Genomic DNA, 54,726 nt, shown 5'->3' on the forward strand with positions numbered 1-54,726 from the left:
GGGCGCAGAGGCCGGGACTGGCGGGCGGTGTCGAGGCGGAAGGCGTTCGGGGCGCGGTGGACGCACTGGGCGGAGCCGATGCACAGGGTGCGGTCGACCTCGATGTGCCAGCGGTCGCCCATGGGTCAGGCCCCCGCCGGGAGGTGGATCATCTTGTGCTCCAGGTACTCCCCATAGCCCTCGGGGCCGAACTCCCGCCCCAGTCCGCTGTTCTTGTAGCCGCCGAACGGGCCGAGCATGTCGAGGCTGAAGGTGTTCACCGAGTACGTGCCGGTACGGACCTGGCGTGCGACCTCGATGCCCCGCTCGACGTCGCCGGTCCACACGCTGCCGCTGAGCCCGTACTCGGAGTCGTTCGCGATGCGCACGGCGTCCGCCTCGTCGCCGTAGGGGAGCAGGCAGATCACGGGGCCGAAGATCTCCTCGCGGGCGACGCGCATGCTGTTGTCGACGTCCCCGAAGAGGGTCGGCTCGACGTACCAGCCGCGGTCGAGGCCGGCCGGGCGCCCGCCGCCGGTGAGGATCTTGGCGCCCTCCTCCTGCCCGAGGCGGATGTAGTGGAGGCTGCGGCGCTGCTGGCGCTCGGCGACCAGGGGTCCGACCTGGGTCGCCGGGTCCATCGGGTCGCCCACGGTCAGCGCGCTCGCCGCCGCGGCGAAGGCCTCCGCGAACTCGTCGTAGCGCGAGCGCGGCAGCAGGATGCGGGTCTGGGCCACACAGGCCTGCCCGTTGTTCATCCAGGCCGCGGGGACGATCCCGGCCACGGCCGTCGCCACGTCCGCGTCCGGCAGCACCACCGCCGCCGACTTGCCGCCCAGCTCCAGCGTCACCCGCGTGAGATTGCGTGCCGCGACTTCCATGACCCGCCTGCCCGCCCCGACCGACCCGGTGAAGGAGACCTTGTCGACGCCGGGGTGCCCGACGAGGTACTCGCTCACCTCCCGGTCGGCCGGCAGGATCGACAGCACGCCCTCCGGCAGCCCGGCCTCCCGGGCGATCTCGCCGAGCAGATAGGCGTCCAGCGGTGACTCGGGCGACGGCTTGAGCACGACCGTGCAGCCGGTGAGCAGTGCGGGCGCGAGCTTGGCGGCGGCGACGAACTGCGGCACGTTCCACGGGACCACGGCCGCCACCACCCCGACCGGCTCGCGCCGTACGAGGATCCGCCCGAGGACGCCGTCGCGCCGCTCCTCGTAGGGGAATTCCCGCGCGACCCTGATCGCCGCGTCCCACACCATCATCGCGCCGAGCGCCTGCGCGAGGACGCTCCAGGAGTACGGCGAGCCGTTCTCGGCGGTGATGACCCGCGCGATCTCCTCGTGCCGTGCGGCGATCCCGTCCTTGATCCGCGTGACGACCGCGAGCCGCTCCTCCAACGGCAGCCGCGGCCAGGGTCCTTCGTCGAACGCCCGCCGCGCGACCGCCACGGCCCGGTCCACATCGGCCCGCGACGCATGCGGCACCCGCCCGATGACCTCCTCCGTGTGCGGCGAGACCACCTCGATGACGTCCTGCCCGAGCGGGTCGGTCAACTCCCCGCCGATGTACAGCTGTCCGTGCTCCACGAGCTCCGCCATGGCCGAACGCCTCCCGGGGCAGCCAGTATCTGACGATGTTTCAGAACTGATACCAGTTCTAGTTATAGTGGGCAATGGTGGAGGGGGAGGACGGATGACGACGAGGACGTTCGATCACGGCGGCGGCGTGCGGTCGGTCGAGGTGCCGATCCCCGACAACCCGCTGGGTCACACGCTGGTGTACGTCGTCGACACGGACAGCGGGCCTGTCCTCGTCGACACCGGCTGGGACGACCCGGCCTCCTGGGACACCCTCCGGGCCGGTCTCGCGGCCTGCGGGACGGCCGTCTCCGACGTGCACGGTGTCGTGATCACCCACCACCACCCCGACCACCACGGCCTGTCCGACCGGGTGCGCGAGGCGTCCGGCGCCTGGGTGGCGATGCACGCGGCGGACGCGGCGATCGTGAGCCGCACCCGGTCGGGCACGGCCGGGCAGTGGTACGCCTACATGGCCGCCAAGTTGACGGCGGCGGGCGCCCCGGAGTCCCACGTGGCGCCCCTGCGCAGGGCCCGCGGCACACTCCCCGGCCTCTCCCCCGCTCTCCCCGACCGCGAGATCGTTCCCGGCGACCTGCTCCCGCTGCCCGGCCGCCGCCTGCGCGCGATCTGGACCCCGGGCCACACACCGGGCCACGTCTGTCTGCACCTGGAGGAGGACCACCCGGCGCAACTGCCCGGCCACGGCCGCCTGTTCTCCGGCGACCACCTGCTGCCCGGGATCTCCCCGCACATCGGCCTGTACGAGGACCCCGACGATCTCACGGTCACCGACCCCCTGGGTGACTACCTGGACTCTCTCGAACGCGCCGCCCGCCTCACCCCCGCCGAGATCCTCCCGGCCCACCAGCACCCCTTCACCGACGCCCCCGCCCGCGTCACCGCACTCCTCGCCCACCACGAGCAACGCCTCTCGGGCCTGCTCTCCCTCCTCACCACCCCCCTCACCCCCTGGCAGCTCGCCGAGCGCATGGACTGGAACCGGCCCTGGCCCCAGATCCCCTACGGGTCACGGAACATCGCCGTCTCCGAGGCCGAGGCCCACCTGCGCCGGCTGGTCGAGCTGGGCCGCGCGGAGGCCGTCCCGGGCAGCGACCCGATCACCTACGTGGCCGCGTGATCCGCTCGCATCCACGACCGCGCCGCTGATACCCAGGGATCATGGAACCCCTGGAGCACCTCCTCGCCGAGCGCGCCTGCGAGCGCCTGGTCCTCGACTTCGTGCACCGCCTCGACCTCGGCGAACCGGCCTCCGTGGCCGAGCTGTTCACCGAGGTCGGCACCTGGGAGTGGCCCGAGGGCGAGCGGCGCGTCGAGGGGCGAAAGGCCCTGCGCGGGTACTTCGGCTCCCGCCCCGCCGACCGCCTCTCGCGCCGCCTGATAGCCAACGTCCTCGTCACCGTGACCTCCCCCGACACCGCCGAGGCCACCTCGTACTTCACGACGTACCGCGTCGACGGCCACACCGGCGGCATGGTCCCGGCCGGCCCGCCGGTACAGGTCGGCCACTATGAGGACACCTTCCGCCGCACCGCCGACGGCTGGCTCCTCTCCTCCCGCACCCTGTTCCTGCCCTTCGCCGGACCGACCCCGCAGGCCGCCTCCTGACAGGGCCCCGGCGGCCCCGCATCCCCCGGCCTCCCCTCGGCCGGTCCCGTACGGGCCGGTAAAGTGGCGACGTCGTCATCACACCCGTACAGGGGGAAGCCGGTGCAATTCCGGCGCTGACCCGCAACCGTGTGCCGGGCCGTACCACCGCCCGGTGAGCCGGATCGCCCTGTGCGGTACGTGACCGGCTCGCGTGCGTCGGCAAGCCGCCGCCGCACGGCACCGTCGAGGTCTACGGAGCCGAGCCGCCCGGGGTCGTCCCGTGCTGCCCGGTTCCCCCTAGGGGAGAGGCTCCCGCATGAACGTCCGCCGCAGCGCCGCGGCCCTGGCCGCCGCCGTCGCCGTACTCGGCGGCGCCGCGCCCGCCTTCGCCGCCGGCCCCTCGCCCTCGCCGTCGGTGCAGCTGCCCGACGCCCTGTACGGCACCGGCGACCCGACGTACGACGGTGTGTGGCGGCAGTCGCTGACGCTGCTCGCGCAGTCGGAGCAGGGCGTGGACCCGGCGGACGAGGCCGTCGACTGGCTGGCCGGGCAGCAGTGCGCGAACGGCGCCTTCGCCGCCTTCCGGCCGGACCCGGCCAAGGCCTGCGACGCCAAGACGATGGTCGACACCAACAGCACGGCCGTCGCCGTGCAGGCCCTCGCCGCGACCGGCGGCCACGAGGACGTGCCGCGCAAGGCGGTCGCCTGGCTGAAGTCGGTGCAGAACACGGACGGCGGCTGGGGCTACAACCCCGGCAGCCCCAGCGACGCCAACTCCACCTCGGTCGTCGTGGGCGCCCTCGCCGCGGCCGGTCAGCAGCCCGGCAAGACCCTCAAGGGCGGCAAGTCCCCCTACGACGCCCTGCTGAAGCTCGCCCTGCCCTGCACGGGCAAGGACGCGGGCGCCTTCGCCTACCAGCCCGACAAGAAGGGCGCGCTCGCCGCCAACGCCGACGCCACCGCCGCGGCCGTCATCGGCGCCTACGGCGAGCCCCTCGCCGGGCACAACGCCGCCGGCGACAACGTCGCCACCTACTGCGAGAAGCCCGACGACCCGGAGCAGGCGGCCCACAACGGCGCCGCCTACCTCGCCAACGTCATGGCCAAGGACAAGCACCTGACGTCCGTGATGCCCGGCGCCGAGAACCAGCCCGACTACGGCAACACCGCCGACGCCGTCGTCGCGCTCGCCGCGGGCGGCTTCGGCCGGCAGGCCACCGCCTCGGCCCGCTGGCTGGCGGCCAACGCCCTGAAGTGGGCCGAGCAGTCCGGCCCCGCCGCGTACGCCCAGCTCGTGTTCGCCGCCCAGGCCGGTGGGATCAACCCCCGCGACTTCGGCGGCAAGGACCTGATCGCCCTGCTGAACGCCACCGGCCCGGCCCCCGAGCAGGTGCCCGCCGCGGACGAGAGCCGCGCCCCGGACGCCGACGAGCAGGCGGCCGAGAAGGACGACGACGGCGGCGTCAGCGTCTGGTGGATCGTCGGCGTCGGCCTCGTCGGCGGCATCGGCGTCGGCTTCCTGATCAGCGCCCGCAAGAAGCCCCAGCGGACCGCCGAGCGGACGTCCGAGCAGACCTCCGAGCAGGATTCCCAGCAGAAGTCCCAGCCGTGATCCGCCGCCTGCTGCTCCCCTTCCTGGCCGCGCTCCTGTTCACGGGCGCGGCCACGGCCCACTCCGCCCACGCCGCCGGCTACCGCTACTGGTCCTTCTGGGACCGCGACGGCGCCCACTGGGTCTACGCCACCCAGGGCCCGGCCACCGCCCGCCCCTCCGACGGCGACGTCCAGGGCTTCCGGTTCGCGGTCAGCGAGGACTCCCAGGACGCCGACCAGCCGCGCGGCCCGGGGAACTTCCCGACGATCTGCGGGGACACCCCGGCGCAGAAGGGCAAGAAGCGCGTCGGCCTGCTTCTCGACTTCGGCACCCCCGCGGACGCCCCCTCCGGCGAGACCCCGCCGCCCATCCGCTGGGCCTGCGCCGTCGTCTCCCCGGACGCGACGACCGCCGAGGCCCTGGCCGCCGTCGCGAAACCCCTGCGCTACGACACCAACGCCCTGCTGTGCGCCATCGACGGCTACCCGGAACAGGGCTGCGGCGAGCAGGTGTCGGCGAACACCGAGCACAAGAAGACGAAGCAGCACACCGACGACGGCCCCTCCCTCGGCCTGATCGGCGGCGTCGCCGTGATCGTGCTGCTCGGCGCGGCCGCGCTCTGGCAGGCACGCCGCCGTGCGTGACGGCACCCCGCTGCACCCCGGTGCGTGGTGGCTGTGGGCCCTCGGACTGGGCACCGCGGCCACCCGCACCAGCAACCCCCTGCTGCTCGGCCTGCTCGTCGCCGTCTCGGGTTACGTCGTGGCGGTCCGCCGCCCCGACGCCCCCTGGGCCCGTTCCTACGGCGCCTTCGTCAAACTCGGCCTCGCGGTACTGACCGTGCGGCTGCTGTTCGCGTTCTTCCTCGGCTCCCCGATCCCCGGCACGCACGTCCTGCTGACGCTCCCCGAAGTCCCGCTCCCCGACTGGGCGCAGGGCATCCGGCTGGGCGGCCGGGTGACGGTCGAGGGCCTGGTGTTCGCCTTCTACGACGCCCTGCGGCTGGCCGCGCTGCTGATCTGCGTCGGCGCCGCGAACGCGCTGGCCAACCCCTCCCGGCTGCTGAAGTCCCTGCCGGGAGCGCTGTACGAGACGGGCGTGGCGGTGGTCGTCGCCCTCACCTTCGCCCCGCACCTGATCGCGGACGTGCAGCGGCTGCGTGCCGCCCGCCGGCTGCGCGGCCGTCCCGACCGGGGCGTGCGGGGGCTGCTGCATGTCGGACTGCCGGTCCTGGAGGGCGCGTTGGAGCGCTCGGTCGCGCTGGCCGCCGCGATGGACTCGCGCGGGTACGGCCGTACGGTCCGGGTCCCCGCAGCGGTACGCCGTACGACGGCCGCGCTGACCGTCGCGGGGCTGCTGGGCGTGTGCGCGGGGACGTACGGGCTGCTGACCGCGGCGGGCGGCACGTACGGGCTGCCGGTGCTGCTGGCCGGCCTCGCCGCGGCGGTGGCCGGGCTGTGGCTGGGCGGCCGCCGCACGCCGCGCACCCGCTACCGCCCGGACCGCTGGGACGTACGGGCCTGGGCGGTGGCGGCCTCGGGCGCGGGGGTCGCCGCGCTGCTGGCCCTGGCGGCGAGCCGCGACCCCGGGGCGCTGACACCCGGCGTGGTCCCGCTGGTGGCGCCGGAGTTGCCGCTGTGGCCGGCGGCGGCCTGTCTGCTGGGCCTGCTGCCGGCGTTCGTCACCCCGCCCCCGAAGTCCCCCGAGTCAGCCCAGGAGGAGCCGTCGTGATCCGTTTCGAGGACGTCTCCGTGACCTACGAGGGCGCGGCCGAACCCTCCGTCCGTGGCGTCGACTTCGAGGTGCCGGAGGGCGAACTCGTCCTGCTGGTCGGCCCGTCGGGCGTGGGCAAGTCCACGGTGCTCGGCGCGGTCGGCGGACTGGTGCCGCACTTCACCGGAGGCACCCTGCGCGGCCGGGTCACGGTCGCGGGCCGTGACACGCGCACGCACAAGCCGCGCGACCTCGCGGACGTGGTCGGCACGGTCGGCCAGGACCCGCTGTCGCACTTCGTGACGGACTCGGTGGAGGAGGAACTCGCCTACGGCATGGAGTCGTTGGGCCTCCCGCCGGAGGTGATGCGCCGCCGGGTGGAGGAGACGCTCGACCTGCTCGGCCTGGCCCCCCTGCGCGACCGCCCGCTCGCCACGCTCTCCGGCGGCCAGCAGCAGCGCGTCGCCATCGGCTCGGTGCTCACCGCCCACCCGAGCGTCCTCGTGCTGGACGAGCCGACCTCCGCCCTGGACCCGGCCGCCGCGGAGGAGGTCCTGGCCGTCCTGCAACGCCTCGTCCACGACCTCGGCACGACGATCCTCATGGCCGAGCACCGCCTGGAACGGGTGATCCACTACGCCGACCGCATCCTGCTGCTCCCCGCGCCGGGAGAACCCCCGCTGCTCGGCACCCCGGCGGAGGTGATGGCCGTCTCCCCGGTCTACCCTCCGGTGGTGGATCTGGGCCGTACGGCGGGCTGGTCGCCGTTGCCCCTGACGGTGCGGGACGCCCGCCGCAGGGCTACGGACCTGCGGGAGCGGCTGGCAGGGCAGGACCCGGAGGCCGTACGACAGGAGCCGGCGACGACTGAAGGCCGGCCGGGCACCCGGCCCACCCCCGCCGACCGGCCCGCACCCGCGAACGCCTCCACCACGCCCCGCCCAGGGGCGCGGGGAACTGCGCGAGCAACCAAGAACGGCGTGCAGTCGGCGCACACCCCGAACCCCCACGGCGACGGCCGGAGCCCCGAGACGCCCCTGACCACACCCGCCCCAGCCGCCGAGACGCCCCCGGCCACACCCGCCCCAACCGCCGAGGCCCGGACACGCCCGGCCCCCATCCGCCGCCTCTTCACCCGCCCCACCCCGGCCACCGCCGACACCCCCACCCACGTCGCCGAGGTCCGCTCCTTGGCGGTCCGCCGCGGCCGCGTCCCCGCCCTCCGCGAGGTCGACCTCACCGTCGCCCCCGGCGAGACGATCGCCCTGATGGGCCGCAACGGGGCCGGAAAGTCCACCCTGCTGTCGGCTCTGGTCGGCCTGGTCGAGCCCGCCAAGGGCACGGTCCGCACCGGCGGAGCCACCCCGCACCGGACGCCGCCGCGCGAGCTGGTCCGCCGCGTGGGCCTCGTACCGCAGGAACCGCGGGACCTGCTGTACGCCGACACGGTCGCGGGCGAGTGCGCGCAGGCGGACCGGGACGCGGGGGCGGAGCCGGGCACCTGCCGGGCGCTGGTCTCGGAGCTGCTGCCGGGTGTCGCGGACGACACGCACCCGAGGGACCTCTCCGAGGGTCAGCGGCTGTCCCTGGCCCTGGCGGTGGTCCTCACCGCACGGCCACCCCTGCTCCTGCTGGACGAGCCGACCCGCGGTCTGGACTACGCGGCGAAGGCCCGCCTGGTCACGCTGCTGCGCGGCCTCGCCGCCGAGGGCCACGCGATCGTGCTGGCCACGCACGACGTGGAGCTGGCGGCCGAGCTGGCCCACCGGGTGGTGCTGCTGGCCGACGGCGAGGTCATCGCCGACGGCCCGGCCGCCGACGTGGTGGTCTCCTCCCCCTCCTACGCCCCTCAGGTGGCGAAGATCCTCGCCCCGCAGAAGTGGCTCACGGTGACCCAGGTGAGGAAGGCCCTGGCATGACGACGCAGCTTGACCGAAGGGCCCGTGCCGTCCGCCTCGGCCCCCGCTCCACCGCCTCCCTCGCCCTGGTCAGCGCGGTCGGCATCGCGGCTCTCACCTGGCCCTTCTTCGCCCCGCCCACCTCCTCAGCGGTCGCCCACGCGAAGGACGCCCCCTGGCTGTTCGCGGGCATCCTCGCCCTTCTGGTCGCCGTGGTCGCGGCGACGATCGCGGAGGCGGGGCTCGGCCCGAAGGCGGTGGCGATGCTGGGCGTCCTCGCGGCGGCCGGTGCCGCGCTGCGGCCCATCGGGGCGGGCACGGCCGGGCTGGAGCCGATGTTCTTCCTGATGGTCCTCAGCGGCAGGGTGCTGGGCCCCGGCTTCGGCTTCGCCCTGGGCTGCGTCACCATGTTCGCCTCGGCCCTGCTGACCGGCGGGGTCGGCCCCTGGTTGCCGTACCAGATGCTGTCGATGGGCTGGTTCACCATGGGCGCGGCCCTGCTGCCGGACGGGGACCGGCTGCGCGGCCGGGCGGAGACGCTGCTCCTCGCGGCGTACGGCTTCGTGGCCGCCTTCGGCTACGGCCTGCTGATGGACATGGCGGGCTGGACCTTCCTCAGCCCCAAGACCACGACGATCGCGATGGACCCGGAGGCGGGCCCGGTCGCGAACGGCGTCCGCTTCCTCGCGTTCCACCTGGCCACCTCCCTCGGCTGGGACCTCGGCAGAGCGCTCTGCACCCTCGTGCTCACCCTCGCCGTGGGCCCCGCCCTCCTCAAGGCGCTCCGCCGGGGCACCCGCCGGGCCGCTTTCGAGGCGCCCGTCACATTCGACGGCCCCCGACCGTGAGCACTCACCCACGGGCCGTCACCCGGCCGGTGAAGCACCCCACATGACCCAGATCACGAACGACCCGGCATAGTAGACAAATCAGGACACCATGTACGCGTCATAACGGGGTCTGACCTGCGGATTGAGAGCCACGTCACACAAACGACCTTCCCGGCGGATCCGGCCACAACTAGTAAAAGGGGTGATTGCGGGCGGCCGCCGAGCCTGTTTCTCTGGATGACGTCGCACGGCGCCGACGTGCCCCACGGGCCTCGGCGCCGACGCATGTCCCGCACACGAAGGGACGTCACCGCGACAGCAATGTCCCCGAAGCAAAGGCATCGTCTTGACTCTCGCCCGCATCCGCCACGCCCTGTCCCCGAAGAAGGCCCTCACCACCGCCGCCGTGGCCGCCGCCACCGCCGGTATCGCGCTCTCCGCGGCCCCCGCGCACGCCGCGACCACCTCGGTCTCCTCCGCGTCGCAGGCCCAGGCGATCGCGAAGCGGATGATCCCGAACGCCGCCCAGTACAACGCCTTCTCCCACATCGTCGAGCACGAGAGCGGCTGGGACGTCGACGCGACGAACCCGTCCTCCGGCGCCTACGGCCTGGTCCAGGCTCTGCCCGGCTCCAAGATGGCCACCGCCGGCTCCGACTGGAAGACCAACGCCGCCACCCAGATCGAGTGGGGCCTGGACTACATGAACTCCCGCTACGGCAGCCCGGTCGGCGCCTGGAACTTCTGGCAGGCCAACGGCTGGTACTGAGCCGCCACGCTGTTCACACAGCGCTGACGCGCAGCTCCTTCACGCCGTTGATCCACGCCGAACGCAGCCGCCGGGGCGCACCGACCAGCCGTAGCCCCGGCATCGCATCGGCCACGGCGTTGAAGATCAGGTCGATCTCCAGCACGGCCAGCGACTTGCCCAGACAGAAGTGCGGTCCGCCCCCACCGAATCCGAGGTGGGGATTGGGATCACGGGTGATGTCGAAGTCGTCCGGCCGCCGGAAGACCTCGGGATCGCGGTTCGCCGAGGCGTAGAAGATCCCGACCCGCTCCCCCTTTCTGATGACCTTCCCGCCCAGCTCGGTGTCCTGGGTGGCCGTGCGCTGGAAGGCGACCACCGGAGTCGCCCAGCGCACAATCTCCTCGGCCGCCGTGTGCGGCCGTTCCCTTTTGAAGAGTTCCCACTGGTCGGGGTGGGAGAGGAACGCGTGCATCCCGTGCGTGATGGCGTTCCGGGTCGTCTCGTTCCCGGCGACCGCCAGCATCAGCACGAAGAACCCGAACTCGTCCGAGGCGAGATTGCCCTCGTCCTCGGCCGCCACCAGCGTGGTCACGATGTCCTTCGCCGGACATTGTTTCCGCGCTGCCGCCATATTCATGGCGTACGCGATGATCTCGGCGGCCGACTGCGCGCCGACCTCCTCCGTCACGGCGTACTCGGGATCGTCGTAGGCGATCATCCGGTTCGACCAGTCGAAGATCTTCGCCCGGTCGTCCTGCGGGACCCCGATCAGTTCGGCGATGGCCTGGAGGGGCAGCTCACAGGCGACCTCGGTGACGAAGTCGAAGTCCCCCTCCTGCGCGGACGCCGCCTCTACGATCATCCGCGCGCGCTCCCTCAGCCGCCCCTCCAGCGCCCTGATGGACCGGGGCGTGAAGCCGCGCTGCACGATCTGCCGGACCCGGGTGTGCTCGGGCGGGTCCATGTTGAGCAGGATCAGCCGCTGGGCGTCGATGCGGTCGCGCTCGATGTGCTCGTTGAAGCGGATGATCGCGGTGTTGAGGGTGGACGAGAAGATCTCCGGGTGCGTGGAGACGTGTTTGACGTCGGCGTGCCGGGTCACCGCCCAGTAACCCTCGTCCTGGAATCCGGCCACGTTCCCCGACTGCGGGATCCAGCGGACCGGTTCGGCCCGGCGCAGCTCGGCGAACTCGGGCAGGGGCACACGGTGGTGCAGTACGTCGGGGTCGGTGAAATCGAACCCGTCGGGAAGCGCTGGACAGGGCATCGGCAGCTCCCAGCCATCCGAACAGTTCTGACGACTCGTCAGAAACAGACGGGCGAGAAGGTAGTTCGAGCCGCTACAACCTGCAAGACCCTTGCGGTGACCGGCATCACATCAGCAGACTGCTGAGCGGAACTAGAACACGTACCAGTTCTGCCGTTCCGCCGTTCTGCTGTTCCGCCGTTCTGCCTGGAGAGCACGCCCCCACCCTCCCTCTCCGAGAGGACCCGCACCCATGGCCGCCGAACCCGTGATCGTGGAAGCCGTCCGCACCCCCATCGGCAAGCGCGGCGGCGCGCTCGCCAACCTCCACCCCGCCTACCTCCTCGGCGAGACCTACCGCGAACTCCTGGGCCGCACCGGCATCCCCGCCGACTGCGTCGAGCAGATCGTCGGCGGCACGGTGACCCACGCCGGCGAGCAGACCATGAACCCCGCGCGCACGGCCTGGCTGACGATGGGCCTGCCCTACGAGACGGCCGCGACGACGGTCGACGCCCAGTGCGGCTCGTCCCAGCAGGCCAGTCACATGACGGCGAACATGATCGCGGCGGGCGTGATAGACGTCGGCATCTCCTGCGGCGTGGAGTCCATGTCCCGCGTCCCGCTGGGCTCGGCCTCCAAGCACGGCCCCGGCAAGCCCTTCCCGGACGAGTGGAACGTCGACCTCCCGAACCAGTTCCAGGCGGCGGAACGCATAGCCCACCGGCGCGGTCTGACCCGGGCGGACGTCGACGCCCTGGGCCTGCTCTCCCAGCAACGCGCAGCCGCCGCCTGGGCGGAGGAGCGCTTCAAGCGGGAGACCTTCGCGGTCCAGGTCCCCACGACGGAGGAGGAACAGCTCGCCGGTCAGGGCATGTGGCGCCTGGTCGACAAGGACGAGGGCCTGCGCGACACGTCGATGGAGGCCCTGGCCCGCCTGAAGCCGGTCATGCCGACCGCGGTGCACACCGCCGGCAACTCCTCCCAGATCTCCGACGGAGCCGCCGCCATCATGTGGGCCTCGAAACGGATGGCCCGCGCGCTGAAGCTGAAGCCGAGGGCCCGGATCATCGCCCAGGCCCTCGTCGGCGCCGACCCGCACTTCCACCTGGACGGGCCCATCGACGCGACGAACGCGGTCCTGGGCAAGGCAGGCATGTCCCTGAAGGACATCGACGTGATCGAGATCAACGAGGCCTTCGCGTCCGTCGTCCTGAGCTGGGCGCAGGTCTTCGACCAGGACCTCGACAAGGTCAACGTGAACGGCGGTGGGATCGCACTGGGCCACCCCGTGGGCGCGACAGGCGCACGCCTCATCACGACGGCCCTGCACGAACTGGAGCGCACAGACAGGGAGTTCGCACTGATCACCATGTGCGCGGGCGGCGCACTGGCGACCGGCACGATCATTCAGCGGCTGTAGCCGCCGCCCACTTCGTGAACGCCGTGAACACCGCGGGCCGGAGGCTCAGGACCGGCCCCGCGGGGTTCTTGGAGTCACGGACGGAGACGGTGGCGGGGCAGTCGCAGACTTCGAGGCACTGCCCGCCCTGATCGCTGCTGTACGACGACTTGCGCCAGGCCAGGGCCCCGATCGGAGCGCATTCGACGCACTGGCCGCCCTGGTCGCCGCTGTAGCTGGACTTACGCCACTGAATCGCCTGGTTCTGCATAGCGTTCCTCCATCACTCGCCGGATCAGCTCCGCCGAATCCTTGAGGGAGAGTGCGGCGGCCCGGAGATGATCGTAACGGAGCGAACAGTCCTTGACGGTGTCCGGATTGGCGGTCGGATGGCCACTGCCGTACCCCTCGGTGTAAAGAATGGTGGGGTCAGAAGCGAAACGGTAGATGTCGAACGGGCCTGGCAATCCCGCGTGCGCTCCAGCCGAGAACGGCAGCACCTGGATGTTGATCCGAGGGTTGTCCTCGAAGGTCAGCAGGTGCGCCAGTTGCTCCCGCATGACCTCGGGGCCGCCCATCACCTGGTGCAGCACAGCCTCGCCAAGCACAGCCCAGAAGACAGGTGGCTCCTTCTTCTCAAAGACGCGTTGACGAGCCAACCGTGCCGCCGTGCGGTCTTCGAGATTGGTTTGATCCAGCGCTCCGAGCACCGTGCGGGCGTACGCCTCGGTCTGAAGGAGGCCCAGCACGATCTGCTCCTGGAAGGAACAGATCTCCGTGGCCCGCCGCTCCAGCTCCGCAACCTGCTGAAACCACACCGGCAGTTGAGATCGCAGCACCAGCTCGACGAGACGCGAGAGTAAGCCCCCGGTCCCCAGGGCCGCATCGACCCGCTCGCTGAACTCCAGCGTAGGCACTTTCCGGGCGGTCTCGATCTGCCCGATGAGCGACCCCGTGTAGCTGACGACGTCACCGAGCTGCCGCTGCGTAAGCCCGGCCGCCTCGCGATGTCTGCGCAGCTCGAAGCCGTAGTAATCGAGTGGCGAGGCACCCGGATCGAGGACGTTGATGTGAACCATGAGTGCAGCCCCTCTCACTCAACTCCGCTCACGGCGGGACCCGTTGTATCGGTTCAGTAGCCCAGCGTAGTCACGGCAGGCCAGCCTCGTCCTGTGAACGAATACATTCCCCCGACTCTCCTGGCGCCGTACTCCCCCCACTACCGCATGAGCCTGACGGTGGGCGAACACTCGGCGGCCCCCATCCGCCGTATCGCCCGCTCGCTGCTGGAGGAGTGGGAGATGCAGGCGCTCAGGGAGGCGACAGAGCTGGCCCTGACGGAGCTGCTGGCAAACGTGGTCCGCCACGTCCCGGACCGCCGCTGCACGCTGCTGATCCTGCGTCAGCAGAACGGCGTACGCGTGGAGGTGACGGACGGCAGCCCGCACCACCCCGCGCCCCTCTCCGGCCTCCCCCTGGACTCGGAGAACGGCCGGGGCCTGCACCTCGTGGACGCGGTGACGGACAAGTGGGGCGTGTGTCCGGCCCCGGGGGACGGCAAGACGGTGTGGTTCGAGTGCGGGGCGGAAGAGGTCAGTACTCCGCGTCCCTGATGACCTCACGGGCCACGCGCGCGCTGGACTCGGCCAGTTCGGCGGCGATACGGAGTTCCCGGTCGGCGTCGGCAACCACGGAGTCGCCGACGCGGCGGCGGCGTTCGTGTTCGTACGCGGGGATCTCCGCGACCCGGGCGGCGAGTTCGTCCCAGAGCCCCTCGCCGGACTTGGAAGCCGCACGTCCGGCCGGGGCACCGATCCGCCGGGCGTTGATCTCGCGGCGCAGGTTGACCTCGACCGAGTCGGCGACGAGGAGGCGGTCCATGAGGCCGACGGCGGCCTCCGTGGAGCCGGCGCGGGCGGCAACGGAGTCGGCGAGGTACTCGCCGCGCTGGGTGGCGCGTACGGCGAGGAGGTCGAAGACGGCGAGAAGGGCGCCCACCAGGAGGCGGAAGGGGATCACCGCCAGGTTGATGAGCATGTGGAGCCAGTTGTCGGAGCCTCTGAGCGCCGGGGCGAAGAAGTGGTGCCAGAGGGCGAGGGAGCGGTGGGCCGAGCCGACCACCAGGCCGTGCCGGGTGTCCCCGTTGACGAAGTGGCCGAGTTCATGACCGAGCAGGGCGACACGTTCCTGCGGGGAGAGGACGGACCACAGCGGCACACCGAGAACCAGCATCCGCCCACGCAGCCCAAGACCACACACGGCGGCGTTGATCTCACCGTCGACCACGACGGCATCGACGCCCCAGGGCCCGACGGCGGCGGCGACCTCGTCGACGAGGGCGAAAGCGGTCTGACTTTGACGGGACGCCAGGGCCATGAAGATCCGTCTTCCGCAGAAGGGGAGTTCGACGTGTAGTTTCTTTCCGCGTCATCGCTGCTCTCGTACACGAAAACAGACGAACTCACCTCGCATCGCGACGCAGATCTCCACGTCCTTATCTCCCACCGGGCGGTACCTTTCCTTTCCTTCCCCTCACTTCCCGTGAACTTTCTTTCCGAGTCCAGCTCTCCACACCCCTCAAGGCTGGGCAGAAGCGCCCTGCTGAGCGTCAGCGATCCGGGGTCGACACCTTGAGCCTGCCCGCCGTTGCCGCCACAAGCTGCCGTCATGGCGAGCAGCGGAAAGAGCAGGCAGAGCCAGTTACGGAAGCACTGCATCACGGAACCACCTTCATGCCCCATCCCGTATCCTCCACGGATCTCCACGCGGGAATGGCGGAAACAACAGCCTGATGCAGGTCTCGGACAGTCATGTCACCACCGCGCTGTTCCCAGAGATTCATTCCGACGGTGACAGATATGTTGTCGCCACCACCGGAGTCCGACACACGCCGAATTGGCCTCTCACACCTTCACGCTGGGACAGTCACACTAAAGAGGGCAGCAGTACCCTCTACCCGCTCATGCACCGCACAGCGGCAAAAATAGACTGATTCCTGGAATATGCGGCGAATCGCCCACATGTCATTGTCGCCGCCACGAACACCCTTTGAGATGACCAAACCGACGAAGACGTTCCAGGCCATCGACTGCTGATGCCACTTCATCGATGTCCAGGCACGCTGGAGGGCAGCCCCTGTCGGCCCCTTCGCACCGCGAGCCAAGAGTGGGGCCCTTGACCAGCAGATATGTCTGTGCTGTGCTGCACCACCAGGGCGCCACATGGACGGTCACGCCGACCTGAGTTTCGTCTTCACCCCGGAAAATCCCTGACAAGATCCACTGAAGAGCGGGGGATGGCTGACCCCACTCACATCGCGGTAACAGTTCTATACCTCTGCATGACCATCACTTGACTACTCCGTATACTGAGTCGCCCCCCGCCCCAGCATCCGGCCAGAGAGTCTTCACGCCCTCATGAACAATGCACTCCCTCCCCTGTCGCCTAACTATGCGACGGAAAGAGCACGTGTCACCAAGGAGCATGTGGATGTTTACGGGAAATGGCCCGTTCAATTCCAGTTCCGCCCGGCTCACGGTGACCACCGACACCTGCTCGTGGTGTTCTCTTCCGTAGACAGCAGGTACGGGTTCGGCGCCGCACTCGACGGCGTTCTGTGCAATGTCCTGCGAATCCGGGACCACTTCGACGACGGAGCCTCATACTATGTGGCCCGCAATATGGACTTCAGCGTCTCCGATTCAATCCAGGAGCTCATCGAAGATCATATGCGGCGCCTGGGTGTGACCAAGGACGAGGTGACCCTCCTGGGCACCTCCAAGGGTGGCGCCGCCGCGCTCTACCACGGCCTGAAGTACGACTACAAGAACATCGTGTCCTCAACGCCGCAGTACTTCCTGGGAAGTTACTCCAAGGGGCACGGCCAGCTCGGCGACGCCGTCCTCGGCGAGGGGCAGTCGGACGAGAACGTCGCCATCATGGACTCCGTGATGAAGAACCTCCTGGACAAGGAGGTGGACTTCGAGCGGAACATCTATCTCATATCGTCCCCCAACGACTATCAGTACGAGCAGGAAGTGAAGCACTACCTGCCCGCGCTCCGGGCGTATGAGAACTTCAACTTCGTGTTCCTGGACTCGCCCACCATCCAGGAGCACTACCAGGTGACCCGGCAGGCGCTGCCGTCGGTCTGGAGCATCGTCCACGCTCTGACAGAGGGCTTCGTTCCCCGCATCGGAGAAGTCCGGATCGGCGCCGGTACGCAGGACCCGGACAAGGCATCCGCGTACCTCGCCGAGCTGCGCCGACGTGACACCGTCGCGGCCACACTCACCGGGGCCGTGCGCATCGACGGGAAGCTCCACGTGAAGGGCCATGCCTTCCTGCCGGGCGTGTCTCCCGAGGGGCCGACCACGGAGACCAAACAGCTCGTCCTGCAGGAGAGGGGGAAGAACTGGGTCTACCCGCTGGACACAAGGCCGGGGAAGAAGCTCTACCGGGAGTATTTCGACGAGTACTTCTGCGAATACGCCGAAGGTGAATTCGCGACGGAAGACGGCCTCGACTTCTCCTCTCTGCCGCGCGGCACCTTCGACGTGTCCGTCTGCGTGACCAGCGAGGCCGAGGGCATCGAGCGCAGGACCCGGCTGACCTCGGCCAAGGTGATCGACCGGCGCCTGCCCTTCGGCGACTCGGAGGTCGTCTTCCGAGGCGGCAAGGGCGGCCTCAAGGTGATCAAGAGGGACATAGTCGGAGCCGACCCGGCGAGCGCGGTGTTCTCGCTGGTGAAGTCCGAGCATCAGGACCGGAAGATTCACACGGAAGGAATCTTCTTCCTGCCGGGCCGCAACGCCGAGGGGGAAGTGCACGCCACCTATTACCTCGTGCTCCAGGGGAAGTCCGCGACGCACTCGTTCCTGTTGACGGCGAAGAAGAACGCCACGCAGGTGAGGCCGTTCGTGCCGGAAGGCGATTTCGGCAACTACGATGCCGGGTACTTCACCACCGGAGTCGAGGGAGTCGACGTTTCAGACCTCCCCGCCGGAAGGTACAACCTGTTGGTCTCCATGAGCGCGGGCGGCGCCCTGCTCACCAAGAAGGCCGGCAAGATCACCCTGAAGAAGACCGCATAAAGGGTCGTGCAGGAGTACGTGATCAGGCAGCCGAAGCGGGCGGTTGCCTTGCCGGATCATGCGGCAGGAGCGAGGGAGTGCGTGCGGGCGACGGCTTTTACCATCGTGGAGGCCGTCGCCGCGCTGCCGACGGTCGCGTGAGATCCCGCGGTTCTTCGCGCGACCGGTCCGTACTCGACGCGTGCACCGACCTTGCCGTGCGCAGCGTTGTCCTCGTTTAGGGGCCTCAGCTCTTCACCGGCACCCGCTCCTCCTCCCCGCTCGCCTCCTCCGCCGCGGCAACAGCCACCCGCGCCCGCGGCCCCTGGAAGACGTACGCCAGCCCGAAGCCCGCGCCGACCACGGCGGCGCCGCCGGCCGCGTCCAGGAGCCAGTGGTTGCCGGTCGCGACGATGGCGGAGACGGTGAAGAGGGGGTGCAGCAGGCCCAGGGTCTTCATCCAGGGCCTGCGGGCGACGATCGCGATGGCCAGGCCGCACCACAGGGACCAGCCGAAGTGGAGGGACGGCATCGCCGCGTACTGGTTCGTCAGGGCGGTCAGGGTGCCGTAGTCGGGCTGGGTGAAGTCCTGGACGCCGTGCACCGTGTCGACGATGCCCAGCCCAGGCATAAGGCGGGGCGGGGCGAGGGGGTAGAGCCAGAAGCCGACCAGGGCGAGCAAGGTGGTCAGGCCGAGGCTGGAGCGGGCCCAGCGGTAGTCGACCGGGCGGCGCCAGTAGAGGACGCCGAGGACGGTCAGCGGGACCACGAAGTGGAACGACGTGTAGTAGAAGTCGAAGAACTCCCGCAGCCAGTCGATCTTCACCACGGCGTGGTTGACCGCGTGCTCGATGTCGATGTGCAGGAAGCGTTCCAGGGACAGGATCTGCTCGCCGTGCTCCTCCGCCCGCGCGCGGCCCGCCGAGTTGCTGCCGCCGGTCGCCGCGAGGCGGACCTGCTGGTAGGCGGCGTACGTGACGCGGATCAGCAGCAGTTCCAGCAACAAATTCGGGCGCGTCAGCACTCTGCGCAGGAAGGGCAGGAGGGGGATGTGCCGCCAGCGGGCCTCGACCTGCGGGGCGTACTGGGTCGGGATCGGCTCCTGGTAGTACGGCGAGGTCCGGGACAGGAAGGGGAGCGCCGTCGCGGCCAGCAGGGCGGCCAGCAGGATGCCGTTGTCCCGCAGGGGGTACAGCGCGGCCATGTTCGGCAGCATCATCTTCGCCGGGAGGGTCATCACCAGCCCGACCGCGACCGGCCACACGAACCGGTCCGAGGCGCGCCTGCCCACCCGGCCGACCACCGCGAGCAGCACCCACAGCAGCTGGTGCTGCCAGGCCATGGGCGCGACCACGATCGCCGTACAGCCCGTGACGGCGACGGCGAGCAGGAGCTGGCCGTCGCGGGCGTAGCGCACCGCCCGGCGCAGGCCGAGGACGACGACGGCGGCGCCCAGCGTCAGGAACAGCGCGATCTCCAGCGGTCCCGACAGGCCGAGCCGCAGCAGTGCGCCGTGCAGGGACTGGTTGGCGAGCGCGTCGGCCGCGCCGCCGAGGCCGGTGCCGGCCAGGTGGTGGACCCAGTAGGTGTACGAGTCGTGCGGCATCGCCGCCCAGGCGAGCGCGGTCACGGCGGCGAAGGTGCCCGCCGTGGTCGCGGCGGCCTTGCGTCTCTCGGTGAACCACAGCAGCGGCGCGAACAGCAGCAGCGTCGGCTGCAGGGCCGCCGCCAGGCCGATCAGGACCCCGCCGGCCCGCTGACCGCGTACGGCGAAGCAACCCAGCAGGACCAGCAGCACCGGGATGATGCTGGTCTGGCCGAGCCAGAGGGTGTTGCGCACCGGCAGGGACAGCATGAGCAGGCAGATCGCGACGGGCGCCGCGAACAGCGAGGTGCGCCGCCCGGCCGGCTGGGGCAGGGCCCGCGCGGCGACCAGGCCGAGCGCGACCACCAGCAGCAGCGTGCCGAAGGTCCAGCCCCAGCCGAGGGCCTGTTCAGCCGAACGAGTGAGGGGCTTGAGGACCAGACCGCCGAACGGCGTGCCCGTGAAGCGCGAGGAGTCGTACAGCGAGCCCTCCACATGCAGCACGCCGTCCGGGCCCACCCAGGTCTCCAGGTCGGTCAGCCGCTCGCCGCGCGGCGAGCCGAGGACCACGGCCATCTGCCGTACGGCGAGGACCACGGCGACCAGCCACACGGCGAGCCGGGCCGCGCGCAGCCGGGTCCGGGCCGCGCCGACGGCCGTCGCTCCGAGGGCTTCCACCGGTCGTCCGCTGTGCTCCGCATTCGCCACGCCTCGTCGGCCTCCCGCCCCGTCCGTCTCGTGTACGTGAGGTGCTTCTGCGAACCCTATGGGGGTTCGCCCCCATAGGAGACAGACGCGGACGACCCCCGGTCCACCTGACGTCCGAACTCGTTTTGTCCGGATCACGACGATCGGGAAGGACTTGGGCCGCCGCCTGCCGCAGGGAGGTGGAACACAGCAGGTGGGGCCGGGAACCGAAGCTTCCGCAAAGTCGTCGCAAGCTCGTAGTCGGCTCTTGGGAGGGCTCGGGGGAATGGCCGGTTTCTTGCGGTTCGAACAGGCACGCGCACGTCGACACCTGCGGGTGCTGACGGTCCTGCTGGCGCTGCTCGGCGTCCAGCTCGGCACCCAGCTGGTGGCGCCCGCGTACGCCTGCGGCTGCGGCGCGATGCTGCCGGACGCGCGGCAGCGGGTGCAGGTGGACCGCGAGGAGTCCGTGGTCCGCTGGGACGGGGGCCGCGAGCAGATCGTGATGCGGCTGACGGTGGGCGGCGACGCCCGGCGGGCCGCCTGGATCATGCCGGTGCCGCACCGCGCGACCGTGCGCCTCGGCGACCCCGGCGTCTTCGACGAGCTGGCGTCGGCGACCGCGCCCGTGCACCGCGACCGGCACTACTTCTGGCCCCGTGACGGTGACTGGCCCTTCGACTCCACCGACGGCGACACGGCCGGGGCGCCGCCCCGCGCGGACGCCGCCGCGCCCGGCGTCGGCGTGGTCGGCCGCCAGCGCCTCGGCCCCTTCGACGTGGCCCGGCTGACGGCGACGGACCCGGACGCCCTGGAGGGCTGGCTGCGCGACAACGGCTTCACGTTCCCCGAGCGCCTGCGGGTGGCGCTGCGGCCGTACGTGGAGCTGGGCTGGGAGTACGTGGCGATCCGGCTGGCCCCGGATGCGACTCAGACACCTTCCGGCTCCCCCTCCCCCTCGCCCTCACCGTCGTACGGCCTTCCCTCCGGCGGTGTGCTGGCCGGTGCGCTCGACCCGCTGCACCTGAGCTTCGCCGCCGAGGAGCCGGTGTACCCGATGCGGCTGTCGCGGCTGGCGGCGACGCCGCAGTCGCTGGGCCTGTACGTGCTGGCCGACCACCGCATGGAGCCGCGCTCGCGGATCGGCGGCGAGCGGCCGGAGGTGACCTTCGCCGGGCGGCTCACGACGGCCGGCTCGGGGCCGCTGGCGCGACTCGCGCAGGGGACGCCGTATCTGACGGCGATCACGCAGGAGTTCCCCGAGCCGTCCCGAATCTCCGGCGACCACGAGCTGACCCGCGCGGCCACGGACACGCCGTACCAGCAGGTGATCCACGACGGCCGGCTGCTCATGGTCGGGGGCGTCCCGGCGTGGCTGCTGACCGTCGGTGGAGGACTGGTTCTGGCCACGGGGGCGGCAGTTGTCGTGTTCCGCACCCGCGGCAGGCGCAGGACGGCTACATTCGTTAGGGCAACTAGTTAGCGCTTCTAACGAAGATATGAAAGGCACGGTACATGAGCCAGTCAGAGCCCTGGGACGAAGTCGACGCCTACTTCGCGGACCTCCTCGCGCAGGACGACGACGCCCTCCAGGCCGCCCTGCGCGACAGCGAGGCCGCCGGTCTCCCGCCCATCGCCGTCTCCGCACCGCAGGGCAAACTGCTCCAGCTCCTCGCCCAGGTCCAGGGCGCCCGCACCGTCCTGGAGATCGGCACCCTCGGCGGCTACAGCACCATCTGGCTGGCCCGCGCCCTCCCGGAGGACGGCCGGCTGATCTCCCTGGAGTACGACGCCCGGCACGCCGAGGTCGCCACCCGCAACCTCGCCCGCGCGGGCCTCGACAAGATCGCCGAGGTGCGCGTCGGAGCGGCCCTGGAGTCCCTGCCCCGCCTCGCCGACGAGAACCCGCCGCCCTTCGACCTGGTCTTCATCGACGCCGACAAGGTCAACAACCCGCACTATGTGGAGTGGGCCCTGAAGCTCACCCGCGCGGGCAGCCTGATCGTCCTCGACAACGTCGTCCGCGGCGGCCGCGTCCTGGACGCCGGCAGCACCGCACCCGACGTCCAGGGCACCCGCGCCGCCCTCGAACTCATCGCCACGCACCCGCGGTTGAGCGGCACGGCCGTCCAGACGGTGGGCACGAAGGGCTGGGACGGCTTCGCGCTGGCGCGGGTGCTGTGAGACCGGGACCCGGTCAGACCTCGTGGTAGAAGCCGACGTTGACGCTGCGGGGCGCGGTGCGGTCCTGGACGACGATCTCGCCGTTGCCGCCGCGCGGCAGCCGTACCGTGCCGCCGTACGCGATGGTCTGCGCGTACTCGCCGACCGCGAGGCGCACCTCGGAGGACGGCTCGGCCTGCGAGCCCCGCAGCCACGTCACCTGCCACACCCCGTCGGGTCCGCAGGCGAACTCCAGGTGCGCCCGGGACACGAACAGCCAGTCGTCCGGCGTCACCAGCCGGCACACGGACTTGTCGCGGCCCACCCGCAGCACGGCGCCGGGCTCGCTGGGCGCGTCCGCCATGAGCATTCCGGCCGTGGCGCCCGCGTCCGCCCCGGAAACGGTGGCCATGGTCAGTTCCAGCACGTGCGCTCCCCTTGGAAGGTCCTCGAACGGCGGCGGCCCGGTCGTTTCGCCGCCGCCGCATACTAAAACGCCCGAGGGGGTCCCGTCCGGCACAATGGGCTCATGACCGAGCGAAAGCCACCGGGCGTCAGCTTCGAGTCCTGGACCGACAAGCAGATCCGCGACGCGGAGGCCCGCGGCGACTTCGCCCGGCTCCCCGGCGCGGGCAAGCCCCTTCCCGCCGACGTCGAGCAGCCCTACGACGAACTGTGGTGGATCAAGCGGAAGATGGCCCGCGAGGGCCTGGCGGTCCTCCCCCCGACCCTCGCCCTGCGCAAGGAAGCCGAGGACGCTCTCGCGGCAGCGCTGCGCGCCCCCTCGGAGGGCGCCGCCCGCCGCATCGTCGAGGCGATCAACCCGAAGATCCGCGACATGATGTTCCGCCCGCCGCCCGGCCCTCCCCTGGGCCTGAAGCCGTACGACGTCGACGAGGTCGTACGGCACTGGCACGCGGCCCGGGCAAAGGAAGAGCACCCGGACGGTTAGGTCCGGGTGCTCTCGGTTCGCGGGGCGGTTCGGCTCTCGGTCGGGTTCGCGGTTCGGGTCTCGGTCGGGCTCGGGGTTCGGCTCTCAGGCGATGTCCCCGCGGTCCGTCCGCTGGGGGTACTCGGCCGACCGCGGTGTGGGCGCCACCGTCGGCGACTCCTCCTGCGGCTTGGCCATCGCGTCCCGCCGGGCGTCGGTGGCGGGGGGCCGGGCCTCGGGCCGCATGGAGCCTGCCTCGGACCCGGACCGCATGGAGCCTGCCGATCCGGTGGCGTTGTGGGCGCCGTCGCCGCCGCCCTCGTGCAGGAGCAGCTCCGCCAGTTCGCGGTAGTCCCGCAGGGCGAGGCGGAGTTGTTCGGTGTCGTCGGCCGTGCTGCCGGGCGCGTCCGCGTTCTGCCAGGACATCCGCAGGGTGCGCCGGCGCCGGGTGACGGCGTCGGTGAAGCGCGCGGCGATCTCCTCCAGCGTGCGGTCGGCCTCCTCCACGGCGTGCCGGGGTTCGTCCACGAACTCGGCCACGGCGTGCTGGAGCCGCTGCTCGAGCCGGTCGCACTCCTCGCGTGCCAGCAGGGCGGTGTGGCCGCCGGCCGGTCCTGTCACCTGGGTCATATGCCTCGACTCCCCTTCTTGTCCGCGCCCCCGGCTCCCGCCCCCACCAGGTCCTCGAACAGCTCGCGCGCCTCGACCATGGCCTCGCGCATCTCCTCGGTGGCGGTCCGCTCCTCGGCCACGCCGTTCCCGTCGGGCTCGTGGGCGAGGCGGTGGACGTGCCGGTAGCCCTGCACATGCACGGCGTGGTGCACGGAGAGGGCGGACAGCTGGTCGTCGTAGTGCGAGCTGTCCGGGAAGCCTCGCGCCTCCGCGGCCTCGGCGAGCAGATGGTCCGCCTCGGACACGGCCGCGCGCGGCGCCTCGACGAACAGCTCCTGCGCGGCCGCCCAGCGGGCCTCGAAACGCTCGCGCCGGACCGGGTCCAGCGGCTCCGGGTGCAGGTCGCCGTGGCGCTCGACGCGCCGGCTCAGCTCGCGCTCTGCGGCCTTGGTGTCCCCGTCGTGCCGTGCCACGGCACGGTCGTACTCGGGTCCGAAGCGCCGCCGCAGGTCCCGCCCGCCGCGCGGGCGGCGGGCCCGCAACGCCAAGAAGGCGGCGACGGCGATGACCAGGACCGCCCCGATCACGATCAAAGCAATGATCAGTCCTGTGGACATGGATGCCTTCCGGGTTCTCGATCCCCGTCGGCCCTCTCGTGGGCCGTTTTCGAGGGCCGGGTTGCCCGGGAGGCCCGCCTGAAACGGCCATGGCCCGGCCTGACCGGCGTCTTTCGGCCAGATCCGGCGTGCTTAATCGTTTGCGCCGTCCGCCGGAGGCCTCCGGAGAATGGCCCGCATGACCACGTGGACCATCGCCCCCGAACCCGTCGACTCGCCGGCCGCCGCCGAGTTGTGGCGCCTCTACTACACCGAGGTCAGCGACCGCTGGTACCTGCTGCACGAGGGCCGTCGCACCGACCCCGACGAGCTGGAACGGGAGATCGCGGCCGGGGCGGTGGACGGGCTCGTGCCGCCCGCGGGGCGACTGCTGCTGGCGCGCTACGGCGGTGAGCCGGCCGGCATGGCGGGCGTCCGGCTGAAGGACGCTTCGGCGGAACTGAAGCGGGTCTTCATCAAGGACGGCATGCGCGGCAAGGGCGGGGCGCCCCTGCTGGTGGCCGCCGCCGAGGCCGCGGCCCGGGAGCTGGGCGCCCAGCGGATGATCCTCGACACCCGCAGCGACCTCGTGGAGGCGCGCACGGTGTACGCCCGGCTCGGCTACCGGGAGACGGAGCGGCACAACGACGATCCTTACGCGGAGCACTGGTTCACCAAGGAGCTGGCTGTGAACTGAGGTTTCAGGCAAGGTGGCCGACAGCCACCCGGGGCGGCCCGCGAAACCAGCCCCCGGCTGTGAACGCCGCTTTCACTTCAACCGCGCCACGGCACCGTCCTCGTGCGGCTCCTCCCGTTCCGAGCCGCACAGTTCGCCGTTCAGCTCCTTGACCAACTGGACGAGGTCGGTGGGACGGTCGGGGCCCCACCAGTCGCCGAGCATCTCCGCCAGGGACTCCTCGCGGGCGTCGGCCAGCCGCTCGGCGACCTCGCGGCCCGGGTCGGTCAGCACCAGCTCGATGCCCTCGCGCCGGGCCAGCCCGCGCTCCTCCACCTGCCGTCCGGCCTCGATGATCACGCCCAGCGGGACCGGGGTGCGGTCGGCCAGCACGGCCGGCTCGACAGCCCCGTACCGCTTGATCCGCAGCAGCAGCCAGCTCGCCGCGGGCAGCAGGTCGTAGCCGGCGCGGGCGGTGATCCTCCGGTAGACCTCGCGCCGCCCCTCGCGCGTGCCCAGCGTCGACAGCGCCCGGCAGACCTCGTCGTACGACGACCGCTCGACCGGGTTGCTGGCCAGCGTCTCCGTCACGTCCGGCGCGGTGACCGACGCCCGCAGCCGGTCCTCCCGCAGGAACCACGCCAGCACGAAGCCGAGGAGCGCGACCGGAGCGGCGTACAGGAACACGTCGGTGATGGCGGAGGAGTACGCGTGCAGCGCGGCCGGGCGCAGCGGCGGCGGCAGCGAGCCGATGCCGCGCGGGTCGGAGGCGAGCGAGTCGGCCGAGACGCCGGGCGGGAGCTGCGCGCCGCGGAAGGCGTCGGAGAGCTTGTCGCCGAGGCGGCCCGCGAAGACCGTACCGAAGACGGCGACGCCGAAGGAGGCGCCGATGGAGCGGAAGAAGGTGGCGCCGGAGGTCGCCACGCCGAGGTCCTCGTAACCGACGGCGTTCTGCACGATCAGCACCAGGACCTGCATGACGAGGCCGAGTCCGAGGCCGAAGACGAAGAAGTAGACGCTCATCTCGGCGGTGGCGCTGTGCTCGTCGAGCTGGTGCAGCAGGAGCAGCCCGAGGGTGGTGACGGCGGTGCCGACCACGGGGAAGACCTTCCAGCGGCCGGTGCGGCTGACGATCTGGCCGGAGACGGTGGACGACAGCAGCAGCCCCAGCACCATCGGCAGCATGTGGACGCCGGACATCGTCGGGCTGATGCCGTGCACGACCTGGAGGAAGGTCGGCAGATAGGTCATCGCGCCGAACATGGCGAAGCCGACGATGAAGCTGATCACGGCGGACAGGGTGAAGGTGCGGATGCGGAACAGCTTCAGCGGCAGCACCGGTTCCGCGGCCCGCCGCTCCACCGCGACGAACGCCACCGCCAGCAGCACGCCGAGCACCGCGAGCCCGATGATCTGCGCCGAGTCCCAGGCCCAGGTGGTGCCGCCGAGAGAGGCGACGAGGACCAGGCAGGTGGCGACGGAGGCGATGAGGAACGTGCCGAGGTAGTCGATGGTGTGCCGGGTCGACTTGGGCGGCAGCCGCAGCACGGTCGCGATGACGACGAGCGCGACGGCGCCGACGGGCAGGTTGACGTAGAAGACCCAGCGCCAGCTCAGATGCTCGGTGAACAGTCCGCCGAGCAGCGGTCCGAGGACGCTGGTGGCGCCGAAGACCGCGCCGAACAGGCCCTGGTAGCGGCCCCGGTCGCGGGGCGGGACCAGGTCGCCGACGATCGCCATCGACAGCACCATCAGGCCGCCGCCGCCCAGGCCCTGCACGGCCCGGAACGCGATCAGCTGCGGCATGTCCTGCGCGAGTCCGCACAGCGCGGAGCCGACCAGGAAGATCGCGATGGCGGTCTGGAAGAGCCGTTTGCGGCCGTACTGGTCACCGAGCTTGCCCCACAGCGGGGTCGCGGCGGTGGCGGCCAGCATGTACGCCGTGACCACCCAGGACAGATGCTCAAGGCCACCGAGGTCGCTGACGATGGTCGGCAGCGCGGTGGACACGATGGTCTGGTCGAGCGCGGCCAGCAGCATCCCGAGCAGCAGGGCGCCGATGGAGACGAGGACATTGCCGGGGACGTGCTCCTCACCGGCCTGCCCCCGCGGCACCCGCAGCGTCTGTCCGGTGTTCCCCTGCGCGTCGTGGGCCATGAAGACCTCCCGAGGCTTACTTCGACAACTCCATCGTGGTGGGTGTGTCCGGTTATGGCCTGTCGAGTCCTGTCGGAGGCCGGAATTCCGGGGGCTTCGGGCGGATGCGGTGGTCCGTGTCTGCATAATCACGTGTGTTCGCTAGGGGGAGGACCGAACACATGACCGACACACAGGGGCATCCGTGCCCGGAGTGCGGGGCGTTGCGGGGGCCGGACAACACACCGTCCTGCGGGTGCGCCCTGCGCGCGGCCGAGGCACTGCTGGAGGCCCGCACGGCGGAGGCGGCCGCGGCGGAGGACTTCGACCCCCTGCGCATCCGCCCGTACGTCGACCTGGACGGGACCGAGGCCGGAGCGGGGCCGGCGCTCACGGGGCCGTACGGCGACACGGACGCGGCCGGGGCCGGGGCGGACCCGGCGCAGGCACGGCCATACGGCGACCATGACGCGACCCGGGCCGGGACGGGCCCGGCACAACCGCGGCCGTACGGCGAGCCGGACGCGGCCGAAGGCGGGACGGGGCCCGCGCAGACGGGGCCGTACGGCGACCGTGGCGCGACCCGGGCCGGGACGGGCCCGGCGCAACCGCGGCCGTACGGCGACACGGACCGGGCCGGAGCCGAGGTGGGGCCCGCGCACCCGCTGTCGCACACCGACGCCGAGGCGGACCCCGCGCAGCCGGACAACGAGCCCACCCAGGCCCTCCCCGCGGTGCAGGCCGAGGCGGCCACCGCGGCTCTGCCCACCCCGCTGGCGCCCCCCGCGGTGCCGCCCAGTGAGCATGACCTGCGGCTGTTCGAGACGGTCGCCGTGGAGCCGGGCCCGGCGGGAGGGGGCCGGGGCGTGTCGCGCCGGGGCCGCAGGGGCCGTACGGTGCTGCTCGCGGCGGGCGGGGCCGTCGTGGCGGTGGTGGCCGCGGCGGGGCTGGCGAGCGGGGTGTTCTCCTACGACACGCCGTCGCGGGACACCGCGCTGCCGAGCGACGTCCGCGAGGCCGCACCCGAGGTGCGCACGAGCGAGGCGGCCGACCCGGCGCCGGCCACGTCCCGCACGGCGGCGAGCCCCACGACCGCGTCCCCGTCGCCCTCGGCGTCCGAGTCCGCGTCGGAGAGCCCGAGCGAGAGCGCGTCGCCCTCGCCGTCCGAGTCCAGTGCGTCGCCGACTCCCACGCCGTCGGCCACTGCGTCGCCGACCCCGACGGCCACGACGGCCTCCGCGGAGCCGGTCGAGAGCGAGGACGGCGGCGCGGTGCTGCGCCGCGGTGACTCCGGCAGGGAGGTCGCCGAACTCCAGGACCGGCTGCGGCAGCTGTACCTCTACAACGGCGAGATCAACGGCAACTTCACGCCGCCCGTCGAGGACGCCCTGCGCAACTACCAGTGGGCCCGCGGCCTCCAGGACGAGTCCGAGCTGGGTGTGTACGACCAGCCGACCCGGGCGATGCTGGAGTCGGAGACCAGCGAGCCGTAGGACCCTCGGACCTACAGCACCTGATCCACGTACAGCCGGATCTCCCCGTGCGGCCCCGTCTCCACCCGCACCTGGGTGAGGTCGCGGACGAGGACGTCCGGGCCGTGGAAGCCCGCGCGCGGGCCGATGCCCACGACGCGCATGCCCGCCGCGCGGCCCGCCTGGATGCCCGCGCCGGAGTCCTCGAAGACGACACAGTCGGCGGGGTCGACGCCCAGTTCGGCGGCGCCCTTGAGGAAGCCCTCGGGGTCGGGCTTGCTGGCGCCGACGGACTCGGCGGTGACGCGGACGTCGGGCAGCGGGAGCCCCGCGGCGGCCATGCGCGCGCTGGACAGGGCGACGTCGGCGGAGGTCACGAGCGCGTGCGGCAGGCCGCGCAGGGCGGCGAGGAACGCGGGCGCGCCGGGGACGGGGACGACGCCGTCCATGTCGGCGGTCTCCTCGGCGAGCATGCGGGCGTTGTCGGCGTGGTTCTGCTCCATGGGCCGGTGCGGCAGCAGCACGGCCATGGAGGCGTGGCCCTGGCGGCCGTGGACGACCTTCATGACCTCGTCGCCGTCGAGCCCGTGCCGCTCGGCCCAGCGCCGCCAGACGCGTTCGACGACGGCGTCGGAGTTGACGAGGGTGCCGTCCATGTCGAGCAGGAGGGCACGGGCGGTGAGCACGGTGGTGGCCGTCATCGGCAGCATCTCCAAGCAGGTCAGGGGGCGCGGGGGGTGGCCCCGCCGTCTCCCCCGGGAGGAACAAGGCGGCCCCGCCCGCCGGTCAGGGAAAACGGGCGGGAGCCACTTTGTTTCTCAACGGTACAAAACATTTCCGGCATCGCGCCAGCCTCTGCGGAAACCTTCACCTTCCGTTCAGCTCGCCCGGCCGTCTCATCCGGCCACGGCCTCCCACAGGCTCCACAGCCCGAGGCCCAGCATCAGCAGCGCGGCGATCTTGGTGATGAGCACCAGCGGAACCCGCTTCATCAGCGCCTTTCCGCCCACGATGCCCAGCCCGGCGACCGCCCACAGGGCCAGCACCGCACCGAGACCGACCGACAGCGGATCGTCGTAACGGGCGGCGAGGTTGGCGGTCATGATCTGCGTGAGATCGCCGAACTCGGCGACCAGGATGAGCATGAACCCGGCCCCGGCGACCTTGAAGAACGACTGGTTCTCCGGCCGGCGGACCTCCTCCTCGCCCTCGTCCTTCTTCATCAGCAGGACCGCCGCGCCCCCCAGGAAGAGCACACCGGTCAGGGCGTGCAGGATCTGCTGGGGCAGCAGCGTGAGCACGCTGCCGGCCGCGACGGCGAGCGCGACATGCAGCGCGAAGGCGGCGGCGACGCCCGCGAAGACGTAGGAGGCGCGGTAGCGGGTGCCGAGCACGAGACCGGCGAGCGCGGTCTTGTCGGGCAGCTCGGCGAGGAAGACGACGCCGAAGACGAGCGCCGTGACGGACAGGCTGATCAAGGTTCCTCAATCGGTCGGGACTGCCCCCACCGAGAGTGCGTGAACCCTTCGTACGCGACCTCGGCAAGGGCAGCGCACGTCACCCCTGCCGTACGGCACGGGCGGGCACTGCTTGCCGAAGGTCTCGCTGGCCGGTCCTGATGAGGACCCGGCTCCGGGCGCCGGCCCAGCTGGGCTGAGCAGTGTGTCGACGGTCCGGCGAAGAGCTACTCCCCTTCTGCGCCGCCCATCGTACGCGAGGAGAAGTTCGAACCCGAACCTTGTCGTGTCATGCGCACGTCACTAACTTCTCACCAGGCGCACATCCGTTGGCAACGCCCCACCGCGAGCATTCCCACGCCCGCACGCCAACACCCCCACACCCCAAGGGAGTTCACCATGTCCAGGATCTACGCGCGTCGACGGCTGAGCATAGTCGCGGCGCTCACCGGACTCATAGCCTCCGTCGGCCTCTTCAACGGCCCGACCGCCTCCGCCGCCCTCCCCACCCCGGTCAGCGGCGCCACGGCCCGCAGCTACCTCGCCGCCCTCACCGTCGCGACCGAGGACCGCACCGGCTACAGCCGCGACCTCTTCCCGCACTGGATCACCGTCTCCGGCACCTGCAACACCCGCGAGACGGTCCTCAAGCGGGACGGCTCGAACGTCGTCACCGACTCCTCCTGCGCCGCCACCAGCGGCAGCTGGTACTCCCCCTACGACGGCGCCACCTGGACCGCCGCCTCCGACCTCGACATCGACCACCTCGTCCCGCTCGCCGAGGCCTGGGACTCCGGCGCCGACAGCTGGACCACCTCCCGCCGCCAGGCCTTCGCCAACGACCTGACCCGCCCGCAGCTCATCGCGGTCACCGACAACGTCAACCAGGCCAAGGGCGACCAGGACCCGGCCACCTGGATGCCGTCGCGCACCGCCTACCGGTGCACCTACGTCCGCGCCTGGGTACAGGTGAAGTACTACTACGGCCTGTCGGTCGACTCGGCCGAGAAGACCGCACTGCAGAACTACCTCGCCCCCTGCTGACCGGAACCTCGCCCGCAGCCTCCTCCTTCCGTACCGTACGGGGCGACGAAGGAGGGGGTCGCGTGGCGGGACTCCGGCTCGGACCACTGCTCAGATACACCGGCGACTCGTCCGCGACCGTCTGGGTCGAGACGAGCCGTCCCTGCACCGCCGAGGTGCGCTGCGCGGACGGTGCCCGCGGCTCCGCGGCCACCTTCCAGATCGCGGGGCACCACTACGCCCTGGTCGAGGTGACCGGCCTCACCGCCGGCACCTCCACGGCGTACGAGGTGTTTCTGGACGGCACACGCGTGTGGCCGCTGCCGGACGCCCCGCCCTCCGAGATCCGCCTGCACGGCCGGGACGGGCCGGTCCGCGTGGCCTTCGGCTCCTGCCGCTGGGCCGCTCCCCCGGCCGGCGAGCCGGACCCGGTCGGCCCCGACGCCCTCGACACCCTCGCCGCCCGCCTCGCGGCCGACCCGCGGGCCGAGCGGCCCGATGTCCTGCTGCTGCTCGGCGACCAGGTGTACGCCGACGAGACCTCCCCGGCGTTCCGGCGCCGGCTGGAGGCGCGCCGCGACCTGGAGGACCCGCCGGGCACCGAGGTCGCGGACTACGAGGAGTACACCTGGCTCTACCACGAGTCCTGGCTCGACCCGGAGGTGCGCTGGCTGCTGTCGACCGTGCCGAGCTGCATGATCTTCGACGATCACGACGTCGTCGACGACTGGAACACCTCCGCCTCCTGGCTCGCCGACATGCGGGCCACGTCCTGGTGGCGGGAGCGGGTGCTGGGCGGGCTGATGTCGTACTGGGTCCACCAGCACCTCGGCAACCTCAGCCCGGCCGAACTGGCCGCCGACCCGCTCTACGCCGCCGTACGCGAAGCCGCCGACGGCACCGAGGCGTTGCGCGCCTTCGCCTGCCGGGCGGACGCCGAACCGGCCGCCGTGCGCTGGAGTTACCGCCGGGACTTCGGGCGGGTGCGGGTGCTGATGGTGGACAGCCGGGCGGCGCGGGTGCTGGCGGAGGACGCGCGCGCGATGCTCGACCCCGGTGAGGCCGCGTGGCTGCGGACGCAGGCCCTGGACGCGCCGGACGAGGTCGACCATCTGCTGATCGGCACCTCGCTGCCCTGGCTGCTGCCGCACCTGGTGCACGACGCCGAGGGCTGGAGCGCGGCGCTGTGCCGGGGCGAGGAGGGGTCACGCCGGGCGCGGTTCGGGGAGCGGCTGCGGCGGGCGGCGGACCTGGAGCACTGGGCGGCGTTCCCGGACTCCTTCGAGGCGCTGGCGGCGCTGATCGCCGAGGCGGGCTCGGGTCCCGGGGCGCCCGCGAGCGTGCTGGTCCTGTCCGGGGACGTGCACCACGCCTACATCGCCGAGCCGTCCTGGCCGGCCGGGTCGGGCCCCGAGGCCCGGACGCTCCAGCTGACCTGCTCCCCGGTGCACAACTCCGTGCCGCTGTCGATGCGGCTGGGCTTCCGGTTCGGCTGGAGCCGGCTCGGGCGGGCGCTGGGGCGCGCCCTCGCCGGGCGGGGCAGGGTGCCGCGGCCGTCGATCGACTGGCACAGGACGGGCGGGCCGTGGTTCGGCAACCAGTTGATGACGCTGACCCTGCGGGGGCGCGGGGCGATGCTGCGGCTGGAGCAGGCGCGGGCGGAGTCCGGGGGCGAGGCACGGCTGGTGACGGTGCAGGAGGTGCGAGTGACGGAGGGTGACCGCCCGTGACGCAGGCGTGAGCCGTGGCTCGGCGGGACCGCGGTTACTGGCGCGTCAAGAGTGGCTAAATGTTGAAGTTGCAAGCAATGATGAGGTCAACCTAACCTTTCGGTCACCCGCTCGGCCCGTCCCCGGCCGGTCCGCCCCGGACCGGTCCGACCGAAGGAGTCTCCCCATATGACCGACCGACTGAACTCCGCCCAGCCCTACGTCATAGGCCTGTTCCGCGTGGTCGTCGGCCTGCTCTTCGCCTGCCACGGCGCCGCCTCGCTCTTCGGCGTCCTGGGTGGCGCCGCCGGCACGGGCGGCACCATCCCCTCGGGCACGTGGCCCGGCTGGTACGCGGCCGTCATCCAGCTCGTCTGCGGCAGCCTGGTCCTGCTGGGCCTGGGCACCCGCGCCGCCGCGTTCCTGGCCTCCGGCTCGATGGCGTACGCCTACTTCGACGTCCACCAGGGCTCGGCCCTGTGGCCGCTGCAGAACGGCGGCGAGGCCTCGGCGATGTTCTGCTGGGCCTTCTTCCTGCTGGTCTTCACCGGCTCCGGCGCCTTCGGCCTGGACCGCCTGCTCACGCGCCGCTCGGCGGGGCGGGCGGGGTCGGCGGCGGAGACGTCGCCCGTCGCGGTGTAAGCCGGTGCCGTACGGCGCCCTTCCCCTTGGCCTGCCCGGGGGAAGGGCGCCGTTCCCGTGTCCGGGTCAGCCCGCGCCCGTGACCCAGCCGAAGGGCACGGTGAAGCAGCCCACGCGGGCGCCCTTGCCGCCGGGTCGGTCGTGGAGGACGACGGAGGACGCCTCACCCTGCCGGAAGCCCCAGCTGTGATGCGCGGCCGCCTCGGCCGAGCCGTCGGGGCGAGGGGTGAAGTCCAGCCACACCTCGCTCTCGGGGCCGGCACGGTGCTCGCCGGTGCCGGACACGTGCCGGTAGGGCCCCCCGGCGGCGGCCGGGTCGGCGCCACAGGGCTTCTGGTGCACCTGGACGCCGTAGGCGTGGCCCGGCTTCATCCCTTCGACCCGCAGCCGGACGGTCGTGGCGCCGAGGGGCTCGGTGTGCTGGGAGACCTCGATCCAGGCGGCGGCCGGGACGAGGTCCATGTCGTACGTGATCGCCGCCGACGGCACGAAGGCGGTGGGCGGGGCGAACCGGGCCTGCGTGCGCATCCAGTAGCCGTCCGCGTGTCCGTCCGGGCCTTCCACGTGTCCGGCCGCGCCGCCGGGGCCTGTTGCGACCAGGGCCGCCGCGACGACTCCGGCGCAGAGAGCTCCCACCATGATCTGTACCGTCCCTCGCATCAGGTTCGCGCGTTACACGCCTTATGTACCAGTTCATCGGCTGCGGGTCCGCTCCCGTTGCCAGGTGACGCGGCGGTGAAGGTGGCGTGCCGGGCACACGAGCCCCCTGTGAACCTCCCGTCACACCCCCCGCGTACGCTGTATGGCTGTCAACGGCCCCTCTTGCCGCTCCCCGCGCGCCATCGCGGCAGGCCGGGCCACGGGGGGTCGTACGGGGAGTGGTTGTGTTCGAGAGTCTCGGCTCGTTGGCCGGAAGTCCATGGATCTATGCCCTGGTGGGCGTTTCCGTCCTGCTCGACGTGTTTCTGCCGGTGCTGCCCAGCGGGGTGCTGGTGATCATGGGGGCCACCGCGGCCGCCGCGGGGACCGGTGCCGCGGCCGGCCGGGTCCCGCAGGACGTGCCCGACATCCTGGCCCTGACGCTGTGCGCCGCCACGGCCTCGGTGCTGGGCGACCTCGTGGCGTACCGGCTGGCCTGGCGCGACGGCACGCGGCTGACCCGGGCGATCGCCCGCTCGCCGCGGCTGGCCCTCGCGCAGGAACGTCTCGGCACAGCCCTCGCGCAGGGCGGTGGCGCGCTGGTCGTCCTCGCCCGGTTCGCCCCGGCCGGCCGCTCGGTCGTCTCCCTCGGCGCGGGCGCCGCCCACAGCCGCGCCCGCGACTTCCTGCCCTGGTCCGCACTCGCCGGCCTGTCCTGGGCCACCTACAGCGCCGCCCTCGGCTACTTCGGCACGCAGTGGCTCGGCGCGGGCTGGCTCGCCACGGGCGTCTCCGTCCTGGCCCTCTTCGCGGCCGGCTCCGGCGCGGCGTACCTGATGCGCAGACCGCGCGAGGTCGCGGAGCCCGCGTAGGCCGGGCCCCTAACTCGCCCTTCTGACCGCTGCCTGGCCCCGTACCTCCAGGCCGGACAGCAGCGCGGCCGTCGCCTCGGCCACGGCGTCCACGGCCTGGTCGAAGACCTCGCGGTTATGCGCTGCCGGGGCACGGAAGCCGGAAACCTTGCGGACGTACTGGAGTGCAGCGGCCCGGATGTCGGCCTCGGTGGCCTCCTCGGGCAGCACGGGCGGGCGGAGGGTCTTGATGCTGCGGCACATGCCTCCAGTGTTGCGCCGCAGGGTGGGTCGCGCAGGCGAATGTCCGCCCTCAGCGGCCGCCAGAACCGGAGGAAATAGATCCGGCCACTCCCCTCTTGTGCCGATCATGACCACTTTGGAGATCACTTACATCGGCGGCCCCACGGCTCTCCTCACCCTGGGCGGACTGCGGCTGCTGACCGACCCCACCTTCGACGCGCCGGGTGAGTACGCGGTCGGGTCGCGGACGCTGGTGAAGAAGGTCGGGCCGGCCGTCGGGGTGGAGGAGGTCGGGGTGGTGGACGCGGTGCTGCTGTCGCACGACCATCACCCGGACAACCTCGACACCTCGGGCCGTGCGTATCTCGGCGAGGTGCCGGTCGTGCTGTCGACTCCGTCGGCGCACGCGCGCGTGGGCGGCCCGGTGCGGGGGCTGGCGCCCTGGGAGCATGTCGAGGTGGAGCGCCCCGACGCCCCTGGCAGGCCGCTGCGCGTCACCGCCGTACCCGCGCTGCACGGCCCGGAGGGGTCGGAGCCGCTGGTCGGGGAGGTCACCGGGTTCGTGCTGTCCGGTGAGGGCCTGCCGAAGGTGTACGTCAGCGGGGACAACGCCTCGCTGGACCGGGTCCGCGAGATCGCCGACCGCGAGGGCCCGTTCGACGTGGCGGTGCTCTTCGCGGGGGCCGCCCGCACGCCCCTCGTGCCGGACGCCCCGCTGACCCTGACCAGCGAGCGCGCCGCCGAGGCGGCCACCCTGCTCGGCGCCCGGCATGTCGTGCCGCTGCACTTCGAGCACTGGGGTCACTTCACCGAGGACGGCCCGACGCTGACCAAGGCCTTCGAGGCCGCCGGCCTGTCCGAGCGGCTGCATCTGCTGAGTCCCGGCGGTTCCGTGGCTCTGCCGCCTCTGTCATGATCGACAACGAGGCGGCCACCGCATCGGGGCCGACCGACGACAAGGAGCCACATCCATGGCGCACGACAACCTCGGCATCGCCGTACTCGGACCCGGTGGCGTGGGCGGCCTGCTCGCCGCACTGCTGTCCCGCGCGGGCCACCGTGTGATCTGCCTGGCCGGCGAGAAGACGGCCGACACCCTGCGCACCTCCGGTATCAGCGTCCGCAGCGGCCTCTTCGGCGACTTCACCGCGCGCGTGGAGGCGGACACCGAGCTGCGCGAGCCGGTCGACGCCTGCCTGGTCACCGTGAAGCAGACGGCGCTCGGCGAGGCTCTCGCGCGCGTGCCGGCCGAGGCCCTGGGCGACGGACTGCTGGTGCCGTTCCTCAACGGCGTCGAGCACCCGGCCGTCCTGCGCGAGCACTACCGCGCCGACCGGGTCGCGCCCGCGGTGATCCGGGTGGAGTCCACGCGCGTGGCGCCCGGGGAGATCGAGCACGGCAGCCCGTTCGCCGAGATCGACCTCGCCGGGGACCCGGTGCCGGACGAGCGCCTGGACGCCCTCGCGGCGGCCTTCACCGCGGCCGGCCCGAAGACCCGGGTCGTGCCGGACGAGGCGGCCGCGCTGTGGGCCAAGATGTCCTTCCTCGCGCCCTTCGCACTGCTCACCACCCGGCTCGGCCTCCCGCTGGGCGACGTACGCACCGCTCACCGCGCGGAGCTGACGGCCCTGGTCGAGGAGACCGCCGCGGTCAGCGGTGCCAGCGGCGGTCCGGCCGAGCCGGCCCAGGCCCTCGCCCGCTACGACGCCTTCCCGGCCGCCACGAAGTCGTCCATGCAGCGCGACGCCGAGGCCGGCAGGCCGCTCGAACTGGACGCCATCGGCGGCGCGTTGCTGCGTGCGGCGCAGCGCCACGGGGTGCCGGTGCCGGTGGCGACGCGGCTGGTGTCCGAGCTGGCGGCGACGGCCGGCTGAGCCGCTCGCCTCTGCGGTACACGCGGGTGTCCTGGGCGGATCGACGCCCTGGGCACCCGCGCGCGTATGCGTTCCGAACACTCGTTCATCCGCCGGTCCACCGTTCGTGTGAACCACGGGAAGCTGCTCGCACCTCAAAATCGAACAGGCGTAGCATTGCCGCGTGGCAACGACCTATGACTTCCCGAGCGACCTGCTAGCCGGTCAGGAGGAGCTGCATCAGGTCCGGGCCGAGCTGTCGGCCCTGCTGAAACGTCTTCCCTGGTCGGTGGAACCCCTGGACGGCTTCAGCGACAGCGGCGGCTGGCGCAAGGTCGAGCGCCCCGCCTCCCCGGGCTGGACCGAGGACGAACAGGCCGAGGTGGAGAAGCTCCGCCGCCGCGAACACGAACTCGCCGTCTTCATCACCACCCACCGCTTCTGGTCGGAGATCTCCGGCCCGGACCGCGTGACCGCACGCTCCCAGCTCAAGCATGCCCATGAGAACGCCCACAAGGACGCGGAAAGCTGAACGACCCCCGAAAGCGCGGGCGTTAAGCTGGCCGGCCGTGATCACGGTGTTCACGACAAGCCGCCCGCGCCGCCGGGCGCGAGAGCCTCAGGGGGATGACGGCGTGAGCAAGATCGAGGAGTTCGAGGATCTGCGGCCGCTGCTGTTCTCGATCGCCTACCGGATGCTGGGCAGCGTGAGCGAGGCCGAGGACGCCGTACAGGAGACCTGGCTGCGCTACGCCGACACCACGACCGTCCCGAGGTCGACCAAGTCGTTCCTGTCGGCCACGGTCACCAGGATCTGCATCGACGTACTGCGTTCCGCGCGCGTGCGACGGGAGGAGTACGTCGGCCCTTGGTTCCCCGAACCGCTGCTGAACGACCCGTACGACGATCCCGCGCGGTCGGCGGAACTGGCCGACTCGGTGTCCATGGCGGCCCTGGTCCTCCTGGAGCGGCTCAGCCCGCTGGAGCGGTCGGTGTTCGTGCTGCGGGAGGTGTTCGCCTTCGGGTTCGACGAGATCGCCTCGGCGGTCGGGCGTTCGGAGTCGGCGTGCCGGCAGCTGCTGGTGCGGGCGCGGCGGCACATGGAGGCCGGGCGGCCCCGCTTCACGGCGGACGACGAGGAGCGCCAGAAGCTGGCGACCCGGTTCTTCGACGCGCTGCGGGACGGCGACGTGGGCGGACTCCAGGAACTGCTGGCCGCCGACGTCCAGTTCGTCGGCGACGGCGGCGGCAAGGCTCCGCAGCTGGCCAGGGCCGTCGTCGGCGCGCAGAACGTGGCCCGCCTGCTGGGCTCCGTCTTCCCCCTGATGGCCCGGGTCGACATCACCTTCGAGCCGCAGCGGATCAACGGCCAGCCCGGCGCGATCTTCCGCGACCGCGACGGCCGCGTCCTGCACACCCTCGCCCTCGACGTCGTCGACGGCCGCATCGAAGCCATCCGTACGGTGATCAACCCCGACAAACTGGCCCACCTCGGCCCGGTCGGCGACGCCTGGGCCGCGGACCGCGAGGTACGGCAGGCCCGCCGCTCATGAGAACGGCCCCCGGAGATCACTCCGGGGGGCCGTCGATGTGGGCGCGGACGGTTTCGAACCGCCGACATCCTGCTTGTAAGGCAGGCGCTCTACCCCTGAGCTACGCACCCGTGAACGAGTCGACAGCCTACATTGCCGGGGGTGGTGCCCCGCAAACCCGTATCCGGGGCCGCGGAGGGTGCGCCCCCGAGTGCGCCCCCGAGGGGTTCCTGGGGAAAACCCCACCATGAATCCGGGAGCAGCCCCGATCCCCCGGTGCCCGGGCGGACCGTACGGTCGGAGAGTGTCGTACCGGCCGCCGGGCCGGGCGCAGTCGTCTTCCGGGAAGACCAGGGGGAATCGTCATGGGCAGCTCCGTCATCGTGCGCACGGCCGTCATCGCCGGTGCCGTCGCACTCGTCGTCGGCGGGCTCGCCGGATGCGCGTCCTCCGGGGACGACAAGAAGCCGGAGAGCCGTTCCTTCGCACTGGAAGGACGCACCCTCACCATCGACTCCGAGGACTCGGCGCTGGAGATCGTCGCCGTGGACGGCGGGCAGCGGGACCGCGTCGAGGTCACCCGGTGGTTCGACGGCCAGGTGGTGATCGGCGACAGCCCCGACATCAGCTGGGCCATGGCGGACGACCGGTTGAAGCTCCGGGTGGACTGCTCGGGGTTCATCGCCGACTGCGAGGCCAGACACCGTATCGAGGTGCCGCGCGGCATCGAGGTGAAGGTCGAGGACGGGGACGGAAGCGTCGAGGCCAGCGGCTTCCACGACGCCCTCAGCATCCGCACCGGCGACGGCTCGGTCCGGGTCAGTGACAGCACCGGCCCGCTGGACCTGCGCACCGGGGACGGCTCCATCCGCGCCGAGACGACCGCCCGGCAGGTCAACGCCGAGACCGGCGACGGCTCCATCCACCTCGACCTGGGCGCCGTGCCGGACGTGGTGAAGACCCGCACCGGCGACGGCTCCGTCCACCTCGAACTGCCCCGCGCCACCTATCACGTCACCACCCGCACCGGCGACGGCTCCGTTCATGTGGACGTCCCCCGCGACGACTCCAGCCGCCACCTGATATCCGCCCAGACCGGCGACGGGGGCATCACGGTCGACACGGCCGACACGGCTGGATGAAGCCGGCGCGGCCCTCCGTCCACGGTCCTTCCCGAACTCGCCGTCTCCGTCGCGAACTGACAGGCCCGTGTGTTCGTCCTTAACCGGTGGGAGAATGACACCGGCAGGGCGCGACAGCACGGGAGAGGGATGTGACGGCGACACCACCGCAGCCGTATTCGCCGTCGAAGCGGCGCGCCCGCCGCCCCGCGCGGCCCGCGCTGCGAGCCGCCCTGCGGGACACCCTCACCCTCGCCGCGCTGCCCCTGGCCCTCGGCCTGGCGCTGCCCGCCGCGTTCGCCGGGGGCGGCGGTACCCGGCGCTGGTTCGGCGGGCGGGCGGACAGCCAGCGCGCGGAGGCGCAGGCGGCGAAGGACGACGCGGCGGCCGCGTTCTACGAACTCGACACCGCCCAGCGGGATCTGCGGATCTCGATCGAGACGATCTCCGCGGTCGACGACTCCCCCGCCGCCAAGCGGGCCGCCGCCGACTTCACCGACCTGGGCCGCCGGATCGACGAGGCAAGTCAGCGCTACATCCAGGCCGTGGACGCCCATGACCTGGACCGCGACGACCTGGAGGCGTCGGCGGCCGCCCGCGCCCGCACCGAGCTGACCGCGGCCAAGGACGAACTGGTCCGGGTCAACGCGGACCTGGACCGGTTCGCGCAGAGCCTCGGCCCGCTGCTGGGCAAGGCCGAGACCCAGCTGGCGCGGCTCGCACCCGCCGTGGAGCGGGCCCGGCAGGCGCTGCTGGCCGCCTCGAACGGGCTGGACGCGGTCCGCGGCTCGGGCCTGCGCGCGGACGACCTCGCCGCACGGCTCGCGGCCCTCGCCCCGGAGCTGACCCGGCTCAACCAGGGCGCCGGGCAGCACGGGGTGCCGCAGACCCTGGACCGGGCCGAGCGCGTGTCCCGGGAGGCCGAGGCGATCCGCGCGGAGGCCGAGCGGCTGCCGGAGCGGGCCGCCGAGATCGACCACCGGCTGGTGTCCCTGCGCACCCGCGCCCAGGCGCTCACCACCCGGGCCGGGCAGGTCGAGCCGGTGCTCAGCGAGCTGCGTCGGCGGTTCACCGTCGCCTGCTGGCAGGACCTCCAGCATGTGCCGGAGCAGGCCGAGGAGCACGTACGGCAGGCCGAGCGCAAGCTCGCCGAGGCGCGGGCCGCGCGCGACGAGCAGCGGTGGGCGGACGCCACGGCCCTGCTGTCGACCGTGCGGGCGCTGCTGAACAGCACGGACGAGGCAGTATCGGCGGCCGGGGACCGGCTGAAGCGGCTGAACGCCGTGCAGAAGGACCCGCAGCAGGAGATCGAGCGGACCCGGTTCGCGATCCGGGACGCGCAGCGGCTGGCCATGGCCGGGCGCAGCACCCCCGATCCCCGGCACGCGCGCCCGCTGGACGACTCGGTGGCACGCCTGGAGCGGGCCATCGGCACGCTGGAGGGCCGGCACCCCGACTACTGGCACTTCCTGACCGAGACGGAGGGCGTGCGACAGAGCGTGGCGCGGGTGGTGGCGCAGATCCGCGAGGAGCGCGGCACCGGTCACTGAGCCCCGGCCCCGTCGGCGCACGACCGGGTGCGAAACCGGGCCGGCACGGCCATGTGCACGCCATTTGCGCACCGGGTGAGCCGGGCGGATATTGGGGGTACGCAGTAGGCCTCCGCTAGTACCGCACCCAAGGGAGGCGGACATGGCCACACACGCGTTCCACTCCGGATCGCGCCAGGGGTTCAAGCTCGACGAACACCTTCCCGTCGACCACCGGCTGAGCAAGGTCTACCGAGTCGGAGCCGGTCTGATGGGCCTGGCCCTGCTGGCCTTCGGCATCCTCGGGCTGACCAACAACATCGGCTTCTTCGACACCGGCGGTGACCAGGTCGCCGGCCTGAACACCAACGGCGCGCTCAGCGTCCTGTCGATCGTCGTCGGCGTGCTGCTGTTCGTCGGCATGGTGATCGGCGGGAACTTCGCGTCCACGCTGAACATGGTTCTCGGCGTGCTGTTCATCATCAACGGCCTGCTGAATCTGGGTCTGCTGGAGACCGAGTACAACTTCCTGGCCTTCGAGATCCAGAACTGCCTGTTCAGCTTTGTCGTCGGCATCCTGCTGATGACCTTCGGCATGTACGGGCGGGTCGGTTCTGCGCTGCCGCACGACAACCCGTACTGGCGGGCTCGCCACCCTGGTCAGGCGGAGGCCGAGCAGCGGGCACCGGATCTCTCGACCGGGCCGCGCACCAGGGCGTCCCTGCCGCCGGAGGATGCCGGTTAATCTTCTGGGCATGCCTCGCTATGAGTACCGGTGCCGCACCTGCGGTGACACGTTCGAGATGAGTCGGCCCATGGCGGAGTCCTCCGACCCCGCCGCGTGTCCCTCCGGGCATGACGACACGGTCAAGCTGCTGTCGACCGTCGCCGTGGGGGGAACGGCCTCCGCCCCCGCGCCGCCGCGTGCCTCCGGCGGGGGCGGGTGCTGTGGTGGAGGGTGCTGCGGTTAGCCCCCCTGTGCGTTGTCGGCTGCGGCTTCGTCGTGGCTTGTCGCGCCCACGCGGCGGAGCCGCATATCGACACAGCCCCGCGCCCCTAGGGCGTCTACCCTCGGGTCGCCTTCAAGAACTCGCGCAGGATTCTCTCTCCCGCCAGTACGCCTCTCTCCGGCAGGGCGGTGATCTGGGGGGCCGTCCAGTTGGCGTCGGCGAGTTCGCCGTGGCCCGGGCGCCAGCCCTGGTCGGCGACGAGGAGCAGGTCCGCGTCCAGGAGGGAGTCGCCGGCGGTGAGGGTGAGGTCCGCTCCCGTGCGCCTCGCGATCTCGCGTACGGCCGCGCTCTTGGTGAGCGGCTTGGGGACGGCGTAGATCTTGCGGCCCTGCAGCGAGACCGTCCAGCCGCGGTTCTCCGCCCAGACCGCGAGTTCCTTGACCCACTCCTCGGGCAGCAGCTCGCGCTCGACGACCAGGTAGGCGAAGAGGTCCTCGGCGATCCGGTGCTTGCGCACCCACACCGGGTCGGCGGTGGCCATGAGGTGGTCGCGGACCTCGTCGAGCGGGGCGCACTCGTCGGCGAGCCGGGCCGTGACGGCCGCCTGCCAGTACGGGTCGGAGACGCCGTCGACCAGGATGTGGCCGCCGTTGGCGCAGATCGCGTACTTCGGGACCGGGCCCGGCAGGTTGATGCGCTGGTACTGCTTGCGGGTGCGGGTCGTCGTCGGCACGAAGACCGCCGCGTCGCCCAGCTCCGTGAGCAGTTCGGCCGCGGTCTCCGTGAGGTACGACAGCGGCTTGCTCTCGTGCACCTCGACGCACAGCAGCCGGGGCGCCCGCGCGTCCGGCATGGTCAGCGCGAGGGCCGCCGAGGAGTAGATCAACGTCCGGTCCAGGTCGCTCGCCACGAGCACCGGCATCAGAGCGCCACCGCCTTTCCGTCGGCGCCCGTCGCGCCGCGTGTGTACTGGGGATGGATCAGCCCGACGCAGGTGTACGGCAGACCGTCGACCTCCTCGACGGGCACACCGCGCTGCTCGGCGAGTAGCCGCACATGGTCGAGGTCGGCGCCCGCCCCGGCCTTGGCCAGGATCTTCCAGGGCACCCGGCGCAGCAGCACCCGGGTGGTCTCGCCGACGCCCGGCTTGACGAGGTTGACGTCGTGGATGCCGTACTCCTCGCTGATCCGCTCGACCGCCGCCCAGCCCTCCCAGGTCGGCTCGCGGTCGCCGGACTGCAGCTCCTTCACCGTCGCGTCCACCGCGTCCTCGACCTCCGTAAAGCGCGCGGACACCGCGTCCAGGAAGGCCACCGAGACGTCGGCATCGGCGAGTTCGCGGTAGTACTTCGCGCCGTGGTAGTCGTGCGGGCCCACCAGGTCGGCCCTGAGCACCGTACGCGAAATCAGGCCGGAGACCGTGGAGTTGAGGCAGGCCGAGGGTATGAGGAAGTCCTCCCGGGTGCCGTACGTGCGGACGCAGGAGCCGGGGTCGGCGAGGACGGCGATCTCCGGGTCGAAGCCGGCCGGGCCGCCCGCCGCCTCGAACTCCTCGATCGCGGCGGCCAGTTCGCGGGTGATGGCGCCCTTGCCGGTCCAGCCGTCGACGAAGACGACGTCGGCCGGGTCGTGGTGGGCGGCCAGCCAGCGCAGCGCGTTGGCGTCGATGCCGCGGCCGCGCACGATCGACACGGCGTAGTGCGGCAGGTCCATGCCGTGCCGGGCCTGCGCCCAGCGGCGCATCAGCACGCCCACCGGGGTGCCCGCGCGGGCCAGCGACACCAGCACGGGGCGGGGCGACCGCTCGGCGAGCACCAGCTCGGTGACCGCGCCGACCGCCTGCGCGAGGCGGGCCGCCGATTCCTCGAGGGCCGCGTGGAACAGCGCCTGGTACTGCTCGCTGGGCTGGTACTCCACCGGCAGCGACTCGGCGTAGTGCGCGCCGCCGCTCTGGATGGCCTCCTCGCGCTCCTCGGTGGGGGCCTCCAGCGTGACGTCCGAGAGGTCCTGGAGCAGCCAGCCGACCTCCTCGGGCGCGTAGGACGAGAAGGCGGGGCCGCGGAGCGGCTCGGGGAGCATGGTGGGCCTTTCGGGAACGTAGGACGGTACGACCGCGAGGACGACGTGCGGGGTGTGGGCGGTGAGCTGCGCCAGCAGGCCGTCGGGGGCGTGCAGTTGTTCTGTGTCGCCCGCCGAGTCCACCACGGCCACGACGGCGTCGAAGCCGGCGCCGGCGACGTTGTAGGCGTAGCGGTCGCCGGGGCCGTCGGCGGGGTTGTCGTGGGCCGGGAAGACCAGGCGGGTGCGGATGGCGTACGCCGGGTCGTCGACGGCCAGGACGGGTGAGCGGGTGGTCGTGGAGAACCGTATCTGCGACGGCGCGGGCAGCAGCTGCTCCAGCTGCTGGGCGAGCCTGAGCGGGGCGTACATCAGCTCCTCGTTGCCGAGCACGAGGACGCGGGCCGCTGTTGCGGGGAGGGCCTCTGCCAGGCGGGCCGCCATGTCGGGGAGGGCTGCGTCGAGGTGCTCGCGGTGGGCTGGGGTGAAGCCGTGTCTTCCGCCGTCGGGGAGGCCTTGGGGCCAGCGCAGGTCGACTCGGGTGATTCGGTTGTTCGGCGGCTGCGGGTTGTCGGTGGCTGGTCGCGCAGTTCCCCGCGCCCCTGAGTACCTGTCCACAAGGTCCTGCCCCTTCTCCAGCACCCCCTCCGGCAGCTTCACCGTCCCCGACGCCGTCGCCACCAGGTCCACCCTCGCGCCTATCTCCCGCGCGAAGGCCTCCAGGCGGCCCGCGTCCTGAGGTGAGCGCATGTCCACCAGGGCCACGACCACGTAGCGGCGCCTCGGGTAGCGCGCGTGGAGGTCGCGGATCGTGTTCAGGACCGTGTTGCCGGTGGAGAACTCGTCGTCGACCAGGACCAGGGCGCCGTCGCCCGCCAGGAGGGCCGGGTCCTCGGGGAGGAGGAGGTGGGAGGTGGCGTGGGAGTGGGACTCCTCGAAGCCGCCCGCGGGGGCCACGCCGGGGACGTGGCGGCGGGTGGAGTGGAGGTAGGGGGCGGTGCCGAGACCGTCGGCGACCGAGTGGCCGAGGCCGGTCGCCGTCTCCGCGTAGCCGAGGACGACCGCGCGGGCCGCCTCCTGCTCGCCGAGGAGGTCGCGGACGCGGCGTCCGAGGGCGACGCCGTGGCCGTGGACGACGGACGGGGACTGGGGCACGTGCTTGCCCAGCACGTTCGACACCAGCAGGTGGGCCCGCTTGGGGTTGCGGCGCAGGGCGAGGCCCAGCAGCTCCGGCAGGCCGTCGTCGCCCTCCAGTCCGACCCCGAGCCGCTCAGCGACCCAGGCGCCGGACCAGACCCCGGTGCTCTCGGCCCGGGGCCCGGGGCTGTCGGACCAGACCCCGGGGCTGTCGGCCCGGACCTCCGTGCCCTCGGCCCGGACTCCGTCGTTCTCTGCGTTCTTCATGAGTTCCTGTGTCTTCAGCCGGGGATACCGGCGGCGAGCAGCTCCACGAAACCGACGTCCTCACGTGCCACGCCGAACACCTCGGCGCGCAGCATGGTCCGCTCGGCCCAGGCGCGGTGCGGCTTCACCTCATTCATTTTGTTCGTGTACGCCGACCGCAGTACACCCCCGCCGAGACGCTCGGGCCGCAGGATGTCCTGGGCGTCGCTGTACTCCTCGTGGCTGACGACGGACAGCGCGTGGACGGGCAGCACATGGGAGGGGTGGATGCAGGTCTTGCCGGTGAGGCCGTTGGCCTGGTCGAGGGTGATCTCGCGCAGCAGGCCGTCCATGGCGTGCTCGAGCAGCGCCTCGCGCAGTTCCTCGGCCTGTCCCTCCAGGAAGGGGCTGCGGCGCAGCTGGGGCTTGAACATACGTTCCTGCACGCGGAAGTACTCCCAGACCGGGCCGGTCACCGTGAAGCCGGTGCCGTCGGCGCGGCCCAGCATGTTCACCACGTCGGCGATCACGGAGGCCACGATCTGGACGTCGTACGCCGTCATGTCGGGGGCCCGGCGCAGGCCGTACGAGGAGCAGAAGTCGGTCACTCCGAGGCGCAGGGCGAGGACGCGGTCGCGGTACTTGTCGACCGCGCGGGAGATGCCCTCCAGGGTCTCCACCCGCGACTCGCGGTACAGCAGCTCGGGCGACTCAAGGACGGGCATCGCGAACAGGCGCTGTCCGCTCGCGGCCTCGGCGGCGCTCAGCGCCTCCAGGAAGGGGATGCCGCGCTCCTCGGTGAACTTGGGCAGCACGAAGCCGGACAGCAGCCGGACCGCGGGGCCGAGGCGCCGCACGAGGTCGGGGATCTGCTCGGGGGCGCGGACGCGGATGAACAGCAGCGGGGGGTCCTCGGCGTACGGGGCACGCCCGGCCAGCTCGGTGAACTGACGGACCAGGTTCTCCTCGCCACCCGCCACCTCGGCGTCGTGGATCGAGTCCTCCAGGCACAACACCATCGACACCACGCCGCGTGCCGTCTGCTTGACGATGTCGTCGGCGAGCCGGGGGCGGGTCGCCGGACTGTACAGCGTGGCGCCCAGGGCCGCGGACAGCAGCCGGGCCGGGGAGCCGGCGGTGAATTCGCACGGCTCCTGATGGAAGAGGCGCTGCCGCACCTCAGGGGCGATGTGCCCGAAATGACGCATAAAGCTCCCCCGTGGTGCCGGAATGGCCGGTGAGGTGACGATAGGTGGCCGGTAATAGTACGTAGGAGTCCATGTCCGAGGTTCCCTCAGGGCATGAATTTCCGGTAACGCGGGCGCGCACAGCCGTCCGTTTCTCCACCGCACCCCCGCATTGTCGTGACCAGGACCGAGAAGGCAGGATGGCCGCATGACGCACGCGATGCTGAAGGGGTCGAACGTCCCGGTCGAAGCCACCACGGTGCGCGCTGTGCTGCGCTGGACGCCCGGGCAGGGTGTTCCGGACGTCGATGCCTCGGCGCTGCTCCTCGGCCTCGACGGTCGTGTGCGCTCCGACGAGGACTTCGTCTTCTACAACCAGCCCCGGCACCCCTCCGGGCAGGTGTGGCGGCTCGGCAAGAAGCGGGTCGCCGAGGGCCTGACCGACACGATCCAGACAGATCTGGCCGGTGTCGAGTCCGGAGTCGGCCGGATTCTGCTGGTCGCTTCGGCCGACGGGGTGACGTTCGACCGCGTACGTTCGCTGCGGATTTCGCTGTACGACCCGTCGGCGGGTGAGGGTGAACCGCTGGCGTATTTCGACATCAAGCCGGAGACCGGTCAGGAGACCGCGCTGATCTGCGGGGAGCTGTACCGGCGCGGCGAGGGGTGGAAGTTCCGGGCGCTCGGGGAGGGCTACTCCGACGGGCTGAAGGGGCTGGCCACGGATTACGGCATCTCCGTGGACGAGGGCGAGGTGGCCGAGGCCGCGCAGTCCGCGCAGTCCTCGCAGTCCGCGCAGTCCTCGCAGGCCTCCCAGTCCTCGCAGGCCTCCCAGTCCTCGCAGTTCTCTCAGGCCTCGCAGGGCGAGTCCCCGCAGGCCGGGGCGCCCGAGGCCGCGCAGCCGCTGCCTCCGGAGGCGCCGACCACCGCGGTGCCTCAGCAGCCGGGCTACGGCTATCCGCAGCCGGCCTACGGGTATCCGCAGCCGGCTTACGGCTATCCGCAGCCGGTCGGGGAGTTCCAGCTGCCTCCTCAAGGGCCGCAGTTCATCGGGCGGTAGCGTCTGCCCGGTCCTGTTCGTCGGCCGCCGACGGCCGTGCGTGGCTGGTCGCGCAGTTCCCCGCGCCCCTGAACGACAGCCACGTCATCTCTCGGCCTTCGTCTTGTAGCCCCTGCCCCACTGCAGGCCCCAGCCGTACAGCCGGTCCAGTTCCGCCTGGAAGCCGTACACGAACTTGACCTCCCGGCGGACCATGATCTCGTCCTTGACGTTCTCGATCAGGACGACCGCGCAGGAGCGGGCCTGGGGGTGGCGTTCGTCGAGGCTGATCTCGATCCGGGGGCCGTTGCTCGGGTAGAGGGTGACGACGGCGTGGGTGCGGTCGAAGGCCGGGGTCTGGTCGTAGATGTAGACGAAGACCAGCAGGCGCTTGATCTGCTCGCGGTGGTCGAGGTTGACGTAGATCGTCTCGCCGGAGCCGGAGCCGAAGCGGTCGTCGCCGCTGAGCTTGACGTAGGGCGCGGCGTTGACGTCGCCGAGGTAGCCGCCGAGGGGCTGGACGACGCCCTTGGTGCCGTCCTGGAGCTCGTAGAGGCAGCCGAGGTCGAGGTCGACGTTGACCATGCTCTGGGTGTGGCCCATGACCTCCGGCGGCCTGAGCGCCTTGAAGGGGTGGCGCAGCAGGCTCTCGCGCTGGGGGCCGCCGAGGTCGGAGGTGCGCATCCGCCAGGAGAGGTTGACGCGGAGGTTGCCGGTGGCCGCGCCCTGTTTGGTGAGGGAGACCTGGCTGTGGCGTTTGGTCAGTTCGATCGCGTTGCTCGACGCGCTGCCCGAGTCGAACTGGTTGTCCCGCCCGCGCCAGAGTCCGTCCAGCAAGCCCATGTCCCGCCCCCAATTGACGTAGAAAACACCGGCGGGGCGGCGTCGGAGGACTGGTCCTCGACGCCGCCCCGCCGGAAAGCGTTCCTCACCCGTGAGGGTGTCACACCCCGGACGAGACCTCAGTCTTCTCGTCCGAGCCCGGGTTTCCCTCGGCGGCCGCCAGTGCGCGGTTGCGGCGCACGGAGGACCAGAAGGACCAGCCGATCAGGATGACACCGATGGAGCCGGTGATGAGCTCGCTGATCTGGTACTGGATGGTGACCAGCAGGATCACCGCAAGGGCGCCGATGGCGTAGTGGGCGCCGTGCTCCAGGTAGACGTAGTCGTCGAGGGTGCCCTGGCGGACCAGGTAGACCGTGAGCGACCGGACGTACATGGCGCCGATGCCGAGGCCGAGGGCCATCAGGACGATGTCGTTGGTGATGGCGAAGGCGCCGATGACTCCGTCGAAGGAGAAGGACGCGTCCAGGACCTCGAGGTAGAGGAACATGAAGAACGCGGCCTTGCCGGCCAGGACGACCGCCGACTTGGGCTTGCCGGTGCGCTCGGCTTCCTCCTCGGCCTCGTGCTCGCGTTCCTCCTCTTCTTCGAGTTTGTCCTCGAAGTAGCCGGAGAGACCGCCGACGACCATGTACGTGATGAGGCCGGCGATGCCGGACAGCAGGACGGTTTCTGCCTTGTCGGCGTGGCCGGCGTGCAGATGCGCCTGGGTCGCGAAGGTCATCGCGGAGACCAGCAGGACGACCAGCGCGATGCAGACCGACAGCATGTCGACCTTGCCGAGCTTGGCGAGCGGGCGCTCCAGCCAGCCCAGCCACTTGATGTCCCGGTCCTCGAAGATGAAGTCCAGGAAGATCATCAGCAGGAACATGCCACCGAACGCGGCGATCGCCGGGTGCGCGTCGGTGACGAGCTGCTCATAGCGGTCCTTGTCGGAGAACGCGAGGTCGACGGCCTCGATCGGGCCCATCTTGGCGCTGATGGCGACGATGACCACGGGGAAGACGAGACGCATGCCGAAGACGGCGATGAGCACACCGACCGTGAGGAAGATCTTCTGCCAGAAGGCATTCATCTTCTTCAGGATTCCGGCGTTGACCACCGCATTGTCGAACGACAGCGAGATTTCCAGGACGGAGAGGATCGCCACGATGCCGAAGGCGGTCCACCCCCCGTAGAAGACCGCCGCGACCAGGCCGAGCGCGGTGACCGCGAACGACCAGCCGAAGGTTTTCAGAAGCACTGGCTACCCAATCCATACGTGTACGGGAATCCCCCGCGCCGCACTCGGCTTTACGAAACGTTGACTCCGAAGTCTAGAGCGATGCCCCGCAGACCGGACGCGTACCCCTGGCCTACTGCCCGGAACTTCCATTCCTGCTGGTAGCGGTACACCTCGCCGAAGATCATCGCGGTTTCGGTGGACGCGTCCTCGCTGAGGTCGTAGCGGGCGAGCTCCTGGCCGTCGGCCTGGTTGACGACACGGATGAAGGCGTTGCTGACCTGACCGAAGGTCTGGCCGCGTTCGTCGGCCATGTGGATCGAGACCGGGAAGACGATCTTGTCGCACTGGGCAGGGACCTTGGAGAGGTCGATGATCAGGGACTCGTCGTCGCCGTCGCCCTCGCCGGTGAGGTTGTCACCGGTGTGCTGCACCGAGCCGTCCGGGCTGGTCAGCTGGTTGTAGAAGACGAACCACTCGTCCCCCATGACCCGCCCGCCGCTGCACACCAGCGCGCTGGCGTCCAGGTCGAAGGGGGCTCCGGTGGTGGAGCGCGCGTCCCAGCCGAGCCCGACCATCACCTGCGTGAGGTTGGGTGCGGCCTTGGACAGGGAGACGTTTCCTCCCTTGGCGAGCGTGACGCCCATGATGCTGGTCCCTCCCCGAGGTGTTGCTTTACGTGGCTGTCCTGCACGTCCGGCGCCGCACATAAACCGTGCGACGCCGGACGGTGACTTTCTCGCGACTGTCAGACGTTGACGCCGAAGTCCTGGGCGATGCCGCGCAGGCCCGAGGCGTAGCCCTGGCCGATGGCGCGGAACTTCCACTCCGCGCCGTGGCGGTAGAGCTCACCGAAGACCATGGCGGTCTCGGTGGAGGCGTCCTCGGAGAGGTCGTAGCGCGCGATCTCCGCCTCGCCCGCCTGGTTCACGACACGGATGAACGCGTTGCGGACCTGACCGAAGGACTGCTGGCGGTTCTCGGCGTCGTAGATCGAGACCGGGAACACGATCTTCTCGATGTCCGCGGGAACGGCGGCGAGGTTGACCTTGATCTGCTCGTCGTCGCCCTCGCCCTCACCGGTGATGTTGTCGCCGGTGTGCTCGACCGAGCCGTCGGGGCTCTTGAGGTTGTTGAAGAAGACGAAGTTGGCGTCGCTGCTGACCTTGCCGGAGCTGTTCAGCAGCAGCGCGCTCGCGTCGAGGTCGAAGTCCGTGCCGGTCGTGGTGCGGACGTCCCACCCCAGACCGACGATGACCGCGGTCAGGCCCGGGGCCTCCTTGGTCAGCGAAACGTTGCCGCCCTTGCTGAGGCTGACTCCCACGAGTCCTCCATTGGTGTCCAGGGGCGGGGTGCCCCGTCGTGCGTTGTCATCGGATCGAACGAGTCGATCCTAGTGACGGGTTCCCGCGCCACGCAGGCCCTGGGGCGAAGAATCAGAGGGTGTCGAGCGCCGTGACGTACTCGTTCAGGTCACGGGCGTCCGGCAGGCCGTTCACGACGGTCCAGCGCACGACGCCCTCCTTGTCGATGACGAAGGTGCCGCGCACCGCGCAGCCCTTGTCCTCGTCGAAGACACCGTAGGCGCGGGAGACCTCGCCGTGCGGCCAGAAGTCGCTCAGCAGCGGGTACTCCAGGCCCTCCTGCTCGCCGAAGACGCGCAGGGTGTGGATGGAGTCGTTGGAGACGGCGAGCACCTGGGTGTCGCGGTCGGCGAACTTCGGCAGGTTGTCGCGCACCTCGCACAGCTCGCCGGTGCACACGCCGGTGAAGGCGAAGGGGTAGAAGAGCAGCACCACGTTCTTGTCACCGCGGAAGTCGGAGAGCTTCACGGTGCGGCCGTGGTTGTCCTTGAGCTCGAAGTCAGGAGCCTTTTCGCCGACCTGGACGGTCATCTCGGGCAATTCCCTTCGGTGGGGCTGTTCGGGTGGGGACAACCCTACGAGGGAGCCGGGAGGGCCGGGCAGGCGGGACACCTCGGGCGGACGGCGACACCCCGGGCAGACGGCGACACTCCGTGCGGACGGCCCGGACATGCTGAAGGACGGGCCGAGCGGGAGGCTCGGCCCGTCCTCTTGGGTTTCAGGACGAGGCCGGGTTCACTTCTTCGTCTTGGCCGCCTTGGGCGTCACCAGCCGGCTGCCGCTCCAGTCCTTGCCCACGCTGACGCTCTTGGAGGCCGACAGCCCCGCCGTCGTCGCGGCTTCCGAGATGTCGCTCGGCTCCACATAGCCCGCACGCCCGGTCTTCGGGGTGAGGAGCAGGATCGCGCCGCCTTCTTCGATGTACGTGGTGGCATCCACCAGCGCATCCGTCAGGTCGCCGTCGTCGTCGCGGAACCAGAGCACCACGGCGTCGGCCACGTCGTCGTAGTCCTCGTCCACCAGGTCGCTGCCGATGACTTCCTCGAGGGACTCGCGGAGCTCCTGGTCGACGTCGTCGTCGTAGCCGATCTCCTGGACCACCTGCCCGGGCTGGAACCCCAGCCTGACGGCAGGGCTCGTCCGCTCCTCCGCGTGGTCCGCGGTCGCGCTCACGGGTTGCCTCCTGATCATGTCTTGGGAAATAACTCAGCCACGCGCGTGCGCGAAGCATTGGCCGTAGTCCACACGGGCGGGACGGATCGCGCAAGTACCCGGCCGTCCAGACCGCCGAAACGGTGACGATCCTGGCGCTGTCGCCGCAACTTCAGGCATGCGCTCTCGATCAATGGTGACGCACGCCACACCTTTCTGCCCCGTTTGGGCGTTTGGGAACCATCTCTGGGTACGAGGCTCGAACATGGTTGCACCGAGTTGCCGGGTCTGCCCGTTACCTCTCGGTTACCTCTCGGTAGAGATGACGTTTGCCGCCCCGAGGTACACGATTAGGAGCGGTGCAGGCACACCCGAACCCCCGAAGTACGGCCCTTCGACAGGTAAGGAACAGCGTGGTTCCCGGATCCGATCGCAATCCGATCATCATTGGCGGCCTTCCCAGTCAGGTTCCTGACTTCGACCCCGACGAGACCCAGGAGTGGCTCGACTCCCTGGACGCCGCCATCGACGAGCGCGGGCGGGAGCGCGCCCGCTACCTCATGCTGCGGCTGATCGAGCGGGCCCGCGAGAAGCGCGTGGCCGTGCCGGAGATGCGCAGCACGGACTACGTCAACACCATCGCCACCAAGGACGAGCCGTTCTTCCCGGGCAACGAGGAGATCGAGCGCCGGGTCCTCAACGCCACCCGCTGGAACGCGGCCGTGATGGTCTCGCGCGCCCAGCGCCCCGGCATCGGCGTCGGCGGCCACATCGCCACCTTCGCGTCCTCCGCGTCCCTCTACGACGTCGGCTTCAACCACTTCTTCCGGGGCAAGGACGAGGGCGACGGCGGCGACCAGGTCTTCTTCCAGGGCCACGCCTCACCGGGCATCTACGCACGCGCGTACCTGCTGGACCGGCTCAGCGAGCAGAACCTCGACGCGTTCCGCCAGGAGAAGTCGAAGGCGCCGTACGGCCTGTCCTCGTACCCGCACCCGCGCCTGATGCCGGACTTCTGGGAGTTCCCGACCGTGTCGATGGGCCTCGGCCCGATCGGCGCGATCTACCAGGCGCGGATGAACCGCTACATGCACGCGCGCGAGATCGCCGACACCTCCAAGTCGCACGTGTGGGCCTTCCTCGGCGACGGTGAGATGGACGAACCGGAGTCGCTGGGCCAGCTGACCATCGCCGCGCGCGAGGGCCTGGACAACCTCACCTTCGTCGTCAACTGCAACCTCCAGCGCCTGGACGGCCCGGTCCGCGGCAACGGCAAGGTCATCCAGGAGCTGGAGTCGGTGTTCCGCGGCGCTGGCTGGAACGTGATCAAGCTCATCTGGGACCGCACCTGGGACCCGCTGCTCGCCCAGGACCGCGACGGCATCCTCGTCAACAAGATGAATACCACCCCGGACGGGCAGTTCCAGACCTACGCCACCGAGTCCGGCGCCTACATCCGCGAGCACTTCTTCGGCGACGACCACCGGCTGCGCGCGATGGTCGAGGGCATGACCGACGACCAGATCCTGCACCTGGGCCGCGGCGGTCACGACCACAAGAAGATCTTCGCGGCGTTCTCGGCGGCCAAGGCGCACAAGGGCCAGCCGACCGTCATCCTCGCCAAGACGATCAAGGGCTGGACGCTGGGCCCGAACTTCGAGGGCCGCAACGCCACGCACCAGATGAAGAAGCTGACGGTCGACGACCTCAAGCGCTTCCGCGACCGGCTGCACCTGCCGATCTCCGACAAGGACCTGGAGAGCGGGCTCCCGCCGTACTACCACCCGGGGCGGGACTCCGAGGAGATCCAGTACATGCACGACCGCCGCAAGGGCCTCGGCGGCTACGTCCCCACGCGCGTGGTCCGCTCCCAGCCGCTCGCGCTGCCGGACGACAAGACGTACGCGACCGTGAAGAAGGGCTCGGGTCAGCAGTCCATCGCGACGACCATGGCCTTCGTCCGGCTCCTGAAGGACCTCATGCGGGACAAGGAGCTCGGCAAGCGGTTCGTGCTGATCGCGCCGGACGAGTACCGCACGTTCGGCATGGACTCGTTCTTCCCGAGCGCGAAGATCTACAACCCGCTCGGCCAGCAGTACGAGGCCGTCGACCGCGAGCTGCTGCTCGCCTACAAGGAGTCCCCGACCGGCCAGATGCTGCACGACGGCATCTCCGAGGCGGGCTGCACGGCGTCACTGATCGCGGCGGGCTCGGCGTACGCCACGCACGGCGAGCCGCTGATCCCGGTGTACGTCTTCTACTCGATGTTCGGTTTCCAGCGCACCGGTGACCAGTTCTGGCAGATGTCCGACCAGCTGGCGCGCGGTTTCGTGCTGGGCGCGACCGCCGGCCGCACGACCCTGACCGGTGAGGGCCTCCAGCACGCCGACGGCCACTC

General features: G+C 71.2%; 54 protein-coding genes, 1 tRNA gene and 1 riboswitch (2 of these 56 only partly in view). Of the genes, 30 read left to right on the forward strand and 25 right to left on the reverse strand.

Going from position 1 to position 54,726, the window contains the following annotated elements; all coding sequences use genetic code 11:
* Together ACIQ6Y_RS09510 and ACIQ6Y_RS09515 are read right to left on the reverse strand one after the other, a co-directional pair.
* Window positions 1–122, reverse strand: the 5' portion of a protein-coding gene (locus ACIQ6Y_RS09510; RefSeq protein WP_404034882.1) for a ferredoxin. Its footprint begins 112 nt before the window's first position; only the first 122 of its 234 coding nucleotides appear in the window; its start codon is at window positions 120–122; its stop codon lies beyond the left edge, outside the window.
* 3 nt (window positions 123–125) lie between these two features.
* Complete coding sequence (locus ACIQ6Y_RS09515) at window positions 126–1,577, reverse strand: aldehyde dehydrogenase (protein WP_404034884.1); 1,452 nt, start codon at window positions 1,575–1,577, stop codon at window positions 126–128.
* A gap of 94 nt (window positions 1,578–1,671) precedes the next feature.
* On the opposite strand from ACIQ6Y_RS09515, the gene ACIQ6Y_RS09520 reads away from it, so the two are divergent.
* The 8 genes from ACIQ6Y_RS09520 to ACIQ6Y_RS09555 all read left to right on the forward strand — a co-directional run bounded on the left by ACIQ6Y_RS09520 (window position 1,672) and on the right by ACIQ6Y_RS09555 (window position 9,971).
* Window positions 1,672–2,697: an MBL fold metallo-hydrolase gene (locus ACIQ6Y_RS09520; protein WP_404034886.1), complete on the forward strand. Its 1,026-nt coding sequence runs from the start codon at window positions 1,672–1,674 to the stop codon at window positions 2,695–2,697.
* Window positions 2,698–2,738: 41 nt separating this feature from the next.
* Complete coding sequence (locus tag ACIQ6Y_RS09525; RefSeq protein ID WP_404034888.1) at window positions 2,739–3,185, forward strand: nuclear transport factor 2 family protein; 447 nt, start codon at window positions 2,739–2,741, stop codon at window positions 3,183–3,185.
* Between the two features lie 90 nt (window positions 3,186–3,275).
* A riboswitch (cobalamin riboswitch) is annotated at window positions 3,276–3,355 on the forward strand.
* Between the two features lie 128 nt (window positions 3,356–3,483).
* Complete coding sequence (locus ACIQ6Y_RS09530) at window positions 3,484–4,779, forward strand: prenyltransferase/squalene oxidase repeat-containing protein (protein WP_404034890.1); 1,296 nt, start codon at window positions 3,484–3,486, stop codon at window positions 4,777–4,779.
* Entirely contained in the window at window positions 4,776–5,405 is a 630-nt protein-coding gene (locus ACIQ6Y_RS09535) for an SCO2322 family protein (RefSeq protein ID WP_404034892.1), read from the forward strand. Before ACIQ6Y_RS09530 ends, ACIQ6Y_RS09535 begins: the two co-directional genes overlap by 4 nt.
* Window positions 5,398–6,492 (forward strand): energy-coupling factor transporter transmembrane component T, encoded by a 1,095-nt coding sequence (locus ACIQ6Y_RS09540; RefSeq protein ID WP_404034894.1) that lies wholly within the window; start codon window positions 5,398–5,400, stop codon window positions 6,490–6,492. The genes ACIQ6Y_RS09535 and ACIQ6Y_RS09540 overlap by 8 nt, the downstream gene beginning before the upstream one ends.
* A complete protein-coding gene (locus ACIQ6Y_RS09545) occupies window positions 6,489–8,393 on the forward strand; it encodes an ABC transporter ATP-binding protein (RefSeq protein ID WP_404034896.1) in 1,905 nt (634 codons plus the stop codon). Before ACIQ6Y_RS09540 ends, ACIQ6Y_RS09545 begins: the two co-directional genes overlap by 4 nt.
* Window positions 8,390–9,220 (forward strand): ECF transporter S component, encoded by an 831-nt coding sequence (locus ACIQ6Y_RS09550; RefSeq protein WP_404034898.1) that lies wholly within the window; start codon window positions 8,390–8,392, stop codon window positions 9,218–9,220. Before ACIQ6Y_RS09545 ends, ACIQ6Y_RS09550 begins: the two co-directional genes overlap by 4 nt.
* Window positions 9,221–9,548: 328 nt before the next feature.
* Window positions 9,549–9,971, forward strand: a complete 423-nt coding sequence (locus ACIQ6Y_RS09555) for a transglycosylase SLT domain-containing protein (protein WP_404034900.1) — start codon at window positions 9,549–9,551, stop codon at window positions 9,969–9,971.
* 13 nt (window positions 9,972–9,984) lie between these two features.
* On the opposite strand, the gene ACIQ6Y_RS09560 is transcribed toward ACIQ6Y_RS09555, so the two are convergent.
* Window positions 9,985–11,220: a cytochrome P450 gene (locus ACIQ6Y_RS09560; RefSeq protein WP_404034902.1), complete on the reverse strand. Its 1,236-nt coding sequence runs from the start codon at window positions 11,218–11,220 to the stop codon at window positions 9,985–9,987.
* A 232-nt stretch (window positions 11,221–11,452) separates the two neighbouring features.
* Between ACIQ6Y_RS09560 and ACIQ6Y_RS09565 the strand changes: the two genes are divergently transcribed.
* Complete coding sequence (locus ACIQ6Y_RS09565) at window positions 11,453–12,622, forward strand: steroid 3-ketoacyl-CoA thiolase (RefSeq protein WP_404034904.1); 1,170 nt, start codon at window positions 11,453–11,455, stop codon at window positions 12,620–12,622.
* On the opposite strand, the gene ACIQ6Y_RS09570 is transcribed toward ACIQ6Y_RS09565, so the two are convergent.
* Together ACIQ6Y_RS09570 and ACIQ6Y_RS09575 are read right to left on the reverse strand one after the other, a co-directional pair.
* Window positions 12,606–12,872, reverse strand: coding sequence for a DUF397 domain-containing protein (locus ACIQ6Y_RS09570; RefSeq protein ID WP_404034906.1), 267 nt, complete (start codon window positions 12,870–12,872; stop codon window positions 12,606–12,608). The genes ACIQ6Y_RS09565 and ACIQ6Y_RS09570 overlap by 17 nt on opposite strands.
* Window positions 12,844–13,680, reverse strand: a complete 837-nt coding sequence (locus tag ACIQ6Y_RS09575) for a helix-turn-helix domain-containing protein (protein WP_404034908.1) — start codon at window positions 13,678–13,680, stop codon at window positions 12,844–12,846. Before ACIQ6Y_RS09575 ends, ACIQ6Y_RS09570 begins: the two co-directional genes overlap by 29 nt.
* A gap of 93 nt (window positions 13,681–13,773) precedes the next feature.
* On the opposite strand from ACIQ6Y_RS09575, the gene ACIQ6Y_RS09580 reads away from it, so the two are divergent.
* Complete coding sequence (locus tag ACIQ6Y_RS09580; RefSeq protein WP_404034910.1) at window positions 13,774–14,214, forward strand: ATP-binding protein; 441 nt, start codon at window positions 13,774–13,776, stop codon at window positions 14,212–14,214.
* Here the strand turns inward: ACIQ6Y_RS09580 and ACIQ6Y_RS09585 are convergent.
* A complete protein-coding gene (locus tag ACIQ6Y_RS09585; protein WP_404034912.1) occupies window positions 14,195–14,977 on the reverse strand; it encodes a M48 family metallopeptidase in 783 nt (260 codons plus the stop codon). The genes ACIQ6Y_RS09580 and ACIQ6Y_RS09585 overlap by 20 nt on opposite strands.
* A 1,109-nt stretch (window positions 14,978–16,086) precedes the next feature.
* Between ACIQ6Y_RS09585 and ACIQ6Y_RS09590 the strand changes: the two genes are divergently transcribed.
* Window positions 16,087–17,694 carry a hypothetical protein gene (locus tag ACIQ6Y_RS09590; protein ID WP_404034914.1) on the forward strand — a complete coding sequence of 536 codons (1,608 nt, stop codon included), beginning with the start codon at window positions 16,087–16,089 and terminating at the stop codon, window positions 17,692–17,694.
* Between the two features lie 226 nt (window positions 17,695–17,920).
* Here the strand turns inward: ACIQ6Y_RS09590 and ACIQ6Y_RS09595 are convergent, their stop codons facing one another.
* Window positions 17,921–19,966: a bifunctional glycosyltransferase 87/phosphatase PAP2 family protein gene (locus ACIQ6Y_RS09595; protein WP_404034916.1), complete on the reverse strand. Its 2,046-nt coding sequence runs from the start codon at window positions 19,964–19,966 to the stop codon at window positions 17,921–17,923.
* A gap of 265 nt (window positions 19,967–20,231) precedes the next feature.
* Here ACIQ6Y_RS09595 and ACIQ6Y_RS09600 point away from each other — a divergent pair, with 265 nt between their 5' ends.
* Entirely contained in the window at window positions 20,232–21,428 is a 1,197-nt protein-coding gene (locus ACIQ6Y_RS09600) for a DUF2330 domain-containing protein (RefSeq protein WP_404034918.1), read from the forward strand.
* Between the two features lie 32 nt (window positions 21,429–21,460).
* On the forward strand, window positions 21,461–22,129 hold the full coding sequence (locus tag ACIQ6Y_RS09605) for an O-methyltransferase (RefSeq protein ID WP_404034920.1): 669 nt from the start codon (window positions 21,461–21,463) through the stop codon (window positions 22,127–22,129).
* A gap of 13 nt (window positions 22,130–22,142) precedes the next feature.
* On the opposite strand, the gene ACIQ6Y_RS09610 is transcribed toward ACIQ6Y_RS09605, so the two are convergent.
* Window positions 22,143–22,535 carry a hypothetical protein gene (locus ACIQ6Y_RS09610; RefSeq protein WP_404034922.1) on the reverse strand — a complete coding sequence of 131 codons (393 nt, stop codon included), beginning with the start codon at window positions 22,533–22,535 and terminating at the stop codon, window positions 22,143–22,145.
* Between the two features lie 102 nt (window positions 22,536–22,637).
* On the opposite strand from ACIQ6Y_RS09610, the gene ACIQ6Y_RS09615 reads away from it, so the two are divergent.
* Window positions 22,638–23,060 carry a DUF1992 domain-containing protein gene (locus ACIQ6Y_RS09615; protein WP_404034924.1) on the forward strand — a complete coding sequence of 141 codons (423 nt, stop codon included), beginning with the start codon at window positions 22,638–22,640 and terminating at the stop codon, window positions 23,058–23,060.
* Between the two features lie 84 nt (window positions 23,061–23,144).
* Here ACIQ6Y_RS09615 and ACIQ6Y_RS09620 read toward each other — a convergent pair whose 3' ends face one another.
* Together ACIQ6Y_RS09620 and ACIQ6Y_RS09625 are read right to left on the reverse strand one after the other, a co-directional pair.
* Window positions 23,145–23,669, reverse strand: a complete 525-nt coding sequence (locus tag ACIQ6Y_RS09620) for a hypothetical protein (RefSeq protein ID WP_404034926.1) — start codon at window positions 23,667–23,669, stop codon at window positions 23,145–23,147.
* A complete protein-coding gene (locus ACIQ6Y_RS09625) occupies window positions 23,666–24,268 on the reverse strand; it encodes a hypothetical protein (protein WP_404034928.1) in 603 nt (200 codons plus the stop codon). Before ACIQ6Y_RS09625 ends, ACIQ6Y_RS09620 begins: the two co-directional genes overlap by 4 nt.
* A gap of 178 nt (window positions 24,269–24,446) precedes the next feature.
* Between ACIQ6Y_RS09625 and ACIQ6Y_RS09630 the strand changes: the two genes are divergently transcribed.
* A complete protein-coding gene (locus ACIQ6Y_RS09630) occupies window positions 24,447–24,944 on the forward strand; it encodes a GNAT family N-acetyltransferase (RefSeq protein ID WP_404034930.1) in 498 nt (165 codons plus the stop codon).
* Window positions 24,945–25,016: 72 nt separating this feature from the next.
* Here the strand turns inward: ACIQ6Y_RS09630 and ACIQ6Y_RS09635 are convergent, their stop codons facing one another.
* On the reverse strand, window positions 25,017–27,080 hold the full coding sequence (locus ACIQ6Y_RS09635) for a DHA2 family efflux MFS transporter permease subunit (protein WP_404034932.1): 2,064 nt from the start codon (window positions 27,078–27,080) through the stop codon (window positions 25,017–25,019).
* Between the two features lie 161 nt (window positions 27,081–27,241).
* On the opposite strand from ACIQ6Y_RS09635, the gene ACIQ6Y_RS09640 reads away from it, so the two are divergent.
* Window positions 27,242–28,552, forward strand: coding sequence for a peptidoglycan-binding domain-containing protein (locus ACIQ6Y_RS09640; protein WP_404034934.1), 1,311 nt, complete (start codon window positions 27,242–27,244; stop codon window positions 28,550–28,552).
* Between the two features lie 11 nt (window positions 28,553–28,563).
* Here ACIQ6Y_RS09640 and ACIQ6Y_RS09645 read toward each other — a convergent pair whose 3' ends face one another.
* Both ACIQ6Y_RS09645 and ACIQ6Y_RS09650 read right to left on the reverse strand, forming a co-directional pair.
* Complete coding sequence (locus ACIQ6Y_RS09645; protein WP_404034936.1) at window positions 28,564–29,232, reverse strand: HAD family hydrolase; 669 nt, start codon at window positions 29,230–29,232, stop codon at window positions 28,564–28,566.
* 195 nt (window positions 29,233–29,427) lie between these two features.
* The gene (locus ACIQ6Y_RS09650; protein ID WP_404034938.1) at window positions 29,428–30,009 is read right to left on the reverse strand and encodes a TMEM165/GDT1 family protein; all 582 of its coding nucleotides are present in this window, start codon (window positions 30,007–30,009) and stop codon (window positions 29,428–29,430) included.
* Window positions 30,010–30,387: 378 nt separating this feature from the next.
* Here ACIQ6Y_RS09650 and ACIQ6Y_RS09655 point away from each other — a divergent pair, with 378 nt between their 5' ends.
* The 3 genes from ACIQ6Y_RS09655 to ACIQ6Y_RS09665 all read left to right on the forward strand — a co-directional run bounded on the left by ACIQ6Y_RS09655 (window position 30,388) and on the right by ACIQ6Y_RS09665 (window position 33,362).
* On the forward strand, window positions 30,388–31,032 hold the full coding sequence (locus tag ACIQ6Y_RS09655; RefSeq protein WP_404034940.1) for an HNH endonuclease family protein: 645 nt from the start codon (window positions 30,388–30,390) through the stop codon (window positions 31,030–31,032).
* Between the two features lie 62 nt (window positions 31,033–31,094).
* A complete protein-coding gene (locus tag ACIQ6Y_RS09660) occupies window positions 31,095–32,741 on the forward strand; it encodes an alkaline phosphatase D family protein (RefSeq protein ID WP_404034942.1) in 1,647 nt (548 codons plus the stop codon).
* Window positions 32,742–32,909: 168 nt separating this feature from the next.
* Entirely contained in the window at window positions 32,910–33,362 is a 453-nt protein-coding gene (locus ACIQ6Y_RS09665; protein ID WP_404034944.1) for a DoxX family protein, read from the forward strand.
* A 66-nt stretch (window positions 33,363–33,428) separates the two neighbouring features.
* Here ACIQ6Y_RS09665 and ACIQ6Y_RS09670 read toward each other — a convergent pair whose 3' ends face one another.
* Window positions 33,429–34,001, reverse strand: coding sequence for a superoxide dismutase family protein (locus ACIQ6Y_RS09670; protein ID WP_404034946.1), 573 nt, complete (start codon window positions 33,999–34,001; stop codon window positions 33,429–33,431).
* Between the two features lie 245 nt (window positions 34,002–34,246).
* On the opposite strand from ACIQ6Y_RS09670, the gene ACIQ6Y_RS09675 reads away from it, so the two are divergent.
* Window positions 34,247–34,873: a DedA family protein gene (locus ACIQ6Y_RS09675; RefSeq protein WP_404034948.1), complete on the forward strand. Its 627-nt coding sequence runs from the start codon at window positions 34,247–34,249 to the stop codon at window positions 34,871–34,873.
* Window positions 34,874–34,882: 9 nt separating this feature from the next.
* On the opposite strand, the gene ACIQ6Y_RS09680 is transcribed toward ACIQ6Y_RS09675, so the two are convergent.
* Window positions 34,883–35,116: a DUF2277 domain-containing protein gene (locus ACIQ6Y_RS09680; protein WP_404034950.1), complete on the reverse strand. Its 234-nt coding sequence runs from the start codon at window positions 35,114–35,116 to the stop codon at window positions 34,883–34,885.
* 106 nt (window positions 35,117–35,222) lie between these two features.
* Between ACIQ6Y_RS09680 and ACIQ6Y_RS09685 the strand changes: the two genes are divergently transcribed.
* The 4 genes from ACIQ6Y_RS09685 (at window position 35,223) to ACIQ6Y_RS09700 (ending at window position 38,501) form a co-directional block, all read left to right on the forward strand.
* Window positions 35,223–36,011 (forward strand): MBL fold metallo-hydrolase, encoded by a 789-nt coding sequence (locus ACIQ6Y_RS09685; RefSeq protein WP_404034952.1) that lies wholly within the window; start codon window positions 35,223–35,225, stop codon window positions 36,009–36,011.
* Between the two features lie 55 nt (window positions 36,012–36,066).
* The gene (locus tag ACIQ6Y_RS09690) at window positions 36,067–36,969 is read left to right on the forward strand and encodes a ketopantoate reductase family protein (protein WP_404034954.1); all 903 of its coding nucleotides are present in this window, start codon (window positions 36,067–36,069) and stop codon (window positions 36,967–36,969) included.
* Window positions 36,970–37,132: 163 nt separating this feature from the next.
* Entirely contained in the window at window positions 37,133–37,480 is a 348-nt protein-coding gene (locus ACIQ6Y_RS09695; protein ID WP_404034955.1) for a hypothetical protein, read from the forward strand.
* Window positions 37,481–37,583: 103 nt separating this feature from the next.
* Window positions 37,584–38,501 carry an RNA polymerase sigma-70 factor gene (locus tag ACIQ6Y_RS09700; protein WP_404034957.1) on the forward strand — a complete coding sequence of 306 codons (918 nt, stop codon included), beginning with the start codon at window positions 37,584–37,586 and terminating at the stop codon, window positions 38,499–38,501.
* Between the two features lie 38 nt (window positions 38,502–38,539).
* On the opposite strand, the gene ACIQ6Y_RS09705 is transcribed toward ACIQ6Y_RS09700, so the two are convergent.
* Window positions 38,540–38,611: transfer RNA gene (locus tag ACIQ6Y_RS09705), tRNA-Val, on the reverse strand.
* A 234-nt stretch (window positions 38,612–38,845) separates the two neighbouring features.
* Here ACIQ6Y_RS09705 and ACIQ6Y_RS09710 point away from each other — a divergent pair.
* The 4 genes from ACIQ6Y_RS09710 (at window position 38,846) to ACIQ6Y_RS09725 (ending at window position 42,101) form a co-directional block, all read left to right on the forward strand.
* Entirely contained in the window at window positions 38,846–39,622 is a 777-nt protein-coding gene (locus tag ACIQ6Y_RS09710; protein WP_404034959.1) for a DUF4097 family beta strand repeat-containing protein, read from the forward strand.
* Window positions 39,623–39,753: 131 nt separating this feature from the next.
* Entirely contained in the window at window positions 39,754–41,151 is a 1,398-nt protein-coding gene (locus ACIQ6Y_RS09715; RefSeq protein WP_404034961.1) for a hypothetical protein, read from the forward strand.
* Between the two features lie 142 nt (window positions 41,152–41,293).
* Window positions 41,294–41,875, forward strand: coding sequence for a DUF4383 domain-containing protein (locus tag ACIQ6Y_RS09720; protein WP_404034963.1), 582 nt, complete (start codon window positions 41,294–41,296; stop codon window positions 41,873–41,875).
* 10 nt (window positions 41,876–41,885) lie between these two features.
* Window positions 41,886–42,101 (forward strand): zinc ribbon domain-containing protein, encoded by a 216-nt coding sequence (locus tag ACIQ6Y_RS09725; RefSeq protein WP_404034965.1) that lies wholly within the window; start codon window positions 41,886–41,888, stop codon window positions 42,099–42,101.
* 94 nt (window positions 42,102–42,195) lie between these two features.
* Here the strand turns inward: ACIQ6Y_RS09725 and ACIQ6Y_RS09730 are convergent, their stop codons facing one another.
* From ACIQ6Y_RS09730 to ACIQ6Y_RS09740, 3 genes are read right to left on the reverse strand one after another with little or no spacing between them, the layout of a single operon-like run.
* Window positions 42,196–43,002 (reverse strand): HAD family hydrolase, encoded by an 807-nt coding sequence (locus ACIQ6Y_RS09730; protein WP_404034967.1) that lies wholly within the window; start codon window positions 43,000–43,002, stop codon window positions 42,196–42,198.
* Window positions 43,002–45,542 (reverse strand): phosphoribosyltransferase, encoded by a 2,541-nt coding sequence (locus ACIQ6Y_RS09735; protein ID WP_404034969.1) that lies wholly within the window; start codon window positions 45,540–45,542, stop codon window positions 43,002–43,004. The genes ACIQ6Y_RS09730 and ACIQ6Y_RS09735 overlap by 1 nt, the downstream gene beginning before the upstream one ends.
* Window positions 45,543–45,556: 14 nt before the next feature.
* On the reverse strand, window positions 45,557–46,729 hold the full coding sequence (locus tag ACIQ6Y_RS09740) for an HpcH/HpaI aldolase/citrate lyase family protein (RefSeq protein WP_404034971.1): 1,173 nt from the start codon (window positions 46,727–46,729) through the stop codon (window positions 45,557–45,559).
* Between the two features lie 187 nt (window positions 46,730–46,916).
* Between ACIQ6Y_RS09740 and ACIQ6Y_RS09745 the strand changes: the two genes are divergently transcribed.
* The gene (locus ACIQ6Y_RS09745) at window positions 46,917–47,768 is read left to right on the forward strand and encodes a TerD family protein (RefSeq protein WP_404034973.1); all 852 of its coding nucleotides are present in this window, start codon (window positions 46,917–46,919) and stop codon (window positions 47,766–47,768) included.
* An 84-nt stretch (window positions 47,769–47,852) separates the two neighbouring features.
* Here ACIQ6Y_RS09745 and ACIQ6Y_RS09750 read toward each other — a convergent pair whose 3' ends face one another.
* From ACIQ6Y_RS09750 to ACIQ6Y_RS09775, 6 genes are all read right to left on the reverse strand, one after another.
* Window positions 47,853–48,590 carry a Tellurium resistance gene (locus tag ACIQ6Y_RS09750; protein WP_404034975.1) on the reverse strand — a complete coding sequence of 246 codons (738 nt, stop codon included), beginning with the start codon at window positions 48,588–48,590 and terminating at the stop codon, window positions 47,853–47,855.
* Window positions 48,591–48,690: 100 nt separating this feature from the next.
* Window positions 48,691–49,833 (reverse strand): DUF475 domain-containing protein, encoded by a 1,143-nt coding sequence (locus tag ACIQ6Y_RS09755; RefSeq protein WP_404034977.1) that lies wholly within the window; start codon window positions 49,831–49,833, stop codon window positions 48,691–48,693.
* Window positions 49,834–49,883: 50 nt separating this feature from the next.
* Window positions 49,884–50,459, reverse strand: a complete 576-nt coding sequence (locus tag ACIQ6Y_RS09760; RefSeq protein WP_404034979.1) for a TerD family protein — start codon at window positions 50,457–50,459, stop codon at window positions 49,884–49,886.
* Between the two features lie 101 nt (window positions 50,460–50,560).
* A complete protein-coding gene (locus ACIQ6Y_RS09765; RefSeq protein WP_059191513.1) occupies window positions 50,561–51,136 on the reverse strand; it encodes a calcium homeostasis/redox stress adaptation protein in 576 nt (191 codons plus the stop codon).
* Between the two features lie 112 nt (window positions 51,137–51,248).
* Window positions 51,249–51,707: a peroxiredoxin gene (locus tag ACIQ6Y_RS09770; RefSeq protein ID WP_404034981.1), complete on the reverse strand. Its 459-nt coding sequence runs from the start codon at window positions 51,705–51,707 to the stop codon at window positions 51,249–51,251.
* Between the two features lie 204 nt (window positions 51,708–51,911).
* The gene (locus ACIQ6Y_RS09775) at window positions 51,912–52,349 is read right to left on the reverse strand and encodes a DUF3052 domain-containing protein (RefSeq protein WP_404034983.1); all 438 of its coding nucleotides are present in this window, start codon (window positions 52,347–52,349) and stop codon (window positions 51,912–51,914) included.
* 392 nt (window positions 52,350–52,741) lie between these two features.
* On the opposite strand from ACIQ6Y_RS09775, the gene aceE reads away from it, so the two are divergent.
* Window positions 52,742–54,726 carry the 5' portion of a pyruvate dehydrogenase (acetyl-transferring), homodimeric type gene (gene aceE, locus ACIQ6Y_RS09780; RefSeq protein ID WP_404034985.1) on the forward strand. The gene runs 763 nt beyond the window's last position, so 1,985 of the gene's 2,748 nt are visible here — the first part of the coding sequence; its start codon is at window positions 52,742–52,744; the stop codon falls past the right edge of the window.

Source organism: Streptomyces sp. NPDC096205, assembly GCF_044763135.1.
In the GTDB taxonomy this organism is placed as follows: domain Bacteria; phylum Actinomycetota; class Actinomycetes; order Streptomycetales; family Streptomycetaceae; genus Streptomyces.

What these genes read in the sequence shown, in the direction of transcription:
- ACIQ6Y_RS09515 (WP_404034884.1), bottom strand. Translation starts at nt 1,577, where the DNA reads ATGGCGGAGCTCGTGGAGCACGGACAGCTGTACATCGGCGGGGAGTTG.
- ACIQ6Y_RS09520 (WP_404034886.1), top strand. Translation starts at nt 1,672, where the DNA reads ATGACGACGAGGACGTTCGATCACGGCGGCGGCGTGCGGTCGGTCGAG.
- ACIQ6Y_RS09525 (WP_404034888.1), top strand. Translation starts at nt 2,739, where the DNA reads ATGGAACCCCTGGAGCACCTCCTCGCCGAGCGCGCCTGCGAGCGCCTG.
- ACIQ6Y_RS09530 (WP_404034890.1), top strand. Translation starts at nt 3,484, where the DNA reads ATGAACGTCCGCCGCAGCGCCGCGGCCCTGGCCGCCGCCGTCGCCGTA.
- ACIQ6Y_RS09550 (WP_404034898.1), top strand. Translation starts at nt 8,390, where the DNA reads ATGACGACGCAGCTTGACCGAAGGGCCCGTGCCGTCCGCCTCGGCCCC.
- ACIQ6Y_RS09560 (WP_404034902.1), bottom strand. Translation starts at nt 11,220, where the DNA reads ATGCCCTGTCCAGCGCTTCCCGACGGGTTCGATTTCACCGACCCCGAC.
- ACIQ6Y_RS09565 (WP_404034904.1), top strand. Translation starts at nt 11,453, where the DNA reads ATGGCCGCCGAACCCGTGATCGTGGAAGCCGTCCGCACCCCCATCGGC.
- ACIQ6Y_RS09570 (WP_404034906.1), bottom strand. Translation starts at nt 12,872, where the DNA reads ATGCAGAACCAGGCGATTCAGTGGCGTAAGTCCAGCTACAGCGGCGAC.
- ACIQ6Y_RS09575 (WP_404034908.1), bottom strand. Translation starts at nt 13,680, where the DNA reads ATGGTTCACATCAACGTCCTCGATCCGGGTGCCTCGCCACTCGATTAC.
- ACIQ6Y_RS09585 (WP_404034912.1), bottom strand. Translation starts at nt 14,977, where the DNA reads ATGGCCCTGGCGTCCCGTCAAAGTCAGACCGCTTTCGCCCTCGTCGAC.
- ACIQ6Y_RS09600 (WP_404034918.1), top strand. Translation starts at nt 20,232, where the DNA reads ATGGCCGGTTTCTTGCGGTTCGAACAGGCACGCGCACGTCGACACCTG.
- ACIQ6Y_RS09605 (WP_404034920.1), top strand. Translation starts at nt 21,461, where the DNA reads ATGAGCCAGTCAGAGCCCTGGGACGAAGTCGACGCCTACTTCGCGGAC.
- ACIQ6Y_RS09615 (WP_404034924.1), top strand. Translation starts at nt 22,638, where the DNA reads ATGACCGAGCGAAAGCCACCGGGCGTCAGCTTCGAGTCCTGGACCGAC.
- ACIQ6Y_RS09620 (WP_404034926.1), bottom strand. Translation starts at nt 23,669, where the DNA reads ATGACCCAGGTGACAGGACCGGCCGGCGGCCACACCGCCCTGCTGGCA.
- ACIQ6Y_RS09625 (WP_404034928.1), bottom strand. Translation starts at nt 24,268, where the DNA reads ATGTCCACAGGACTGATCATTGCTTTGATCGTGATCGGGGCGGTCCTG.
- ACIQ6Y_RS09630 (WP_404034930.1), top strand. Translation starts at nt 24,447, where the DNA reads ATGACCACGTGGACCATCGCCCCCGAACCCGTCGACTCGCCGGCCGCC.
- ACIQ6Y_RS09635 (WP_404034932.1), bottom strand. Translation starts at nt 27,080, where the DNA reads ATGGCCCACGACGCGCAGGGGAACACCGGACAGACGCTGCGGGTGCCG.
- ACIQ6Y_RS09640 (WP_404034934.1), top strand. Translation starts at nt 27,242, where the DNA reads ATGACCGACACACAGGGGCATCCGTGCCCGGAGTGCGGGGCGTTGCGG.
- ACIQ6Y_RS09645 (WP_404034936.1), bottom strand. Translation starts at nt 29,232, where the DNA reads ATGACGGCCACCACCGTGCTCACCGCCCGTGCCCTCCTGCTCGACATG.
- ACIQ6Y_RS09655 (WP_404034940.1), top strand. Translation starts at nt 30,388, where the DNA reads ATGTCCAGGATCTACGCGCGTCGACGGCTGAGCATAGTCGCGGCGCTC.
- ACIQ6Y_RS09665 (WP_404034944.1), top strand. Translation starts at nt 32,910, where the DNA reads ATGACCGACCGACTGAACTCCGCCCAGCCCTACGTCATAGGCCTGTTC.
- ACIQ6Y_RS09670 (WP_404034946.1), bottom strand. Translation starts at nt 34,001, where the DNA reads ATGGTGGGAGCTCTCTGCGCCGGAGTCGTCGCGGCGGCCCTGGTCGCA.
- ACIQ6Y_RS09680 (WP_404034950.1), bottom strand. Translation starts at nt 35,116, where the DNA reads ATGTGCCGCAGCATCAAGACCCTCCGCCCGCCCGTGCTGCCCGAGGAG.
- ACIQ6Y_RS09685 (WP_404034952.1), top strand. Translation starts at nt 35,223, where the DNA reads ATGACCACTTTGGAGATCACTTACATCGGCGGCCCCACGGCTCTCCTC.
- ACIQ6Y_RS09690 (WP_404034954.1), top strand. Translation starts at nt 36,067, where the DNA reads ATGGCGCACGACAACCTCGGCATCGCCGTACTCGGACCCGGTGGCGTG.
- ACIQ6Y_RS09710 (WP_404034959.1), top strand. Translation starts at nt 38,846, where the DNA reads ATGGGCAGCTCCGTCATCGTGCGCACGGCCGTCATCGCCGGTGCCGTC.
- ACIQ6Y_RS09720 (WP_404034963.1), top strand. Translation starts at nt 41,294, where the DNA reads ATGGCCACACACGCGTTCCACTCCGGATCGCGCCAGGGGTTCAAGCTC.
- ACIQ6Y_RS09725 (WP_404034965.1), top strand. Translation starts at nt 41,886, where the DNA reads ATGCCTCGCTATGAGTACCGGTGCCGCACCTGCGGTGACACGTTCGAG.
- ACIQ6Y_RS09730 (WP_404034967.1), bottom strand. Translation starts at nt 43,002, where the DNA reads ATGCCGGTGCTCGTGGCGAGCGACCTGGACCGGACGTTGATCTACTCC.
- ACIQ6Y_RS09735 (WP_404034969.1), bottom strand. Translation starts at nt 45,542, where the DNA reads ATGAAGAACGCAGAGAACGACGGAGTCCGGGCCGAGGGCACGGAGGTC.
- ACIQ6Y_RS09740 (WP_404034971.1), bottom strand. Translation starts at nt 46,729, where the DNA reads ATGCGTCATTTCGGGCACATCGCCCCTGAGGTGCGGCAGCGCCTCTTC.
- ACIQ6Y_RS09745 (WP_404034973.1), top strand. Translation starts at nt 46,917, where the DNA reads ATGACGCACGCGATGCTGAAGGGGTCGAACGTCCCGGTCGAAGCCACC.
- ACIQ6Y_RS09750 (WP_404034975.1), bottom strand. Translation starts at nt 48,590, where the DNA reads ATGGGCTTGCTGGACGGACTCTGGCGCGGGCGGGACAACCAGTTCGAC.
- ACIQ6Y_RS09760 (WP_404034979.1), bottom strand. Translation starts at nt 50,459, where the DNA reads ATGGGCGTCACGCTCGCCAAGGGAGGAAACGTCTCCCTGTCCAAGGCC.
- ACIQ6Y_RS09770 (WP_404034981.1), bottom strand. Translation starts at nt 51,707, where the DNA reads ATGACCGTCCAGGTCGGCGAAAAGGCTCCTGACTTCGAGCTCAAGGAC.